The 56,515-nt window shown below is 68.9% G+C and carries 54 protein-coding genes (2 of these 54 only partly in view); 38 read left to right on the forward strand and 16 right to left on the reverse strand.

Features of this window, described 5'->3' with window-relative positions:
* Window positions 1-179, reverse strand: the beginning of a protein-coding gene (locus tag ACHZD8_RS06625; protein WP_394769377.1) for a bifunctional FO biosynthesis protein CofGH. 2,446 nt of this gene lie to the left of the window's left edge; only the first 179 of its 2,625 coding nucleotides appear in the window; its start codon is at window positions 177-179; its stop codon lies beyond the left edge, outside the window.
* Between the two features lie 310 nt (window positions 180-489).
* Complete coding sequence (gene cofD, locus ACHZD8_RS06630) at window positions 490-1,470, reverse strand: 2-phospho-L-lactate transferase (protein WP_394769378.1); 981 nt, start codon at window positions 1,468-1,470, stop codon at window positions 490-492.
* A gap of 149 nt (window positions 1,471-1,619) precedes the next feature.
* Between cofD and ACHZD8_RS06635 the strand changes: the two genes are divergently transcribed.
* From ACHZD8_RS06635 to ACHZD8_RS06645, 3 genes are read left to right on the forward strand one after another with little or no spacing between them, the layout of a single operon-like run.
* Window positions 1,620-2,594 (forward strand): AAA family ATPase, encoded by a 975-nt coding sequence (locus tag ACHZD8_RS06635; protein ID WP_394769379.1) that lies wholly within the window; start codon window positions 1,620-1,622, stop codon window positions 2,592-2,594.
* Window positions 2,595-2,601: 7 nt separating this feature from the next.
* Complete coding sequence (locus ACHZD8_RS06640) at window positions 2,602-3,891, forward strand: DUF58 domain-containing protein (RefSeq protein ID WP_394769380.1); 1,290 nt, start codon at window positions 2,602-2,604, stop codon at window positions 3,889-3,891.
* Complete coding sequence (locus ACHZD8_RS06645; protein WP_394769381.1) at window positions 3,878-6,136, forward strand: DUF3488 and DUF4129 domain-containing transglutaminase family protein; 2,259 nt, start codon at window positions 3,878-3,880, stop codon at window positions 6,134-6,136. The genes ACHZD8_RS06640 and ACHZD8_RS06645 overlap by 14 nt, the downstream gene beginning before the upstream one ends.
* 453 nt (window positions 6,137-6,589) lie before the next feature.
* Here the strand turns inward: ACHZD8_RS06645 and ACHZD8_RS06650 are convergent, their stop codons facing one another.
* Window positions 6,590-7,942: a PLP-dependent aminotransferase family protein gene (locus ACHZD8_RS06650; RefSeq protein ID WP_394769382.1), complete on the reverse strand. Its 1,353-nt coding sequence runs from the start codon at window positions 7,940-7,942 to the stop codon at window positions 6,590-6,592.
* Window positions 7,943-8,074: 132 nt separating this feature from the next.
* Between ACHZD8_RS06650 and ACHZD8_RS06655 the strand changes: the two genes are divergently transcribed.
* The 12 genes from ACHZD8_RS06655 to mutM all read left to right on the forward strand — a co-directional run bounded on the left by ACHZD8_RS06655 (window position 8,075) and on the right by mutM (window position 19,320).
* Window positions 8,075-8,923, forward strand: a complete 849-nt coding sequence (locus tag ACHZD8_RS06655; RefSeq protein ID WP_394769383.1) for a nitrilase-related carbon-nitrogen hydrolase — start codon at window positions 8,075-8,077, stop codon at window positions 8,921-8,923.
* A gap of 19 nt (window positions 8,924-8,942) precedes the next feature.
* Window positions 8,943-10,376, forward strand: coding sequence for a dihydropyrimidinase (gene hydA, locus ACHZD8_RS06660; protein ID WP_394769384.1), 1,434 nt, complete (start codon window positions 8,943-8,945; stop codon window positions 10,374-10,376).
* A 131-nt stretch (window positions 10,377-10,507) separates the two neighbouring features.
* Entirely contained in the window at window positions 10,508-11,524 is a 1,017-nt protein-coding gene (locus ACHZD8_RS06665; RefSeq protein WP_394769385.1) for a TIGR03842 family LLM class F420-dependent oxidoreductase, read from the forward strand.
* A gap of 13 nt (window positions 11,525-11,537) precedes the next feature.
* On the forward strand, window positions 11,538-12,422 hold the full coding sequence (locus ACHZD8_RS06670; RefSeq protein WP_394769386.1) for an ABC transporter permease: 885 nt from the start codon (window positions 11,538-11,540) through the stop codon (window positions 12,420-12,422).
* Window positions 12,419-13,258, forward strand: a complete 840-nt coding sequence (locus ACHZD8_RS06675; RefSeq protein ID WP_394769387.1) for an ABC transporter ATP-binding protein — start codon at window positions 12,419-12,421, stop codon at window positions 13,256-13,258. Before ACHZD8_RS06670 ends, ACHZD8_RS06675 begins: the two co-directional genes overlap by 4 nt.
* Entirely contained in the window at window positions 13,255-14,013 is a 759-nt protein-coding gene (locus ACHZD8_RS06680) for an ABC transporter permease (protein WP_394769388.1), read from the forward strand. Before ACHZD8_RS06675 ends, ACHZD8_RS06680 begins: the two co-directional genes overlap by 4 nt.
* 85 nt (window positions 14,014-14,098) lie before the next feature.
* Window positions 14,099-15,250: an ABC transporter substrate-binding protein gene (locus ACHZD8_RS06685; RefSeq protein WP_394769390.1), complete on the forward strand. Its 1,152-nt coding sequence runs from the start codon at window positions 14,099-14,101 to the stop codon at window positions 15,248-15,250.
* Between the two features lie 60 nt (window positions 15,251-15,310).
* Entirely contained in the window at window positions 15,311-16,639 is a 1,329-nt protein-coding gene (locus ACHZD8_RS06690) for an aspartate aminotransferase family protein (protein ID WP_394769391.1), read from the forward strand.
* Window positions 16,640-16,805: 166 nt separating this feature from the next.
* Complete coding sequence (locus ACHZD8_RS06695) at window positions 16,806-17,363, forward strand: YceD family protein (RefSeq protein ID WP_394769393.1); 558 nt, start codon at window positions 16,806-16,808, stop codon at window positions 17,361-17,363.
* Between the two features lie 15 nt (window positions 17,364-17,378).
* The gene (gene rpmF / locus ACHZD8_RS06700) at window positions 17,379-17,582 is read left to right on the forward strand and encodes a 50S ribosomal protein L32 (protein WP_147783905.1); all 204 of its coding nucleotides are present in this window, start codon (window positions 17,379-17,381) and stop codon (window positions 17,580-17,582) included.
* Window positions 17,583-17,611: 29 nt separating this feature from the next.
* Window positions 17,612-18,307 (forward strand): ribonuclease III, encoded by a 696-nt coding sequence (gene rnc / locus ACHZD8_RS06705; RefSeq protein ID WP_394769395.1) that lies wholly within the window; start codon window positions 17,612-17,614, stop codon window positions 18,305-18,307.
* 2 nt (window positions 18,308-18,309) lie between these two features.
* Window positions 18,310-19,320, forward strand: coding sequence for a bifunctional DNA-formamidopyrimidine glycosylase/DNA-(apurinic or apyrimidinic site) lyase (gene mutM, locus ACHZD8_RS06710; RefSeq protein WP_394769396.1), 1,011 nt, complete (start codon window positions 18,310-18,312; stop codon window positions 19,318-19,320).
* Between the two features lie 308 nt (window positions 19,321-19,628).
* On the opposite strand, the gene ACHZD8_RS06715 is transcribed toward mutM, so the two are convergent.
* The 3 genes from ACHZD8_RS06715 to ACHZD8_RS06725 form a co-directional block, all read right to left on the reverse strand.
* The gene (locus ACHZD8_RS06715) at window positions 19,629-20,975 is read right to left on the reverse strand and encodes an ATP-binding protein (RefSeq protein ID WP_394769398.1); all 1,347 of its coding nucleotides are present in this window, start codon (window positions 20,973-20,975) and stop codon (window positions 19,629-19,631) included.
* Window positions 20,972-21,664 (reverse strand): response regulator transcription factor, encoded by a 693-nt coding sequence (locus tag ACHZD8_RS06720; protein ID WP_394769400.1) that lies wholly within the window; start codon window positions 21,662-21,664, stop codon window positions 20,972-20,974. Before ACHZD8_RS06720 ends, ACHZD8_RS06715 begins: the two co-directional genes overlap by 4 nt.
* 88 nt (window positions 21,665-21,752) lie before the next feature.
* Window positions 21,753-22,463 (reverse strand): HEAT repeat domain-containing protein, encoded by a 711-nt coding sequence (locus ACHZD8_RS06725; RefSeq protein ID WP_394769402.1) that lies wholly within the window; start codon window positions 22,461-22,463, stop codon window positions 21,753-21,755.
* Window positions 22,464-22,778: 315 nt separating this feature from the next.
* Here ACHZD8_RS06725 and ACHZD8_RS06730 point away from each other — a divergent pair, with 315 nt between their 5' ends.
* Both ACHZD8_RS06730 and ACHZD8_RS06735 read left to right on the forward strand, forming a co-directional pair.
* On the forward strand, window positions 22,779-26,477 hold the full coding sequence (locus tag ACHZD8_RS06730) for an AAA family ATPase (RefSeq protein ID WP_394769404.1): 3,699 nt from the start codon (window positions 22,779-22,781) through the stop codon (window positions 26,475-26,477).
* Window positions 26,478-26,620: 143 nt separating this feature from the next.
* Complete coding sequence (locus ACHZD8_RS06735) at window positions 26,621-27,811, forward strand: ice-binding family protein (RefSeq protein WP_394769405.1); 1,191 nt, start codon at window positions 26,621-26,623, stop codon at window positions 27,809-27,811.
* On the opposite strand, the gene ACHZD8_RS06740 is transcribed toward ACHZD8_RS06735, so the two are convergent.
* Window positions 27,808-28,389, reverse strand: a complete 582-nt coding sequence (locus ACHZD8_RS06740; protein ID WP_394769407.1) for a histidine phosphatase family protein — start codon at window positions 28,387-28,389, stop codon at window positions 27,808-27,810. The two genes, ACHZD8_RS06735 and ACHZD8_RS06740, sit on opposite strands and share 4 nt — an antisense overlap.
* A gap of 277 nt (window positions 28,390-28,666) precedes the next feature.
* On the opposite strand from ACHZD8_RS06740, the gene ftsY reads away from it, so the two are divergent.
* On the forward strand, window positions 28,667-29,539 hold the full coding sequence (gene ftsY, locus ACHZD8_RS06745; protein WP_147783897.1) for a signal recognition particle-docking protein FtsY: 873 nt from the start codon (window positions 28,667-28,669) through the stop codon (window positions 29,537-29,539).
* A gap of 17 nt (window positions 29,540-29,556) precedes the next feature.
* Complete coding sequence (locus tag ACHZD8_RS06750) at window positions 29,557-29,886, forward strand: hypothetical protein (protein WP_394769409.1); 330 nt, start codon at window positions 29,557-29,559, stop codon at window positions 29,884-29,886.
* On the opposite strand, the gene ACHZD8_RS06755 is transcribed toward ACHZD8_RS06750, so the two are convergent.
* The 6 genes from ACHZD8_RS06755 to ACHZD8_RS06780 form a co-directional block, all read right to left on the reverse strand.
* Complete coding sequence (locus tag ACHZD8_RS06755; RefSeq protein ID WP_394769410.1) at window positions 29,883-30,395, reverse strand: gamma carbonic anhydrase family protein; 513 nt, start codon at window positions 30,393-30,395, stop codon at window positions 29,883-29,885. The genes ACHZD8_RS06750 and ACHZD8_RS06755 overlap by 4 nt on opposite strands.
* Before the next feature lie 53 nt (window positions 30,396-30,448).
* Window positions 30,449-31,441: an aldo/keto reductase gene (locus tag ACHZD8_RS06760; protein WP_394769411.1), complete on the reverse strand. Its 993-nt coding sequence runs from the start codon at window positions 31,439-31,441 to the stop codon at window positions 30,449-30,451.
* Window positions 31,442-31,477: 36 nt separating this feature from the next.
* Window positions 31,478-32,851 (reverse strand): NAD(P)(+) transhydrogenase (Re/Si-specific) subunit beta, encoded by a 1,374-nt coding sequence (locus tag ACHZD8_RS06765; RefSeq protein ID WP_394769412.1) that lies wholly within the window; start codon window positions 32,849-32,851, stop codon window positions 31,478-31,480.
* Window positions 32,848-33,186 carry an NAD(P) transhydrogenase subunit alpha gene (locus tag ACHZD8_RS06770; RefSeq protein ID WP_394769413.1) on the reverse strand — a complete coding sequence of 113 codons (339 nt, stop codon included), beginning with the start codon at window positions 33,184-33,186 and terminating at the stop codon, window positions 32,848-32,850. The genes ACHZD8_RS06765 and ACHZD8_RS06770 overlap by 4 nt, the downstream gene beginning before the upstream one ends.
* Window positions 33,183-34,355 carry a Re/Si-specific NAD(P)(+) transhydrogenase subunit alpha gene (locus tag ACHZD8_RS06775; RefSeq protein WP_394769415.1) on the reverse strand — a complete coding sequence of 391 codons (1,173 nt, stop codon included), beginning with the start codon at window positions 34,353-34,355 and terminating at the stop codon, window positions 33,183-33,185. The genes ACHZD8_RS06770 and ACHZD8_RS06775 overlap by 4 nt, the downstream gene beginning before the upstream one ends.
* A gap of 95 nt (window positions 34,356-34,450) precedes the next feature.
* Window positions 34,451-35,332 carry an LLM class flavin-dependent oxidoreductase gene (locus ACHZD8_RS06780; RefSeq protein WP_394769416.1) on the reverse strand — a complete coding sequence of 294 codons (882 nt, stop codon included), beginning with the start codon at window positions 35,330-35,332 and terminating at the stop codon, window positions 34,451-34,453.
* Between the two features lie 94 nt (window positions 35,333-35,426).
* Here ACHZD8_RS06780 and ffh point away from each other — a divergent pair, with 94 nt between their 5' ends.
* On the forward strand, window positions 35,427-37,025 hold the full coding sequence (ffh, locus tag ACHZD8_RS06785) for a signal recognition particle protein (RefSeq protein WP_394769417.1): 1,599 nt from the start codon (window positions 35,427-35,429) through the stop codon (window positions 37,023-37,025).
* 151 nt (window positions 37,026-37,176) lie between these two features.
* Here ffh and ACHZD8_RS06790 read toward each other — a convergent pair whose 3' ends face one another.
* Complete coding sequence (locus ACHZD8_RS06790) at window positions 37,177-37,866, reverse strand: SGNH/GDSL hydrolase family protein (RefSeq protein WP_394769418.1); 690 nt, start codon at window positions 37,864-37,866, stop codon at window positions 37,177-37,179.
* Between the two features lie 95 nt (window positions 37,867-37,961).
* Here ACHZD8_RS06790 and ACHZD8_RS06795 point away from each other — a divergent pair, with 95 nt between their 5' ends.
* The 6 genes from ACHZD8_RS06795 to trmD all read left to right on the forward strand — a co-directional run bounded on the left by ACHZD8_RS06795 (window position 37,962) and on the right by trmD (window position 42,474).
* On the forward strand, window positions 37,962-38,768 hold the full coding sequence (locus ACHZD8_RS06795; protein ID WP_394769419.1) for an LLM class F420-dependent oxidoreductase: 807 nt from the start codon (window positions 37,962-37,964) through the stop codon (window positions 38,766-38,768).
* 493 nt (window positions 38,769-39,261) lie between these two features.
* The gene (locus tag ACHZD8_RS06800) at window positions 39,262-40,209 is read left to right on the forward strand and encodes a DMT family transporter (RefSeq protein WP_394769420.1); all 948 of its coding nucleotides are present in this window, start codon (window positions 39,262-39,264) and stop codon (window positions 40,207-40,209) included.
* 153 nt (window positions 40,210-40,362) lie between these two features.
* Entirely contained in the window at window positions 40,363-40,923 is a 561-nt protein-coding gene (gene rpsP, locus ACHZD8_RS06805) for a 30S ribosomal protein S16 (protein ID WP_394769421.1), read from the forward strand.
* Between the two features lie 3 nt (window positions 40,924-40,926).
* Window positions 40,927-41,163: an RNA-binding protein gene (locus ACHZD8_RS06810; RefSeq protein WP_394769422.1), complete on the forward strand. Its 237-nt coding sequence runs from the start codon at window positions 40,927-40,929 to the stop codon at window positions 41,161-41,163.
* Window positions 41,138-41,761: a ribosome maturation factor RimM gene (rimM, locus tag ACHZD8_RS06815; protein WP_394769423.1), complete on the forward strand. Its 624-nt coding sequence runs from the start codon at window positions 41,138-41,140 to the stop codon at window positions 41,759-41,761. Before ACHZD8_RS06810 ends, rimM begins: the two co-directional genes overlap by 26 nt.
* Window positions 41,762-41,772: 11 nt before the next feature.
* Window positions 41,773-42,474 (forward strand): tRNA (guanosine(37)-N1)-methyltransferase TrmD, encoded by a 702-nt coding sequence (gene trmD / locus ACHZD8_RS06820; RefSeq protein WP_394769424.1) that lies wholly within the window; start codon window positions 41,773-41,775, stop codon window positions 42,472-42,474.
* Between the two features lie 57 nt (window positions 42,475-42,531).
* Here the strand turns inward: trmD and ACHZD8_RS06825 are convergent, their stop codons facing one another.
* A complete protein-coding gene (locus tag ACHZD8_RS06825) occupies window positions 42,532-43,950 on the reverse strand; it encodes an MFS transporter (RefSeq protein WP_394769426.1) in 1,419 nt (472 codons plus the stop codon).
* Between the two features lie 82 nt (window positions 43,951-44,032).
* Here ACHZD8_RS06825 and ACHZD8_RS06830 point away from each other — a divergent pair, with 82 nt between their 5' ends.
* Complete coding sequence (locus tag ACHZD8_RS06830; protein WP_394769428.1) at window positions 44,033-44,749, forward strand: TetR/AcrR family transcriptional regulator; 717 nt, start codon at window positions 44,033-44,035, stop codon at window positions 44,747-44,749.
* Between the two features lie 20 nt (window positions 44,750-44,769).
* On the opposite strand, the gene map is transcribed toward ACHZD8_RS06830, so the two are convergent.
* Window positions 44,770-45,534: a type I methionyl aminopeptidase gene (gene map / locus ACHZD8_RS06835; protein ID WP_394769430.1), complete on the reverse strand. Its 765-nt coding sequence runs from the start codon at window positions 45,532-45,534 to the stop codon at window positions 44,770-44,772.
* Window positions 45,535-45,609: 75 nt separating this feature from the next.
* Between map and ACHZD8_RS06840 the strand changes: the two genes are divergently transcribed.
* The 11 genes from ACHZD8_RS06840 to ACHZD8_RS06890 form a co-directional block, all read left to right on the forward strand.
* A complete protein-coding gene (locus ACHZD8_RS06840) occupies window positions 45,610-46,158 on the forward strand; it encodes a hypothetical protein (protein WP_394769432.1) in 549 nt (182 codons plus the stop codon).
* A 166-nt stretch (window positions 46,159-46,324) separates the two neighbouring features.
* A complete protein-coding gene (rplS, locus tag ACHZD8_RS06845) occupies window positions 46,325-46,675 on the forward strand; it encodes a 50S ribosomal protein L19 (RefSeq protein ID WP_147783871.1) in 351 nt (116 codons plus the stop codon).
* Window positions 46,676-46,965: 290 nt separating this feature from the next.
* A complete protein-coding gene (locus ACHZD8_RS06850) occupies window positions 46,966-47,853 on the forward strand; it encodes a carbohydrate ABC transporter permease (RefSeq protein ID WP_394769434.1) in 888 nt (295 codons plus the stop codon).
* A gap of 4 nt (window positions 47,854-47,857) precedes the next feature.
* Window positions 47,858-48,802 carry a carbohydrate ABC transporter permease gene (locus ACHZD8_RS06855; protein WP_394769436.1) on the forward strand — a complete coding sequence of 315 codons (945 nt, stop codon included), beginning with the start codon at window positions 47,858-47,860 and terminating at the stop codon, window positions 48,800-48,802.
* A gap of 96 nt (window positions 48,803-48,898) precedes the next feature.
* Entirely contained in the window at window positions 48,899-50,245 is a 1,347-nt protein-coding gene (locus tag ACHZD8_RS06860; protein ID WP_394769438.1) for an ABC transporter substrate-binding protein, read from the forward strand.
* 96 nt (window positions 50,246-50,341) lie between these two features.
* A complete protein-coding gene (locus tag ACHZD8_RS06865; protein ID WP_394769439.1) occupies window positions 50,342-52,471 on the forward strand; it encodes an alpha-galactosidase in 2,130 nt (709 codons plus the stop codon).
* A 17-nt stretch (window positions 52,472-52,488) separates the two neighbouring features.
* Window positions 52,489-53,640 (forward strand): ROK family protein, encoded by a 1,152-nt coding sequence (locus tag ACHZD8_RS06870; RefSeq protein ID WP_394769441.1) that lies wholly within the window; start codon window positions 52,489-52,491, stop codon window positions 53,638-53,640.
* A gap of 106 nt (window positions 53,641-53,746) precedes the next feature.
* On the forward strand, window positions 53,747-54,493 hold the full coding sequence (lepB, locus tag ACHZD8_RS06875; RefSeq protein WP_394769443.1) for a signal peptidase I: 747 nt from the start codon (window positions 53,747-53,749) through the stop codon (window positions 54,491-54,493).
* Window positions 54,494-55,153: a ribonuclease HII gene (locus ACHZD8_RS06880; protein ID WP_394769445.1), complete on the forward strand. Its 660-nt coding sequence runs from the start codon at window positions 54,494-54,496 to the stop codon at window positions 55,151-55,153.
* 63 nt (window positions 55,154-55,216) lie between these two features.
* Window positions 55,217-55,540 (forward strand): DUF2469 family protein, encoded by a 324-nt coding sequence (locus tag ACHZD8_RS06885; RefSeq protein ID WP_147783863.1) that lies wholly within the window; start codon window positions 55,217-55,219, stop codon window positions 55,538-55,540.
* A gap of 27 nt (window positions 55,541-55,567) precedes the next feature.
* Window positions 55,568-56,515 carry the beginning of a prolyl oligopeptidase family protein gene (locus ACHZD8_RS06890; protein WP_394769446.1) on the forward strand. It continues 1,080 nt past the right edge of the window, so only the first 948 of its 2,028 coding nucleotides appear in the window; the start codon lies at window positions 55,568-55,570; its stop codon lies beyond the right edge, outside the window.

Raw genomic sequence — 56,515 nt, forward strand, 5'->3', positions numbered from 1 at the left:
AGTCCGGCATCCCGAACCCGTCCTGCCGCCACCAGCAGGCGGTCGAGGTCGGCTCCGCGGGCGTGGAGGAGGGTCTCGGCCTCGGTGGCGTCGATCGTCACGCCGGTCTCGGCCCGCTTGAGGGCCCGACTGATGGCGGATGCGGTGGGGACGAAGGCTTCTTCAGTGAATTCCGGCATGGCTCAACGTTTCTTGATCGAAAAGAAGGAGCCCAAAGCCGGGCGCGAAACCAGATTCGCCGCCAGTCTAACGCCGGCGTGTTTCGGGCGTGCGAAATTCGCGCCGCCTGCACCACGCTGCAACACGCGTTTCTCCGGAGGATTGCGGCTGAACGGGTGGATTTGGGGCGTTTCGGCCCCGATGGGGTGCGCTGGGAGCCGAACCTCCGGAGAAACGCGTGTGGGACGCGAGTGGACGCGAGTTGAACGCGAGTGGATGCGGGTGGGACGCGTGTGGGCCGAGTGAGCTCGGCGGTGTGGCGGGCCCGGGCTACCGCGCGAGCGCGAGCGCGTCGGCGGCGAGGCGCGCGCTCGTCTCCGGGTCGCGCATCCAGAGCGGCACTGCGGCCGCGCGGATGCCGCCGGCTTCGATCGCGGAGACGGCCGCGGCATCCGTCTGGTCGACGAGCCAGGCGTCGAGAAGGCCGCCGGCCGACCGCGCGCCGTAGTGCGCCGCCACGGCCTCGGCGGAGGTGGCGACGCCGATGGCGGACAGGCAGGCGTCCGCCATGCCCCGCACGACGGAACCGGCGATGATCGGCGAGACTCCGACGACCGGAGCGGGCGCCGCCGCGATCGCCTCGCGGATGCCCGGGATGCCGAGAATGGTGCCGATCGAGACGACGGGATTCGACGGCGCGATGAGGATCACGTCCGCGGAACCGATCGCCTCGAGCACGCCGGGGGCCGGGCGGGCGTCCTCGACCCGGTGCTGCACGAACGCGCGGGCCGGAAGGGCCGCCCGATGCCGGGTCCACCACTCCTGGAAGTGCATCGACGTTCCGGCGTCGTCGACCACGACGTGCGTCTCGACCTCGTCGTCCGTCACCGGCAGCAGCGTCGCGCCGAGGTCCCAGCGGGAGGTGATGCGCCGGGTCGCCTCGCTCAGCGGCAGCCCGTCCCGCAGCAGCGACGTTCGGGCGAGGTGCGTGCCGAGATCGAGGTCGCCGAGGGTGAACCACGGCCAGCCGACGCCGTATGCGCGAAGCTCGGCGCTGACCCGTTCGGTCTCGCCGATGCGGCCCCAGCCGCGCTCCTCGTCGTTCTCGCCGGCGAGGGTGTACATGATCGAGTCGAGGTCGGGCGCGATCCGCACCCCGGTGAGCCACATGTCGTCGCCGGTGTTCACGATCGCGGTGAGCTCGGCGGTTGACCCACCCGACCCGTCGGGAAGGGCGGATCGCACGTGCTGGCGCAGCCCGCGGAGGAAGCGGGCGCCGCCGACGCCGCCGGAGAGCACAGTAATTTTCACGGGTCAACGCTAGCCGCTGCGCCGCCGGGGTTCGGGCCACGGGCCCACGGCAGATTCCCAGCCGCATTTCAGGGGTCCATCTGGCAGACTCACGAGAGGTACTCCAATACGCTTTGCGAAGGTCAACGGTGAACAACACGAGCGACGCCATGGCACTCGACGATTTCTATCGAAACTGCGCCGAGATCATCCGTCGAGTCGAGACCGTGATCGACGGCAAGCGCGAGGCCGTTCAGATGGCCCTCACCGCGCTTCTTGCCGAGGGGCACGTGCTGATCGAGGATGTTCCGGGCGTCGGCAAGACCATGCTGGCCCGGGCGCTTGCCAAGTCCGTCGACTGCACGGTCAACCGCATCCAGTTCACCCCCGACCTGCTCCCCTCCGACATCACCGGAGTGTCCATCTACAACCAGGTGGAGCGCGAGTTCGAGTTCAAGCCTGGGCCGATCTTCGCGAACATCGTGATCGGCGACGAGATCAACCGGGCGAGCCCGAAGACCCAGTCGGCGCTGCTGGAGAGCATGGAGGAGGGCCAGGTCACCGTCGACGGCACGACCTCGATCCTCGCCTCGCCCTTCACCGTCATCGCGACCCAGAACCCGGTCGAGATGGAGGGGACCTACCCGCTGCCCGAGGCGCAGCGCGACCGCTTCATGATGCGCATCTCGATGGGTTACCCGGACGAGGCCGCCGAACTGGCGATGCTGCGCCGGAGGGAGTCGTCCAGCCCCCTCGAGGACCTCGAGCCGGTGGTGAGCACGGTGCAGCTGATCGCCATGATCGAGACCGTGCGTGGGGTGTTCGTGTCGTGGGCGGTCGAGCAGTACGCGGTGAGCATCGCGCAGGCGACGCGACGCGACGATGATCTGCGGCTCGGCGCGAGTCCGCGGGCGACACTCCAGCTCGTGCGCGCCGCGAAGGCTCGCGCGGCCCTCGACGGCCGCGAGTTCGTGCTTCCCGACGACATCGACGCCCTCGCCATCCCGGTGCTCAGCCACCGTCTCATCCCCACCAACCGGGTCTCCGGCCGGGGCAATCCGTTCGACCCTGGCGCGGTCTCGGAGATCATCGCCCGCATCGTGGGGGCGACTCCCGTGCCGCTCGGTGCAGTGGGGCCGGCCTGAGCTCGCCATGTCCAGCCGCTGGCGCCGACGGCGCTCCACGCGCATCGCGCGACTGACCAGACGCGGGGTCGTGCTGCTCGTCATCGGCGCCGCCTCCCTGCCGCTCGCCTACTGGCTGGGGCGGCGGGAACTGCTCTACCTCGGCAGCTTCCTCGTGTTGCTGCCCCTCGTCGCCCTCGCCTTCGTGCGCTGGCGGAGGGTGCGGATGTCGGTGCGCCGAACCTTCGCGCCGCGGGTCGTGAGCGCCGGGCATCCCACTGTCGTGCACCTGGACATCGAGAACCAGGCCACCACCCCGACCATGGAGGTGGCCTGGCGGGACACCTGGCCGTGGCGGCCGTTCTCCACCCAGCCCGGCCGGCTCGGCGCTCTCAGGCCGCGCGGGCCACGGTTTGCCGGACGAGGCAACTCGGCCCGCATGAAATACGAGCTCGTGCCACCGATCCGCGGAGCCTTCCCCGTGGGGCCGATGCTCGTCGACTTCGCGGACCCCTTCGGCCTCGCGACGGGGGAGGCCGTCGCCGGCGTGGCGCAGACGCTGATCGTGACCCCGGATGTGGTGGCCCTGCCGGACAACGTCGTCTCGATCGCCGCGGACGAGGGGCCGACCCGCACGCTGCAGCGCCGGGCGCTCGGCGGCGAAGACGACCTCATGACGCGGGAGTACCGGCGCGGTGACGCCCTCCGGCGGGTGCACTGGCGCGCATCCGCCCACCACGGCGAGCTCATGGTGCGCCAGGAGGAGCAGCGCAGCCACGCGGAGGCGCGCATCGTGCTGGAGACCCGCCGTCTTCGTTACCGCGACGCCGAATCGGTGCGCGAGGTCGACCAGCCGCAGAGCGAATCTTTCGAGCGGGCGGTCTCCCTGATCGCCTCGGTCGGACTGCACCTGCTGCGCAGCGGGTTCGTCGTGCGCGTGATCGAGACCGGGCAGCCGCAACTCGCCCCGCTCGATCGCCCGAACGAGTTTCTCGAGAGCCTCGCCGTCGTCCGGCTCGTCGATGACGCGACCTCGGACCTCACCCTCCTGAGCGGAGTCGACCGGCCGGACCGCTCCCAGGGTTCCATCTTCGCGGTGCTCTCGGAGGCCGACCAGCAGCTCGTCGACCGCCTCGTCACCCAGCGCCACTCCTTCGATCTCGCCGTCGCCTTCCTCGTCTCGCCCCGCCAACTGGCGCTGGCCGGGGTGCTGCGGGCGGGCGGCTGGATCTGCATCCCGGTGGCCGTCGGCGAACCGATCGAGTCCGTCTGGCGCGCGGTCGGCGCGGCCCAGGAGGCGAGCCGTGCACGCGGTTAGCACGGCGAGCAGGCTCCGCCCCGCCGCGACCGCCCCCTCCGGCTTCGGCCGGGATCGTTCGGTGAGGGTCACCGGCGCGCTCCTTCTCGCGCTGATCGCCACCATCACCGGACTGCACGTGATCCTCGAGGGTGCGCTCTGGTGGATCCAGCTCGTGCTGCTCACCGCGCTCGTGCTCGGGGCGGCGGCCGGCACGCGCTACCTCACCCGCCACCGCTGGCTGCCGCCACTCGTGTCGCTGCTCGTGCTCGGGGGCACGCTGACGCTGTTCTTCGCCGCCGGCACCGCCTTTCTCGGAGTGGTGCCGACCGGCGACTCGTTCGAACGGTTCCGCGAACTGACCGATGCCGCCGCGGTGTCGATCAACCGGCAGTCCCTGCCCGCCGTGGCCAACATCCCGATCACCTTCCTGCTCTGCACCGGAGTGGGGGCGATCGTCTGGATCGCCGACCTGATCGCGCTCACCCTGCGTTCTCCGGCGCTCGCCGGCATCCCGCTCGCCGTGCTCCTCGCGGTGCCGAGCGTCGTGTCGATCGATTCCACCGACCCCTTCGTGTTCGTGGCGGCCGCCCTCGCGTACCTGCTTCTGCTGCGCAGCGCCGTGCCGCTCAGGCTCACCCGAGCCACCGTGTCACTGGCGGCAGCGATCATTGTCGGCACGATGGTGCTGCCGCTCGTGCTCCCCGCGGTCACCCCCGCGGAGGAGGTCGGATCGGGGTTCAGCACGGGCGTGAACCCGGTGCTCTCCCTGGGCGACGACCTGCGCCAGGACATCGAGCACACCGTGCTGGACTACAGCACGAAGTCGGGCGACGGGCACTACCTGAGGCTCGTGAGCCTGGAGAAGTTCGCCGGATCGAGTTGGAGCCCGGACAATTTCTCGGTGAACCGGGGCAACACCATCGACAAGTTGGGGGACGCCCCTGGACTCTCGCCAGACGTGAGCCGGTCGAACGAGACGAGTTACGTCTCGATCAAGTCCCTCACCAGTCCCTGGCTCCCCCTGCCGTACCCCACCACCACGATCACGGGGCTCGTCGGCGACTGGTTCTGGGATCCCGCGGGGCTCGTGGTGCGCAGCCCCAACCAGACCGCGGAGGGCGAGTCCTATCGGGCGGTGAGCCTCACGATCTCACCGACTCCTGCCCAGCTCGAGGCCGCCGGCTCCACCGTGCCGAACGGTCTCGCACCGTACCTGGACCTCCCGGCCGACATTCCGGCGGTGATCGGCGCGACCGCCCAGACGGTGGCGGGCGGCGCGCCCAGCAACTATGAGAAGGCGCTGCTGCTGCAGGACTTCTTCCGCATCGGCGACTTCGAATACTCCGAGACCGCCCCCGTGAGGGCCGGATACGACGGCACGGGAATGAAGGTCGTGGCCGCGTTTCTCAAGGCGAAGTCGGGCTACTGCATCCACTTCGCCTCGGCCATGGCGGTGATGGCGCGCAGCCTGGGCATCCCGTCGCGGATCGCGGTCGGCTTCCTTCCCGGAGCGCGCACCGGTTTCGACAGTGCCGGCCGCACCCTCTTCGAGGTGACCTCCCACGATCTCCACGCCTGGCCGGAGCTGTACTTCGAGGGCATCGGCTGGACCCGTTTCGAGCCGACTCCCGGGCGGGGCGACATCCCGAGCTACGCCGACCAGAGCCTGGCCGATGTGCCGATCCCGGTCAATTCGACCCCCGCCTCGAACGCGCCGTCCGCCGCCCCGCGGCCGTCGTCGTCGGCCTCCGTCAACCCGCTGGATCCCTCCGGCACCAACCGGGCGAACGGCGGCGGGATCGCCGGCCTCACCTCGTGGCTCTGGACGGCGTTCGCGCTGATGCTGGTCGCGGTGGTGCTCTCGATTCCCGGCCCGGTTCGTGGCCTGCAGCGCCGCCGCCGGGTGCGGTCGCTGCGGGCGGGAACGGCCCCGGCCGTCGTCGCGTGGCGTGAGGTGCTGCAGTCGGCGGACGACCTCGGCTACGCGATTCCGCGCACGGCGACCCCGCACGAAGCGGAGCGGATGCTCGCCACCGATGCGCCGGGGGCCCACCCTGCTCTCGGTCGCCTGCGGGCCGCCGTCGAGCGGGAGAGCTACGCGGCACCGACCGGCGGCGGGGCGTACCCGGGGGCGTCCGGCGACGTGCTGACGGTGGTCGGCGGCCTCCGCTCAACTGCCGGCCGCTGGCGGAGGCTGCGGGCGGCGATCGCCCCGCGGTCCCTCTGGACCCGGCTGGCGACGCGGCTCAAACCCGAGGAATAGACGCGGGGCTCGTGCGCTCGATTCCCGCGCTGGCCCAGGTGTACTGCCCAGGCAGGTCGATTGGGTGTGCCTCTCTGCCCCGCGCTGGTGCTGCGGTGACTCCAAACACCGTTACGGACGTTCGCGTGTGGCCGTGGTCCGCCCTCTGGCGGTGCCCCCCGAGTCGGTCGGGCGGTGTTCTGCGGACGGGCTCCGGAGTCTTGTGTTCCGACCCCGCAGACTCTGGTTGTGCAGGACAGTTTGTGCAGGACACGGCAGGGGTGTGGCGACCCGAACGGTCCCGGTCTGCAGGACGCGCGCGTCGTTTCTGCACCCCTCGTGCTCGCTATCGGCCCGAGGGCCGTCCTGCACAACCCGTCCTGCACAACTGGAGTCTGCGGGGCGGGCACCCGTCGACGGCGCCGTCCTGCACAACGCGTGCCAGGGTAAGGGAGTGCCGCATGGGCAGTTCACCTAGGGCCACGCCGCGGCCGCGAGGCTGGACGCGACGGAGTCGAAGTCGTCGCGAACCAGGCCCGCCGTCACGCGCACGAAGTGTCCTCCCGGTCCGGCGAGGCCGCCCTGCCCCGCCTGTCCGGCCTGGAACGGGGTGCCGGCCGCCACGCGGATTCCGGCCGCTGCGAGCCGCACGACCGCCGTGCGCTCGTCCGCCACGGGCAGCCAGGTGTTGATGCCGTCGGCCGGGGCGACCGTGAGGCCCGCCCGGCCGAGGGCCTCCGAGAGCTTGCGCTGGCGCGCGCGGTAGACGCGGCGGGCGTCGTTCACCTCCGAGACCGAGGTGGAGTCGGTGAGCAGGTCGTGCAGCATCGTCTGCAGCATCCGCGAGGTCCAGCCCGGCCCGAGGATGCGACGCGCCACGAGCTGCTCGATGATCTCGGTGTTGCCGCCGACGGCCGCAATCCGCAGGTCGGGGCCGTGGGACTTGGAGAAGCTGCGGATGTGGATGACCTGGTCTGGCAGCCACGCCCCGAGGCTCACATCACGCGTCGCGGCGATCTCGCCGGAGTGGTCGTCCTCGATGATGATGGCGTCGCTCGCGTGGCGACTGCGCCTCACGACGCGGGCGAGTTCCTCGGCCCGCGCCTTCGTCAGCGACCGGCCGGTGGGGTTCTGGGCCCGCGGCTGCAGGATGATCACGGTCGGCCGCAGGGTGAGGGCCTCCTCGAGCAGGTCGGGGCGCATCCCGTCGGCGTCGAGCCCCACCGGAACCCGCACCGCGCCGAAGTGGTCGAGCAGGTCGAAGATGGGTGGGAACCCCGGGTCCTCCACCACCACCCGGTCGCCGAAGCGAACCGTGATCTCCATCGCGCGGGAGAGCGCGTCGAGGGCGCCGTCGACCACGGTCACCGCCTCGACCTCGTACGACCAGGTCGACCGAAGGACGGCCTCGAGCTCGGGGATCACCGGCTGGTCGAGGTAGCTCGCGGTGCCGGCCCGCATCGACACGCGGGAGAGCGCCGGGCCGAGCGCCGGGAGGAGCAGGGGATCGGGGGTGCCGGTGGAGAGGTCGAGCCTCGTGGCCTCGAGCTGGCCGGCGAGGCCCTGGAACCGCGGGGGGAGCCACTTGCGCGGGGTGGCCATCACGAAGCTCCCGCTTCGGCCGCGCGAGATGATGAGGCCCACGCTCGAGAGCGCCTGCCAGGCGTGGCTCACCGTCGCCGGGCTCACCCCGAGGTCGGCGGCGAGCTCGCGCACGGTCGGCAGGCGGTCGCCGGGGGCGAGGTCGCCGGAGGTGATCAGGCGGGCGACCGCCGCGGCGATGCCGTGCGGCGACGCCTCCTCGACGGCCCGCGCGATGGCCGTCACGACGCGTCCTTGCGCTCAGCCATTGATCTGATTCCGATTCGCCTCTATGTTTACGCCAACGTCACACAATGAAACATATGGGAAATGTTTACGGCGCACAATAACAAAACGAAGATGGCAATGGAGGCCCCGATGACTGTCGTACGTGCAGCGCTCACCCAAACCACATGGACCGGCGACAAGGAATCCATGATCGCCAAGCACGAACAGTTCGCCCGGGATGCGGCCGCGCAGGGCGCGCAGATCATCTGCTTTCAGGAGCTCTTCTACGGGCCATACTTCGGCATCATCGAGGACACCAAGTACTACGACTTCGCCGAGTCGATCCCCGGCCCGACCGTGGAGCGCTTCCAGGCCCTCGCCAAGGAGCTGAAGCTCGTGATCGTGCTGCCGATCTACGAGGAGGACATGCCGGGCGTGTACTACAACACGGCGGTCGTGATCGACGCCGACGGCACGATGCTCGGCAAGTACCGCAAGCACCACATCCCGAATCTCCCGCAGTTCTGGGAGAAGTTCTACTTCCGCCCGGGCAACCTCGGCTACCCGGTCTTCGACACCGCGGTCGGCAAGGTCGGCGTGTACATCTGCTACGACCGGCACTTCCCGGAGGGATGGCGCGAGCTGGGGCTCGGCGGCGCGCAGATCGTCTTCAATCCCTCGGCCACCAAGCCCGGCCTCTCCAACCGCCTGTGGGAGCTCGAGCAGCCAGCCGCGGCGGCCGCGAACCAGTACTTCATCGGTGCCAACAACCGGATCGGCACCGAGACCGAGGAGTTCGGCGACGCCGCCGTCACCTTCTACGGCAGCTCGTACTTCGTCGATCCGCGGGGAAACTTCGTGGGGGATGTCGCGAGCACCGACAAGACCGAGATCGTGATCCGCGACCTCGACCTGGACGTGCTGCGCGAGGTGCGCAACGCCTGGCAGTTCTACCGGGATCGCCGGCCGGAGTCGTACACCGCGACGGTGGCGCCGTAGAGCGGCCGGGAGAATCGCGATGAAGACCCTGATCAAGAACGGCACGGTCGTCAACTCGACCGGCACCGCCACGGCCGACGTGCTCATCGACGGGGAGACGATCGCCGCAGTGCTCGCCCCCGGGTCGAGCCTGCTCGGCTTCGACGTCGAGTCGAACGTCGACACCGTGATCGACGCCCGCGGCAAGTACGTGATCCCCGGCGGGATCGACGCGCACACCCACATGGAGATGCCGTTCGGCGGCACGAACGCGAGCGACACCTTCGAGACGGGAACCCGCGCCGCCGCGTGGGGAGGCACGACATCCATCGTCGACTTCGTCGTGCAGTACGCGGGCGAGAACATCCTCGACCAGTACCACCTCTGGCATGAGAAGGCCGCGGGCAACTGCGCGATCGACTACGGCTTCCACCAGATCCTCAGCGACGTGCAGGACTCGTCGCTCGTGGCGATGGACGAGTTGCTCGCCGAGGGCGTCTCGAGCTTCAAGCTGTTCATGGCCTACAAGGGCGTCTTCCTCTCGGATGACGGCCAGATCACCAAGGCTATGCAGAAGGCGGCGAGCAACGGCTCGATGATCATGATGCACGCCGAGAACGGCAGCGTGATCGACCTGCTGGTGCAGCAGGCGGTGGCCGCCGGCAACACCTCGCCGCTCTACCACGGCCTCACCCGCCCGTGGCAGGCGGAGGAGGAGGCCACCCACCGCGCCATCATGCTCGCCAACCTCACCGGCGCGCCCCTCTACGTGGTGCACGTGAGCGCCAGGCAGGCTGTCGACCAGATCGCCGCCGCGCGCGACAACGGCCAGAACGTGTTCGGCGAGACCTGCCCCCAGTACCTGTACCTCTCGCTCGAGGAGCAGCTCGGCGCGCAGAGCGAGGAGTGGGGAAGCTTCGAGGGGGCCAAGTGGGTGTGCTCCACCCCGCTGCGGTCACGCAAGGAGGGCCACCAGCACCACATGTGGCAGGCGCTGCGCACCAACGACATCCAGATGGTCTCCACCGACCACTGCCCGTTCTGCATGAAGGGCCAGAAGGACATGGGGCTCGGGGACTTCTCGAAGATCCCGAACGGCATCGGTTCGGTCGAGCACCGCATGGACCTGCTCTACCAGGGTGTTGTGGACAAGAAGATCTCGCTCGAGCGCTGGGTGGAGGTGACCTCCACGACCCCCGCCCGCATGTTCGGCATGTACGGCAAGAAGGGCGTGATCCAGCCGGGCGCTGACGGCGACGTCGTGATCTACGACCCGAACGGGCACACCTCGATCGGGCTGAACAAGACCCACCACATGAACATGGACTACTCGGCCTGGGAGGGCTTCGAGATCGACGGTCACGTCGACACCGTGATCTCCCGCGGCAAGGTGATCGTCGACGACAACCGCTACGTCGGAGCAAAGGGCGACGGAAAGTACTTCAAGCGCGGCCTCTCGCAATACCTGATCTGACCCACCACCACCTCAGGACACGACCACGACGACTACCACCACTCGACGGGCGAATTCGGACACCCCGGGCCGGCACGCCGGCCCGGAATGGCCGCAATGGCCCGGATAGGCACGGGAACAGAAAGAGTCACATGGAATTCGGAGCAGTACTCCAGACCAACCCGCCGGCGTCCCGCACGGTGCACCTCGCCAAGCTCGCGGAGCAGCACGGATTCGAGTACGTGTGGACGTTCGACTCGCACCTGCTCTGGCAGGAGCCGTACGTGATCTACAGCCAGATTCTGGCCGAGACGCACCGGATCAAGGTCGGCCCCATGGTGACCAACCCGGCGACGCGCGACTGGACGGTCACGGCGTCCCTCTATGCGACGCTCAACGAGATGTACGGCAACCGCACCATCTGCGGCATCGGGCGCGGCGACTCGGCGGTGCGGGTGACGAACGGGGCGCCCACGACGCTCAAGGCCCTGCGCGAGGCGATCCACGTGATCCGCGAACTGGCGAACTCGAGGTCCGTCGAGTACAACGGCGCGCAGCTGCAGTTTCCCTGGAGCCACGGCTCAGAGCTCGAGGTGTGGGTGGCCGCGTACGGTCCGCTCGCCCTCAAGCTCACCGGGGAGGTGGGGGACGGATTCATCCTGCAGCTCGCCGACCTCGACATCGCCGAGTGGATGATCAAGACCGTTCGCGACGCGGCCGAGAAGGCGGGCCGCGACCCGGCCGCCGTCAAGTTCTGCGTCGCGGCGCCGATGTACATCGGCGACCACTGGACGCACATGCGCGACCAGTGCCGCTGGTTCGGCGGCATGGTGGGCAACCACGTGGCGGACATCGTGGCGAAGTACGGCGAGTCCTCGTCGGTGCCCGCGGCGCTCACCGACTACATCAAGGAGCGCGAGGGCTACGACTACAACCAGCACGGGCGCAGCGGCAACACCCACGCCGCCTTCGTGCCGGACGACATCGTCGACAGGTTCTGCCTTCTCGGCAGCGCGAGCGATCACATCGCCAAGCTCGGCGCGCTCAAGGAGCTCGGCGTGGACCAGTTCGCCGGGTACCTGCAGCACGACAACAAGGAAGAGACGCTGCGGGTGTACGGCGAGACCGTCATGCCGGCCATGCGCGACCAGATCGTGGCCAAGGCATGACCGGAGGGGCCGCATGAGGCGTACGGCGGGCAGGCGAACTCGGGCGGTCGCGCTCGGAACGGCGGGCGTGCTGCTGCTCGCGCTGGCCTGGGAGCTCTACAAGAACTTCGGGCCGCTCGCCGGCTGGGGTGTCGGGGGAGTGCTGCTGTTGCCGCGCACCGACGACATCTCGATGCCGCACCTCGGCGCCATGCTCGCGCGGGCCGCCCAGCCGCTCACCTCCGCCGCTGACTCGCAGCCGGTCTGGCTGATCGTGCTGCTCGGCTGCGTGTCGAGCCTCGGCACCGCCTTCCTCGGGCTGCTGATCGGGGCGGTGGTGGGCATCGGCCTCGCCCTCGTCATGCTCCGCTTCCGGGTCGCGGAGGCGGCGGTGCTGCCGTGGCTCGTGCTCAGCCAGACCGTGCCGCTGATCGCCCTCGCCCCGCTCGTGGTCACCTGGGGCGGCCAGCTGCAGTTCGGCAGTTTCAGCTGGCAACGCTGGATGTCGGTGGCCGTGATCGCGAGCTACCTCGCCTTCTTCCCGGTGGCGATCGGTGCCCTGCGCGGGTTCCAATCGCCCGAGGTCGCGCACACCGAGCTCATGCACAGCTACGCGGCCGGCTGGTGGAAGACCCTGTTCTACCTGAGGCTCCCGGCGAGCGTGCCCTACCTGTTGCCGGCCCTGAGGCTCGGCGCCGCGAGCGCCATCATCGGAACCGTCGTCGCCGAGGTGTCGACGGGCACCGAGGGAGGCATCGGCCGGCTCATCATCGAGTTCGCGCAGTCCGGCTCGAGCGATCCGGCCAAGGCGTACTCGCCGATCGCCGGCGCGGTGCTCATGGGCCTCGCGGCCGCCGGGATCGTCTCCATCATGGGCCTCGCGCTCAGCCGCTACCGAAGGAACGAGGTGCAGTCATGACCGACTCCAGCCAGCTCGCCGTGGAGATCGCCGGCGTCACGAAGACCTTCGCGGGAACGGGGTCGAAGCGGTCCAGGAGCCAGGGCGACGGCACCGTCGTCGCCCTCGACGACGTGAGCCTCACCGTCTCGCCCGGCGAGTTCGTCTCCCTCATCGGCCCATCCGGGTGTGGCAAGTCCACCCTGCTCCGCCTCATCGGGGACCTGGACGAGCCGACGGCCGGCACGGTGTCCGTGTTCGGCAAGACCGCCCGCCAGGCGCGCATCGACCAGGACTACGGCATCGCGTTCCAGAGCGCCGGCCTCCTGCCGTGGCGGTCGGTGGCCGCGAACATCGAGCTGCCGCTCGCGCTGCACCGCTTCGGGGCCCGCGAGCGCCGGGACCGGGTGGCGGAGCTGCTCTCCCTCGTCGGGCTGTCCGACTTCGGCGACAAGTATCCCGAGCAGCTCTCCGGCGGGATGCAGCAGCGCGTGGCCATCGCGAGGTCCCTCGCCGAGAAGCCGCGACTGCTGCTCATGGACGAGCCGTTCGGCGCGCTCGACGAGATGACGAGGGAGCGGATGCAGTCCGAGCTCGTGCGCATCTGCGCCGAGACCGGGGCGGCCGTGGTCTTCGTGACCCACTCGATTCCCGAGGCGGTGTTCCTGAGCGACCGGGTCGTCGTGATGAGCCCGCGCCCCGGCCGCATCCGCGAGATCGTGCCCGTGTCCCTCGGCGACGACCGCGGCGAGATGCTGCGCGAAGACTCGCGGTTCTTCGCCGGGGTCACGGCCGTGCGCGAGGCACTGCACGGCGCGCCGGCGGCGTCCGCGGCGCGCGGGGTGGAGTCCCGATGAACTCCGTGCTGGTGCGCCGGGTGCTGCCGCCCGTGCTGCTCGGCGTGCTCGCGCTGATCGCGTGGCAGCTCGTGGTGCAGCTCGCGGGCATTCAGCCCTACCTGCTCCCATCGCCGCTCGCCATCTGGACGCAGGTGCAGCTCATCGGACCGCTCTTCGTGCCCGCCACGGTGGCGACCGGGACCAACGCCCTCGTGGGGCTGGTGATCGGCGCGGTCGTCGCCATCCTGTTCGCCCTCCTCGCCTCCCGCCTTCCCGTGGTCGACGAGCTCATCGCCCCCCTCGTGGCGGCCGTCGCCGTCGTGCCAATCGTGGCCCTCGCGCCCATCCTCGGCAGCATGTTCGGGGCCACGAGCGAGACCCCGCGGCGGGTGATCGTGGCGATCGTCGTGTTCGTGCCGGTGTTCATCAACACCGTGCGCGGGCTGCGCCAGGTGAAGCCGGTGCACCGCGACCTGATGCGGGCCTACGCGGCATCCAATTGGCAGATCTCCCGCACCGTGACCATCCCCGGGGCCCTGCCCTACGTGTTCACGGGCCTCAACATCGCGTCGTCGCTCGCGGTGATCTCGGCGATCGTGGCCGAGTACTTCGGCGGACTGCAGAATGGCCTCGGCTCGCGCATCACGTCCGCGGCGGCCAACAGCGCGTATCCGCGGGCCTGGGCGTACGTGTTCGCGGCGATCCTGCTCGGGGTCGTGTTCTACGGCGTCACCCTGATCCTCGAGAGGCTGGCCTCGCGACGGCGAACCTGATCTCCCCCCGCGTCACCCTGCCGACGGTGCCAGGGGGCACCAGAAAGAACGCACCTTCCCTTCCATCACACCAAGGAGAGATCGAATGAAACACAGCAGACGAGTCGTGCTCGGCGCTGCGGCGATGGCGGCCACAGCCGCCCTGTTGCTCAGCGCATGCTCCACCTCAACCCCCTCCGGTTCGGCCAGCGCGTCATCCGGGGCGCTCACGCCGGTGAAGCTGCAGTTGCAGTGGTTCGCCCAGGCGCAGTTCGCCGGGTACTACGCGGCTCTCAAACAGGGCTACTTCAAGGATGAGGGACTCGACGTCACCATCCTCGAGGGCGGAACTGACATCGTGCCGCAGACCGTCCTCGCCAACAACCAGGCCGACTTCGCGATCGCCTGGGTGCCGAAGGCGCTCGCGTCCCGCGAGCAGGGCGCCGGCATCACCGATGTGGGCCAGATCTACCAGCGCTCGGGGACCCTCCAGGTGTCGATGAAGAAGGCCGACATCACCAGCGCCGCCGACCTCAAGGGCAAGAAGGTGGGCAACTGGGGCTTCGGCAACGAGTTCGAGCTGTTCGCCGGCATGACCAAGGCGAAGCTCGACCCGGCCAAGGACGTGACCCTCGTGCAGCAGAACTTCGACGAGAGCGCCCTGCTCTCCGGCGACATCGACGCCGCGCAGGCCATGGTGTACAACGAGTACGCGCAGATCCTGGAGACGAAAAACCCGGCGACGGGCGAGCTCTACAAGGCCAGCGACCTCAACGTGATCGACTGGAACAAGGAGGGGACGGCGATGCTTCAGGACGCGATCTGGGCCAACACCGCCAAACTCTCCAGCGACAAGGCCTACCAGGCCACGACGGTCAAGTTCCTCAAGGCCGTGATCAAGGGCTGGATCTACGCCAGGGACAACCCGCAGAAGGCCGCGGACATCGTGGTCTCCTACGGCACGAAGCTCGGCACGAGCCACCAGCTCTGGCAGACCAACGAGGTCAACAAGCTGATCTGGCCGTCCCCGGACGGAATCGGCGTCATCAACACCGCCGACTGGAAGCGCACGGTCGGGGTCGCCATGGATGCCAAGAACCTCGAGGGCTCGACCGTGATCACCAAGGCGCCGGACTCCGACGCCTACACCAACACCTACATCAAGAAGGCGCTCGGCGAGCTCAAGTCCGAGAACCTCGACACCACGGGCGCGAGCTTCAAGCCCATCGATGTCACTCTCGCCGAGGGTGGCAAGTAACTTCTCACTAGTCTGGTGCGGGGGTCGTCTTCGGCCCCCGCACCGCTCACAAAGGCAGCCATGAACACTCTCGACACCGCGGTCGGCGAACACGCCTACGAACTCGACCGGTCCCACGTCTTCCACTCCTGGTCGGCACAGGGGGCGCTGAAGCCCTTCGTGATCGCCGGGGCGCTCGCCTCCACCGTCTGGGACTTCGACGGCAACCACTATCTCGACTTCTCGAGCCAGCTCGTGAACATGAACATCGGGCACCAGCATCCGAGGGTCGTCGCCGCTATCAAGGCGCAGGCGGACACCCTCACGATGGTCGCGCCGGCCCACGCGAACCTCGCGCGCGGTGAGGCGGCCAAGCGCATTCTGGCCAAGGCCGGCCGGCCATTCAGCAAGGTCTTCTTCACCAACGGTGGCGCCGACGCCAACGAGAACGCCATCCGCATGGCCCGGCTCGTGACCGGGCGCGACAAGGTGCTCTCGCAGTACCGGTCGTACCACGGCAACACCGGGGCGGCGATCGTGGCCACGGGGGACTGGCGACGGATGCCCAACGAGTTCGCCCGCGGTCACGTGCACTTCTTCGGGCCGTTCGCCTACCGCTCGGAGTTCTGGTCGGACTCGCCGGAGCAGGAGTGCGAGCGCGCCCTGCACCACCTCGAGCGGATGATCGTGTCCGAGGGCCAGTCCACGATCGCGGCGATCCTGCTCGAGGGGGTGCCGGGAACTGCCGGCGTGCTCGTGCCACCGCCCGGCTACCTCGAGGGCGTGCGGGACCTTGCCGACAAGTACGGCATCCTGCTCATCATCGACGAGGTGATGTCCGGCTTCGGTCGCACCGGCAAGTGGTTCTCCTGGCAGGGATTCTCACGCGAGGAGGGCAACTGGAAGCCCGACCTCATCACCTTCGCGAAGGGGGTCAACTCCGGCTACGTTCCCACCGGCGGGGTGATCATCTCGGAGTCGATCGCCAACGCGTTCGACGATGTGGTGTTCCCCGGCGGGCTCACCTACTCGGGACATCCGCTGGCCATGGCGTCCATCGTCGCCTCGATCGACGCGATGGACGACGAGGGGATCATCGAGCACGCCCGCGTGATCGGCAGCGACCACCTCGAGCCTGGCCTCGCGGAGCTCGCGCGCAAGCATCCGATGATCGGCGAGGTGCGCGGTCTCGGCGTCTTCTGGGCGCTCGACCTCGTGGACGACCCTGACACCCGCAACCCGGTCTCCGGGGCCGTCATCGCCCGGCTCAAGGGCGAGCTCATGTCGCGCGGGCTGCTGCCGTTCGCGGCGGACAACCGCATCCACGTCGTGCCACCGTGCGTCGTGACGGCGGATGAGGTGGCTCGCGCCCTCGAGATCTATGACGAGGCGTTCACCGCGGTGGAGTAGCCCCGGCCCCGATCATCCCTGCATCTTGGGGCTCTTCTTCTTTCCGAAATCCATGCAATTTCGGCGACACGCCGTCCGGATGCGCCGGCGCGCGGCGTGTCGGGCAGGAATGCATGGATTTCGGAAGGGAGGAAGGTCGGGCCCGCGGCTCGCGTAAACTCGTTGGGTGCCTCACGTGATCAAGACCCCATACACCGTCGACGTGTACGACCTCATGCACCGCCCGGGCGAGATGCGTGAGCGTGCGCTCGACGTGATCGTGCCAGAGTCCTTCGGCAACGCCATGATCGGCGTGAAGCAGGGCAGCGAGCTGCGAATCGACCTGCGCATGGAGTCCCTCCATGACGGCATTCTGGTGAGCGCAGACGTCGAGGGAACGGCCGCCGGCGAGTGCGGTCGGTGCCTTATCGACATCGAACAACCCGTTCAGGTCGAAATCCAGGAGCTTTTCGCGTATTCTTCAGACGAAGCTTTTGAATACGAGGTTCACGAGGACACGATTGACCTCGAACCCGTAGTCAGGGATGCGGTGGTGCTTTCACTGCCGTTCCAGCCGGTCTGTCAAGAAGATTGCCTCGGTCTGTGCCCGCAGTGTGGGGTGCGACTACTCGACAACCCGGGCCACGAGCACGAGGCTCCCATCGATCCACGGTGGGCTGCGCTCGGTGACTTGGCAGACACCACCACCCCAGATGTAACCGATGCTGCAAGCGGCGTCGAGTAGAGAAAAGAGATAGTCATGGCAGTTCCGAAGCGCAAGATGTCACGCGCCAGCACCCGTGCGCGTCGCGCCCAGTGGAAGGCCACCCCGCCGACCCTGGTGAAGACCGTCGAAGGCGGCAAGACCACGTACAGCCTCCCGCACCGCGCGAAGGTTGTCGAAGACTCCACCGGCGCCCCGCTGTACATGGAGTACAAGGGTCGCAAGGTCGCGGACGTTTAGTCCACTCGCTTGCTCTAACGGAGCGATCGATGCCGGGCACTAGCGAAACACGGGGCGAACTCGTCGAGTTCCTCGCCGTGAGCGTCAGCCCGGACCTACTCGAGCTGGCCTTGACCCACCGCTCGTACGCGTATGAGAACGGCGGCGTCGCGCACAACGAGCGCCTCGAGTTCCTTGGCGACTCGATTCTCGGTCAGGCCGTCACGGTCATGCTCTTCCGGGAGAACCCCGACCTCGACGAGGGCGAACTCGCCAAGCGCCGAGCCAGCCTGGTGAGTTCCGTCGCGCTCGCCGAGGTGGCCCGCGCCATCGGGCTCGGCAGGCACATCCGTCTCGGCCGCGGCGAAGAGCTCACCGGCGGTCGCGACAAGTCGTCGATCCTCGCCGACACGGTGGAAGCCGTGATCGGCGCGGCGTACATCGACGCCGGCGGCGAGGCTGCCACCGAGCTCGTCCTGCGGCTCATCCGCCCACTGCTCACCAACCCGGAGCGGTTCGGCGCGGCGATGGACCCCAAGACGAGCCTGCAGGAGCTCGCGGCCCACACCGGCCGGGGCCTCCCGCACTACGAGGTGACCGACAGCGGACCGGATCACTCGAAGCGGTTCCACGCGACAGTGTCCCTCGGCGGAATCGACGTGGCCGAGGGCGACGGCACGAGCAAGAAGCAAGCGGAAATGGCGGCGGCGCTCGACGCCTGGACCGCCCTGTCGCAGTCCGACTGAGCGTGCCTGAGCTTCCCGAGGTAGAGGTCGTTCGCGCGGGCCTCGAGCCGGTCGTCACCGGCGCGACAGTTCGAGCCGTGACCGTGTTCGACGAGCGTTCCTTGCGCCGCCACGACGGCCCGAGTGAGGACTTCGTCGATCGGCTCACCGCACGCACGATCACCGGCGCGGTTCGCCGCGGCAAGTTCCTCTGGCTGCCGCTGGCTGCGCCATCCGCTGCCGCCTCTCCGGCCTCTCCGGCCTCTCCGAGAACGCAGGAGAATCGCGACAAAACGACGCCACAGCCCGCATCCGGCGCCCTCGGCGAAGAGTCTCCTGCGTTTTCGGTGGAGGAGGCGCTCGTGGTGCACCTCGGCATGAGCGGGCAGGTGCTGCTGCGCGATGTCGGGCAGCCGGATGACGCGCTCCTGCGCATCCGACTGGACCTGGATCACGACCGGCTCGGACCGTTGCGCGTCGACTTCGTGGACCAGCGGATCTTCGGATCGATGGCGCTCGACGACCTCGTGGGCACGCCGGACGGTCGCCCGGGCGGGTTCGGCGGCGAGGCTGCGCTGGTGCCCAGCCAGGTCTCCCACATCGCCCGCGACCCGCTCGACCCGGCCTTCTCCGATGCGCAGTTCTTCGCGGCGCTCGCGAAACGCAAGACCGGCATCAAGCGCGCCCTGCTCGACCAGACGCTCATCAGCGGGGTCGGCAACATCTACGCGGACGAGTCGCTCTGGGCGGCCCGCATCCACTACGACCAGCCGACGGCCACCCTGAGCCGCGCCCGCGCGCGCGCGCTCCTCGCCGAGGTGCGGCTCGTGCTCGGCAAGGCGCTCGCCGAGGGCGGCACGAGCTTCGACGCCCAGTACGTGAACGTGAACGGGGCGTCCGGCTACTTCTCGCACTCGCTCAACGCATATGGGCGGCAGGGCGAGGAGTGCCCGCGCTGCGGCCGGCCGATCGTGCGGGAGTCGTTCATGAACCGCAACTCGCATCTCTGCGCCTTCTGCCAGCGGCTGCGCTGAGCGCGGCCGGGCGGCTCAGCCCGCGCTGGCATTTGCGCATTTCCCCCGCCGTCGCGTCCCGGACCGCTGCATCCCGCCGTCGCTGCGTGCGTAACTCCTGCAGTTTCGCCGGCGACCTCCTGACGCTCCCGCGAATTCGGGCCTGCGGACTGCTCCGACACGCGAATTGCAGGAGTTATGGACGCGGGAAGCCGGGGAGCGGCGAGCAGGGCGGGGGAGCTGGGGAGCTGGGGAGGCGCGCAGGGAGCGGCGCGCAGGGAGCGGTGCAGCGCTGAGCGGGGCCTGCGCGTGAGCCGCGGAGCGCGCGCCTACGCCGCGGGCAGCCGCACGGTGAAGACGGCGCCACCGCCCGGCGCGTTCCCCGCGACGATGCTGCCGCCCAGCCGGGAGACCAGCCGCGAGGCGATCGAGAGCCCGAGCCCGGTGCCCACCGGGCGGATGTCGCGGTAGCGCGCGTGCAGCGCCCCGCGTTCGAAGGCGACTCGCAGGTCGTCGGCGCTCAGGCCGGGGCCACCGTCGCGCACCTCGAGCACGACATCCGTCCCCTCGGCCCGGGCGTGCAGCTGCACCCCGGCGCCGGCCGGAGTCACCCGGAGGGCGTTCTCGACCAACCCGTCGAGAACCTGGCGCACCCGCCGGCCGTCGGTGACGATCGTCGCGTGGTCGGCGGCGACCGCCAGCGCCACGCCCAGGGTCGCGCAGCGGCCGAGCCAGGCCTGGCCGGCCTCGTCGAGCAGGGCGGCGACGTCGAGCGGCTGACGGTGGATCACGAAGTCGTCGGCCTCGAGCCTGGCCAATTCGAGCAGGTCGGCCACGAACCGGTCGAGGCGTTCTGTCTCTGCGACGAGTGTCGCGCCCACCGAGGCGATGTCCGCCTCGTGGATGAGGCCGTCGGTCATCGCCTCCCCGTATCCGCGCACGGCCGTGAGTGGGGTGCGCAGCTCGTGCGAGATCGACAGCAGGAACTCCCGCTGCCGTCCCTCACTCGTGGTGAGGGCATGGTCGAGGCTCGCGAGGGCATCCGCGACATCCGCGATCTCGGTCGGACGGTGCGCGGTGATCGGCAGCCCGCGTTCGCCGGCGCCCATTCGTCGCGCGGTCGCCGCGGTGGTGACGAGGGGTTTCGCGATCCACCGGCCGAGCAGGGCCCCGGCGATCACGGCGAGAACGATCCCCACGAGGAGGGCGATGAGGATGCGGCTGGCCGTCTGCTGGGTCGTGCGCTCGAGGCTCGCCTGCGAACGCACGAGCACGATGGCGGCCCCGGACGGCGTCGTCCTGCCCTCGATCACCACCGTCTCGCCGCCGCTGCGCCGCACCGTGGACACCGGATTGCCTCGAATCAGCCGCCGCGCCATCGCTTGGTCGATGTAGGGTGCCCCTCCGCCGACCACCTGCCCGTTCCGGCGCACGAGCGCCACCTCCGTGTCGCCGAGGGCGAGTTTCACCCGGTCGCTCAGGTCGGTGATGGTGGCCGCCGCGCGAAGCTTGCTCAGCACGTCCGCCTGCGCGGCAAGCTGCGCCTTCGCCTCGTTGATCGTCGACACCCGCACGAGTTGCAGGGAGATGAGGCCGGTGGCGAGAACGGCGAGCATCGCGACACTCACGGTGACGAGGGTGATGCGGCCGCGCAGGGATCGGAGGTAGGTCCTCATGCCGACACCGAGTAGCCCACCCCGCGGGACGTGACGATGGGGCTCGACTCGCCGAGCTTGGACCGCAGCTGGGCGACGTGCACGTCCACCGTGCGCCCGAGCCCGTAGTCGGCGTGGCCCCACACCGACGACAGCAGCTGCCCGCGGGTGAACACCTGCCCCGGCGAGCTCATCAGCTTGGCCAGCAGGTCGAACTCGGTGCTCGTGAGCGTGACCGGCAGCCCGGATGCCTCCACGCGGCGCCGAAGCGGGTCGAGCGCGATCGCCCCGACGGTCAGCACGCGCCCCGCCACCGGGCCCGCGTGCCGGCGAAGGATGGTCTTGATCCGCACGACGAGCTCGCGGGGCGAGAACGGCTTGGTGAGGTAGTCGTCTGCGCCGAGTTCCAGTCCGAGGATGCGGTCGACCTCGTCGTCCCGCGCCGTGACGAAGATCACGGGCGTCCAGTCCTCGGCGGCGCGGAGCCGGCGGCAGATCTCGATGCCATCGACGCCGGGCAGGCCGACGTCGAGCACGATCGCCACGGGCCGCAGGCGCCGGATGCTCGCGAGCCCGGCCTCCCCATCGCCCTCCACGTGCACGCCGAAGCCCGCCTCGGCGAGGTAGAGCCGCTCGAGGTCCGCGATCGCGCGCTCGTCTTCGACGATCACGACGAGGCCCCGCGACTGCCCCCTCGCCTCCGACTCCATGTGATCATTCAAGCGGATCGGCGGCCACAATCCGGGCACCGACCGCGCGCCCTTACATTCCCCGAACACGGGGCTCCGCGAGCGCGGCTCAGGGCGTCTCCGTCTCGAGAATCCGGCGCAGTCGCGCCTTGGTGAGGTTGGTGGAGACGATCCAGCGGATGTCCGGGTCGTCGACCGCGCGCAGCCGGTCGAACGCGGCGAGGCCGGCGGCCGGTGACGCGGCGACCGCGACGCTCCAGCAGTACCCGAGTGCCTGGCGCAGGTTGCGAACGGCCGGCTCCCGGCGACGGTCGGCGGGAAGCGAGCGGATCCAGTCGGTCGCGCTCGAGCACGCGTCGATCGCCGCGCTCGCCGTCGTGGGGTCGGCCAGCAGTCGGGGCTCGCAGATGCCGGCGACGGCGGCCCGGCGCACGTAGCCGTCCGCATCCGTCAGCCAGTCGGCCACGATCGCCCGCAGCCGGTCGGGCCGGGCGTCGCCGATGAGCTGGAGGGCGCGCGCCGCGGCCTCGCGAACACGCCAGAGCGGGTCGGCGGCCCGTTCGCGCAGCAGCGACACGAGCGAGGCATCCCCGGGCTCGGCGGCGACAAGGCGGCCCGCCGCCTCCGTGCCGCAGAAGCGCAGGTACTCGTCGTCGAGGTGGGCGAACCGCAGGATCGTCTCGCGGTCGGCGACCGCGGCGAAGGCGTCGGCGAGCTCCAGGTTGCCGCGGGGGCCCGGCAGGCCCGACCGCGCGGTGAGGTAGCCGGCGAGCTCCGCCGCCGGCACCGCTCTCAGCTCGTCCTCGCGCCGCGCAGGCATTCCTCAAGTCTTGCCCGGCCGGCGACCCATCGCAACCAGTCACCCGACCGCGGGACCACCGAGGCGGCGCGGCGGTGTGTCGCCCTCGCCGTGCACAACTCCTGCAGAGTGCCGGTGCGCCGCGCGAGGGCCGCCGGGATTCCCGGGCCGCGGCAGCCGCCGGCCGCGAATTGCAGGAGTTGTGCACGGCGAGAGCGCGAACGTCGCACCCGCAGCCGAGGCCGCGAAGCGCGCGCCGCCCGCCTGCCGGGGAGAGCCGCCCCGGTCCGGTACCGTAGACCCAGACGTTTCTGGGGCGTCGGAGAGGGCTGGCCGGTGTATCTCAAGAGCCTTACCCTCAAGGGGTTCAAGTCGTTCGCCCAGTCGACGACCTTCGCGTTCGAGCAGGGCGTGACGTGCGTCGTCGGACCGAACGGCTCCGGCAAGTCCAACGTCGTGGATGCCCTCGCCTGGGTCATGGGGGAGCAGGGCGCCAAGACGCTCCGCGGCGGCAAGATGGAAGACGTGATCTTCGCCGGCACGGCCACCAAGGGCCCGCTCGGCCGGGCCGAGGTGATCCTCACTATCGACAACGCGGATGGCGCGCTGCCGATCGACTACGCCGAGGTCACCATCAGCCGCACCCTGTTCCGCAACGGCGGCAGCGAGTACGCGATCAACGGCGACACCTGCCGCCTGCTCGACGTGCAGGAGCTGTTGAGCGACTCTGGCCTCGGCCGGGAGATGCACGTGATCGTGGGGCAGGGCCAGCTCGACGCCTTGCTGCACGCGAGTCCCGAGGACCGCCGCGGCTTCATCGAGGAGGCCGCGGGCATCCTCAAGCATCGTCGTCGCAAAGAGAAGACCATCCGCAAGCTCGACGCGATGCAGGCCAACCTCACTCGGCTCAGCGACCTCGCTGGGGAGATCCGTCGCCAACTCAAGCCGCTCGGCCACCAGGCCGAGATCGCCAAGGAGGCCCAGTCGATCGCCTCGATCGTGCGGGATGCCCGCGCCAGGCTTCTCGCCGACGAGGTCGTCACGCTCCGCGCCGCCATCACGGCGTCCGCCCGCAGCGAGAGCGAACGCAAGACCGAGCGGATCGTGCTGCAGGAACAGCTCGACCAGAACAAGCTTCGCGAGCACCGCATCGAGCAGTCGCAGGAGGGCGATGCCGTCGACCTCGCGCGCCGCACCGCCTTCGGCCTCGAGTCTGTGCAGGAACGACTGCGCAGCCTCTACACGCTCGCCAACCAGCGCCTGGCCCTGCTCGGGCAGCAGACGGACGCTCCGGATGCCGGCCAGGGCGTCACCCGCCAGATGGTGGCCGACGCCGAAGACGAGATCGAGAGCCTCCTGACCGCGGTCACCGAGACGCAGGCCGCCTGGCAGGAGGCCCAGGCCGCGACCGCGGTCGCCCGGGCCAACCTCGACGGGCTGGACGAGCAGATCGCCTACCAGTCGTCCCTCGTCTCCCGGCACGACCTCGAGATGTCCAAGCTCAGCGGCCAGGCCGACACCGCGCTCTCCCGCCTCGCCGCGGTGCGCGGAGAGGTGCTGCGCCAGCAGAACGCGCTCGATGCGGCGCGGGACCGGCGGGAGAAGTCGCAGGCCTCGTTCGTCGAGCTGGAGGCCGAAGCCGCCCTCACCGACTCCGGCGAGACCGACCTCGACGCCGCCTACGAGACCGCCCAGGCCGAGGTTGTGGATGCCGAGGCCGAGATCGAGCGCCTGCGCGAACAGCTTCACGGCCACGAACGCGAACGCGACGCCCTCGCCGCCCGCACCAGCGCGCTGTCGTCGGCCCTCGACCAGAAGGACGGCTCGAGCGCCCTCGTCGCCGCGCGGCTCGCCGGCATCCGCGGACTTGTCGCCGAACACGTGCAGGTGCAGCCCGGGTTCGAGGCCGCGATCGCGGCCGCCCTCGGCTCGCTCGCCGACGCCGTGCTCGCCGACGATCGCTCGTCGGCCTTCGACGCGATCGAGCACTCCGGCAGCAACGACTACGGGCGGGTCGAGATCGTGATCGCGGAGTCCGGGGCGCCGACCGCGAGCGCCCGTGGCCTCGGCGACGGCATCGTCAGCGCCGAGAGTGTCGTCACCGCACCGGATGGCGTGCGGCACCTGCTCAGCGGAATCCTCATCGCCGACGACCTCGCCACGGCCCGCGCCGGGTGGGCCGGTCTGGCCGCGGGCTCGGCCGTCACGATCATCACCAAGTCCGGCGATGTGCTGTCCGAATACGTGCTGCGCGGCGGCTCGGGGGCCAAGCGCTCGCGGCTCGAGCTCGTCGCGGACCGTGATGCGGCGAAGCATCGGCTCGAGGAGGTGAGCTCCCTCATCGACCGCGCCAAGTTCGCGCTCGCCGAACAGCGGGGGCGTCACCAGGTGGCGAAGGAGCAGTCGGCGCGCGCCCTCACCGCCCTGCGTCAGTTCGACTCTCAGCTCGCCGCCCAGACCGAGAAGCTCAACCGGGTGCGCGTGCAGGTGGAGGCCGCCCAGGCGGAGGCCGACCGGCTCGAGAAGGGCCTGGCCCTGGCGACCGACGCGGTGGCGGATGCCGCGGCCCAGGCCGACCGGGCCCGCCAGGAACTGGAGACGGCGTCGTCCCGCCCCCGCCCCATCCTCGACGTCGCGGCGCGCGAGGGCGTGCTCGCCGACCTGGAGTCGGCGCGGGAGAACGAGATCGAGGCCCGGCTGCAGGTGGAGACCGCGCGGGAGCGGGTGCGCGCGCAGCAGGCGAGGGTAGAGCAGTTGAAGCGCCAGATGGAGGCGGACCGGGTACAGGCCGAGGAGGCCGCCCGGCGCGCGGTGATCCGTCGACGCCAGGTCGCGTCCGCCCAGCGGGTGCTCGAGGCGCTCCCGGCGGTGCTCGACTCCGTCGACCGCTCGGTGTCCCAGGCCCGGCTCGAGCTCGCCGCCCGCGAGGCCGAGCGCTCGGCGCAGAACGAGGAGCTCGCGGAGCTGCGCCGCAGCGAGAACGCGCTGCGGGAGCGGCTCACCGCCATCAGCGAGAGCGTGCACGGCCTCGAGATGCAGGTCTACGAGAAGAAGCTGCACCTCTCGACGCTGCTCGAGCGCGCCGGCGAGGAGCTCGGCCTCGTGGAGGACGTGCTCGTGGCCGAATACGGCCCCGAACAGCTCGTTCCCCTCGACGGTGACCTCCTGCCCCCGCGCGCTTCTCCGGAGGTTTCGGTCGCGGAGGGCGAAAATGGGGCCGAATTGGCCAAATCCGAGACGGAAATGGCGGATGCTCCGGAGAAGCGCGAAGAGAAGCGCGAAGAGAAGCGCGAGGAGAAGCGCGAGGAGAAGCGCGACGACGAACAGGAGCACGAGCAGGGAGCGGAGGCGGCTCCCGAGGGCAAGCGGTTCGTGCGGGCCGAGCAGGAGGCGCGCCTGGCGCGGGCGGAGCGCAAGTTCGCGCAGCTGGGCCGGGTCAACCCGCTCGCACTCGAGGAGTTCGCCGCGCTCGAGCAGCGGCACAAGTTCCTCACCGAGCAGCTCACCGACCTCACCTCGACGCGCAAGGACCTCCTCACGATCATCGACGAGATCGACGAGAAGATGCAGGACATCTTCGGCAGCGCGTTCGAAGACACGAAGACCGCGTTCAACAAGGTATTCCCGGTGCTGTTCCCGGGTGGCACCGGCAGCATCCACCTCACCGATCCGGACAACCTGCTCACGACGGGCATCGAGGTCACCGTGAAGCCGGCCGGCAAGAAGATCGAGCGGCTCTCGCTGCTGAGCGGCGGGGAGCGGTCCCTTGCGGCCGTCGCACTGCTCATCGCGATCTTCAAGGCGCGGCCCAGCCCGTTCTACATCATGGACGAGGTGGAGGCGGCGCTCGACGACGCCAATCTCGGCCGCCTGCTCACCATCTTCGAAGACCTGCGCGAGTCGTCGCAGCTCATCATCATCACTCACCAGAAGCGAACCATGGAGATCGCGGATGCCCTCTACGGTGTCTCGATGCGCGCCGACGGCATCAGCGCGGTCGTCGGCCAACGGGTGAAGCAGGAGCAGGCCGGCTGACCGGTTCCACCGCCCCGGGGAGGTAACGGCTCGGCGCCAATCCGACCCGACCCCTAGACCCCTCGGTCTAGGAGTGATAAAACTACAGGTACGCGAGACCCATCCAGACCCTGTTGCTCTCTCTTCGAGGCGGGAGCACGGTCATGGTCCACTTTCAGCGAAGTCACGTCGTCAGTTCGGTTGGCCTGGGGGCCCTCCTCGTGGGTGCCCTGGTCTTCGCGGTCTCCGATCCGGCATCCGCCACCACGGTGATCGACGGCCCGGTGAACCTCGGCACGGCGACGTCCTACGGCGTTCTCGGCGCCAGCACCGTGACCAATACCGGTCCGACGATCGTCACCGGCGACCTCGGCCTCAGCCCCGGCACGTCGATCACGGGATTCTCCGCGCCGCCGAACGGCTCGGTGGTCGGCACCATCCATCAGACGGATGCCCCGGCGGCGCTCGCGCAGAACGACCTCACGACCGCCTACAACGTGGCCGCCAGCCTCACCCCGATGCGCACCGGACTCACCGACCTCGCCGGCGCATCCCTCGCTCCTGGCGTCTACCGCGGCGGCGCGCTGTCCCTCACCGGCACCCTCGCTCTGGCCGGAACCGCCCAGGCCGTCTGGGTCTTCCAGGCGGCGAGCACACTCATGATCTCGTCGAACACGCACATTGTGCTCACCGGTGGCGCGAGCGCCTGCAACGTCTTCTGGCAGGTCGGCAGCTCGGCCACGATCGGCACCGCGGCCGACTTCGTGGGCACCGTGATGGCCGCGCAGTCGGTGACCGCGACCACGGGCGCCACCATCCAGGGGCGTCTGCTCGCCCGTACCGGGGCGGTGACTCTCGACGACAACGTGATCACCGCGCCGACCACCTGCGCGGACGCGAGCACGACCGTGGTGTCGACCTCGCCGAGTCCCGACATCACCTCGTCGGCCCCGAGCGGGGCGACCGTCGGCCAGGCCTACTCCTTCACGGTGACGGCCAGCGGCACGCCAGCGCCGAGCTTCGCCGTCTCGAGCGGAGCCCTCCCGGCCGGCCTTCAGCTTGACACCGTCACCGGCGTCATTTCGGGCACGCCGACGCAGGCCGGAGTCTCGACGTTCGAGATCACGGCCTCCAATGGGGTGAGCCCGGACGTGATCGCGGGGTACACCCTCACCGCATCCGTGGCGCCCGCGGTGCGAGCGAACGCGGTCTCGGACACTTCCACCGGCACCAGCCTCGCCGCGACGGGCCGGGACGTGACCTCCACGATCGCGACGGGCATCGCGGCCCTGGTTCTCGGGGGCGCAATGCTCGCGATCGGCCGGCGCGGGCATCGCGCGCCCCGCAGACACTAGGGCTGGACGGTCCCGGGCAAAAGCGGGGCGAGCGGCTCGTCGTTGACGGTGTGCACGCGCCAGCCCTCGCCGATCCGGTCGAAGGTGGCGGTGGATCCGTTGTTGATCTGATCGAGCTTGCGTCCGGCGAGCGCGCTGAGGGTGTAGCGGATGATCGTGCCGTGGCAGACGATCACGACATTCGCGTCACCGTAGTCGTCGGCGATGCGATTCAGCGCGGCGAGGCCGCGGGCGACCACCGAGTCGAGGCTCTCGAGCCCCGGGTAGTCGCGATTGGGCCACCGCGCCTCGATGTCCTCCTCGGTCGCGCCCTCCCCGTGCCCGTAGTCGCGTTCGACGAGTTCGGGGTAGCTCGGCCCCAGCGTGATGCCGAGCCCGTCCGCGATGATCTGCGCCGTCTCGCGCGCCCGGCGGAGGGGGGAGCTCACCACGCAGTCCCATCGAGTGCCGGAGAGCACGGCAACCGCGTCCCGGGCCTGCTGCCGCCCGGTGTCGTTCAGCGGGATGTCGGACGAGCCCTGAAGGCGAAGTTGGAGATTCCAGTCGGTCTGGCCGTGGCGGATGAAGGCGAAAGTCACCCCCCTAGTCTGCCGTGCCCGTCGGCGTGGACTTTCTCGCGAGCGCCCCGAGACCCGCGTGGAAGGCCGGAGTGGAGCTCCCCAGCCGTGCGAAGAACTCGTTGTCGACCGCCTCGTGCCCGTTGTGCCTACGAATTCCCACGTCCGTGCCCGTTTGTAGCGTTAGTGGCCGGTCGCCGGGGCACAGACCCGACGAACGGGAACTAATGCGGCGGGTGACGCGGCCCCGCCTGCCGAGTGCACGGGCGGTGCGCGCCCCGCTGGGTAGCATGGGGGAATGGCAACTCCGTGGTCCCTGTCGGGTGCGCTCAAGGGAATGTTCTCGCGCAAGACCATCGACGACGAGACCTGGGACGACCTCGAAGACGCCCTCATCACCGCCGATTTCGGCTCGGACATCACCGATTCCATCGTTGCCGAGCTGCGCGAGAACGTGCGCAAGTACTCCACGACCGACCCGGAAGACCTGCGGCGGATGCTGCGGGAGACCCTCGAGGAGCGTCTCGCCAGGCTCGACCCCACCCTCACCCTCAGCGCGCGGCCGGCCGTCGTGCTCGTCGTCGGGGTCAACGGCGTCGGCAAGACCACGACGATCGGCAAGTTCGCGAAGTTCTTGACGACCCGCGGCCGCACGGTGATCGTCGGCGCGGCCGACACGTTCCGGGCCGCGGCGGTCGAGCAGCTGGCGACGTGGGCCGAACGCGGGGGAGCCTCCATCCAGAAGCCGCAGCAGCAGGGCCAGGACCCGGCATCCGTCGCCTTCCAGACCATCGAGCGGGCCCAGCGCGAGGGCGTCGACATCGTGCTCATCGACACGGCCGGCCGTCTTCAGACCAAGAGCGGGCTCATGGACGAGCTGGCCAAGGTGAAGCGGGTCGTGGAGAAGCAGACGGAGATCGCGGAGGTCCTGCTCGTGCTCGACGCGACGACGGGGCAGAATGGCCTCGCGCAGGCGGAGGCGTTCATCGAGCATGCCGGGGTCACGGGACTCGTGCTCACCAAGCTGGACGGGTCGGCGAAGGGTGGATTCGTGCTCTCGGTGCAGGAGAAGACGGGAATCCCGATCAAGCTCGTGGGCCAGGGCGAGGGGATCAACGACCTCACCGGATTCACCCCGCACGTGTTCGTGCAGAACCTGATAGGACGATGATGAGCCAGAAGGGCACCATGGCCGGGTCAGATCCCGCACCGACGCGCTGGCCGCGCCCGTACAGCCGACTCTCGCTGGTGGCACTCGCCCTGGCCGTGCTCGGTGCGGCCGTCGGCTTCTGGGGCTTCGTGAGCGGCATCGACTACGCGCTGAACGGGTCGGGCAGCGGGCCGGGTCCGAGCATCATCGTGTTCTTCGTGGGGGCGGGCATCGTCGTCGCCTCGCTCGTCCTGTCGATCATCGTGCTCGTGCGCTCGAGCGCCAAGATGATGCCGACGATCGCCCTCGCCGTGGGGCTGCTCCCCATCGCCGGGCTACTCGTCGTGGTGCTCGCCAACCGGCGCTAGATCGCGGCGTGTCGCCGGCTGAGCTCCACGTAGTGCATGGCGTTGGCGGTGACCCCGATCCGCTCCTCCGCGGTCAGTTCGCGGCGCACCTTCGCCGGCACCCCGGCCACGAGTGAACCCGGCGGCACGATGGTGCCCTCGAGTACGACGGCCCCCGCCGCCACGAGGGAACCGGCGCCGATGACGGCGCCGTTGAGCACCGTCGCGCTCATGCCGATGAGGCAGTCGTCCTCCACGGTGCAGCCGTGCAGCACCGCCGAGTGGCCCACGCTCACCCGAGCGCCGACCGTGGTCGGGATGCCCGTGTCGCAGTGCACCGAGACGTTGTCCTGGATGTTGCTGCCCGCGCCGATCGAGATCGTGTCGGTGTCGCCGCGCAGCACCGATCCGTAGAAGACGCTCGCGTCGTCGGCGATCCTGACCCGGCCGATCAGCGTGGCGTTCGGGGCGACCCACGCGGTGTCGGAAACTGCGGGAGTGTGTCCGTCGAAGTCGAGAATGAGTGCCATCCGTTCAGGGTATCGCGGCGGCGATCCGCGCCCCCGATCCCTGACTGCCCGACTCAGGCGAACAGCGCGCCCACCTGCTCCGCGAGGCCGTCGTCGAAGTCCATCGCCGCCGCCTCGGTCACGGCGTCCCACTGGCCCGTGCGCCGCGGCGAGACGATCGTCGCAGTGACGAGCGGATGCCGACGCAGCCAGGCGAGCGCGAGGCCGGCGATGCTCACCTCGCGTTCGCGGGCGACCGGCTCGAGGGCGGCGACCCTGGCCAGGTTCGTCAGGGTGAACGCGTCGCCGTACATCGCGGGGGCGAGCGCGAGCCGGCTCTCGGCGGCGGGTTCGGGGAGCGTCTCGAGGTCGGCCCCGAGGAACCGGTTGGACAGGATGCCGCCGGCGAGCGGCGAGTACGCCACGAAGCCGAGTCCCTCCTCCGCGAGCAGCGGCAGCAGGTCCCGCTCGACGCCGCGAGAGAGCAGGCTGAAGCCGTTCTGCACCCAGCCCGGCCGGGGGAGCCCGGCCCGGTCGGCGGCGAGCAGCCAGGCCTCCACCTCGCGCACCGAGAGATTCGAGCATCCGTAGGCCTGGATCTGCTCGGTGTCGATCGCGGCGGCGAACGCGGTGATGGTCTCCTCGAGCGGGGTTGACTGGTCGACGCCGTGGGCGAGGTACAGGTCGACCGTGCCGAGCCTCGAGCGGCTGAGCGCGAGCTGCCGGGCGATGTGGTCGGCGGAGAGCGAGATGGTCTCCTGTGCGCGCTCCACGACGTTGCCGACCTTCGTCGAGACGAGCACGTCGTCCCGCTCGCGCTCCTCGCGCCAGCGGCCGATCACCCGTTCGCTCTCGCCGCCCGCGAAACTGTTGGCCGTGTCGAGCACCCGGATGCCCACCTCGTACGCCTCGTCGAGTCGCTCCAGCGCCTCGTCGGTGGCCATCCCGAGCCCGATCCGCGACGGGGCCGAGCCGATGCCGCCGATCGCGGCACCGCCGAAGAAGAACTCGCTCACGGCGATCCCGGTCGTGCCGAGGGAGACTGAGCGGATCGCGGGGTCGGCCATCCCTGAAGCCTAGGCGCCGCGCGGCTCGCCGCCGGTTCAGAGGCCCTTGACGGCGCTGAGGATCCTCGTCAGCGATTCCTTGGCGTCGCCGAACAGCAGGGTCGTCTGCGACTCGTAGAGCAGCTCGTTCTCGATTCCCGCGAATCCGGGGCGCATCGACCGCTTGAGGAAGACCACCTGCCTGGCCTCGGAGACGTTGAGGATCGGCATCCCGAAGATCGGCGAGCCCGGACTCGTCTTCGCCGCGGGGTTGACGACGTCGTTGGCGCCGACCACGAGCACGACGTCGGTGGTCTTGAACTGCGGATTCACCTCGTCCATCTCCCGAAGCACCTCGTACGACACGTTCGCCTCGGCGAGGAGCACGTTCATGTGCCCCGGCATGCGGCCGGCCACCGGGTGGATGCCGAAGACCACCTCGATGCCCTTGTCCCCGAGCACGGTGGCGAGCTCGGCCATGGTGTACTGCGCCTGGGCGACCGCGAGGCCGTAGCCGGGCACCACGATCACCCGCTGCGCGTATCCCAGCAGGATCGCGACATCTTCGGCGGACACCGACCGCACCGGACGCTCGGAGATCGTCGTCGACCCGGCGGTCGAGCCTCCCTTGAAGGCGCCGAAGATGATCCCGCTGACGCTGCGTCCCATCGCCGCCGCCATGGCCCTGGTCAGGATGGTGCCGCTCGCCCCCACGAGCGTTCCGGCCACGAGCAGCAGCACGTTGCCGAGCACGAGACCGGATGCCGCGACCGCGAGCCCGGTGAAGGCGTTGAGGAGCGAGATCACGATCGGCACATCCGCCCCGCCCACGGGCAGCACCAGCAGCAATCCGCTGAGCAGTCCGAGGCCGAGGAGCAGCAGCGCGGGAAGCAGAGACCCGGTCGCCACGACGTATCCGCCGGAAACGACGGCGCCGACGAGCGCGGCGACCATGACCCAGCGTTGCCCCGGGAAGATGAGGGGCCTGGTGGAGATGAGTTCCTGGAGCTTGGCGAAGGTGACCGCCGATCCGGCGAAGGAGACTGCGCCGATGAGGATCGTGAAGGCGATCGCCAGGCCGGACCAGGGCGATTCGGCGTTGGCGAGTTCGAGAAGCGCCACGATCGCCGCGGCGCCGCCGCCCACGCCGTTGAAGAGGGCCACGAGCTGGGGCATCTGCGTCATCTTCACCCGGCGCGACACCGGCGCGGCGATCGCGGAGCCGACGAGGATCGTCGCGATTATCCACGCGAGGTTGTCGAGGCGAACCGAGAGGAACACCGTGGCCACGGCGATCACGGCGCCGGCGGCACCGATCAGGTTGCCGCGCCTGGCCGTCCTGGGCGAACTGAGCCCCTTGAGGGCGAGGATGAAGCAGACCGCGGCGAGCAGGTAGAGCCCGGCGGTCCACTCGGCCGTGAGCACGCTCACCGGGCGTCCTTCCCGGTGCGGGACGGCCCTTCCGGGCCGGAGGGCCGTTTCCGCGGGGCCGCGCGTGCGCCGAACATGCTGAGCATCCGGTCGGTCACGACGAACCCGCCGACGAGGTTGATGGTGGCGAGAAGCACCGCGACAAGGGCCGTGACGAGCAGCCAGGGCTCGGTGGCGGAGCCCGCCACGATGATCGCGCCCACGAGGATGATGCCGTGGATGGCGTTCGCCCCGGACATCAGCGGGGTGTGCAGGGTGCTGGACACCTTCGAGACGACCTCGAAGCCGATGAACACCGCCAGCACGAACACGGTCAGGAGGGTGATGGCGCTCATCGCTGGATTCCCGTCTCGCGTGCCTCTTCGCTCGGCGATATCGCCTCGAGCGTCGGTTGGTGGGTCACGATCCCGTCGTGGGTGAGGCAGGCGCCGCCCACGACCTCGTCCGTGAAGTCGGGGACGACCTCGCCGTCGACGGTCATCAGGGCGAGGAGGTTCGAGACGTTCTTCGCGTAGAGCCTCGAGGCGTCGTGGGGCATCGCGGAGGGGACATCCTTCATGCCGACGAGCGTGATCATGCCTCGGTCCCCGTCGAGGAGGATCGGGATGTCGTGCCCCGGCACGCTTCCCTCCACGTTTCCGCCCGACTCCGCGGCGAGGTCGATCACGACCGATCCGGCGCGCATGCCCCGCAGCATGTCCGAGCCGACGAGCCGCGGTGCCGGCCTGCCGGGGATCGCCGCCGTTGTGATCACGACATCCGAGGCCTCGATGTGGGGTCGAAGGAGTTCGCGCTGGCGGGCGGCCCGATCCTCGGCGAGCTCGGTCGCGTAGCCGCCTGCGCCGTCGGCGGTGTCCATGTCGAGACTGATGAAGGTCGCGCCCATCGAGGCGACCTCGTCGGCGGATGCCGCCCGCACGTCGTACGCGGACACGCGCGCCCCCAGGCGCTTCGCCGTGGCGATCGCCTGGAGACCGGCGACACCGGCGCCGAGCACGAGCACCCTGGCCGGCGGGATCGTGCCGGCCGCGGTCATGTAGAGCGGGAAGAAGCGGGGCAGCCGCATCGCGGCCTCGAGCACGCAGCGGTAGCCGGCCACGAGGGCCTGCGAGGTGAGGGCATCCATGGACTGGGCGCGGGAGAGCCGCGGCACCAGCTCGAGCGCGAACGAGGTGATCCCGGCATCCCGCAGCGCCGCCACAACCTCGAGGTTTGCCGCGGGGGCGACGAGGCCGACCGTGATCGTTCCAGCGGAGAGCCGGGCGACGGTGCCCGCATCGAGCGGCCGAACGTGGGCGAGCACGTCACAGCGACCAAGGTCGAGGCTGTCGACGAGCCGGGCGCCGGCCGTCGCGTACTCGGAGTCCGGGTAGCCCGCCGCCGCTCCCGCCCCCCGCTGCACCGTCACGCTCAGTCCCACGGCGACGAGTTGGAGCACGGATTCGGGAGTGGCCGCGACCCGGCGTTCCCCTGGTTCGATCTCGCGCCGAACACCGATGTTCATCTGACTCCCTGTGCGCCCTCGCGAGCGACCTCTGTCAACGTATCGCCAACGTATCGCCTCGAGGCGCAAAACACCGGTTACGCCGCCGCGGCTCGTCAGCGCAGGGAGTCGAGCCTGCCGGCCACTTCTTCGAGCACCGAGACGGATCCGGCGTAGATGCCGTCCCGCCGCGGCCAATGCGAGACGACGTCGGTGAAGCCCAGCCCGGCCGCCCGGCCGACGAGATCCTCGAACGCTCCGACGCTCTCCAGGGAGAACTTCCCGCCGGAGTCGAGCGAGAGGTACCGGTCGATGGTGGCCGGGTCGCGTCCGGCGCTCGCCGCCGCGTCGTCGAGGCGGGTGACGAGCGACTCGACGGAGGCCCACCACTCCTCGCCGGTCGCACCCTCCTTGCCGGTGCTCACCCAGCCCTGTCCGTAGCGGGCGACGACGCCGAGGCCGCGGGGCCCGTTCGCGGCGATCACGAACGGCACGCGGGGCTGCTGGGCCGGCACCCCCACCATGCGCGCCTCATGGGTGGTGAACCACTCGCCGGCGAAGGAGATCGGGCCGTGCTGCTCGAAGCGCAGCAGCCCGTCGAGCTGCTGCACGAATTCGGCGAACCGCTCGTGCCGCGCCCGTGCCGAGAGTTCCGGCTGGCCGAGAACGAACGCGTCGAAGCCCGTGCCTCCCGAGCCGATCCCGAGAATGAACCGGCCGCCCGAGACGTCGTCGACCGTCGCGACATCCTTGGCGAAGGTGACCGGATGCCGAAAGTTGGGCGACGAGACGAAGGTGCCCAGGCGGATCCGGGTGGTCACCGTCGCCGCGGCGGTGAGCGTGGGAATGGTCGCACCCCACGGCTGGTCGGCGAGGGTGCGCCAGGACAGGTGGTCGTAGGTCCAGGCGTGGTCGAATCCCAGGTTCTCCGCCGCCGCCCAGGTGTAGCGGGCCTTCGCCCACGGTTCCTGGGGCAGGATCACGATTCCGAAGCGCATGTGCCCAGCCTAGGAGCGGGAACGCTGCGGGGCGAGGCGCACCGGATGACACGCACGGCGAGAGCCGTCGCGGTCGGGTTAAACTGGTGGCACCATGGCCACCTTTGGAAATCTCACCGATCGACTCGTCGACACCTTCAAGAACCTTCGCGGCAAGGGCAAGCTCAGCGCGGCGGATGTGGACGGCACCGTCCGCGAGATCCGCCGGGCGCTGCTCGATGCCGACGTCGCCCTCGAGGTGGTGAAGGACTTCACCGCTCGAGTGCGCGAGCGCGCGATGGGCGACGAGGTCTCCAAGGCGCTCAATCCCGCTCAGCAGGTGGTGCAGATCGTCAACGACGAGCTCGTGACGATCCTCGGCGGCGAGGCCCGGCGCATCCAGTTCGCCAAGAACCCGCCGACCGTGATCATGCTCGCCGGCCTCCAGGGAGCGGGAAAGACCACCCTCGCCGGCAAGCTCGCGAAATGGCTCGCCGCCCAGAATCACACCCCGCTGCTGGTCGCGGCCGACCTCCAGCGCCCCAACGCGGTGACCCAGCTGAAGGTGGTCGGCGAGCAGGCGGGCGTCGCCGTGTTCGCGCCGGAGCCCGGAAACGTCGGCGCGGAGGATGCCGCCCCCAGGTCGTTCTTCGGCGGAGACGGCGGCAACCCGGTGAAGGTGGCCAAGGACGGCATCAAGTTCGCCAGGGACAAACAGTACGACGTCGTGATCGTGGACACCGCCGGCCGCCTCGGCGTGGACGCCGAGCTGATGAAGCAGGCGTCGGACATCCGCAAGGCGATCGACCCTGACGAGGTGCTCTTCGTCATCGACGCCATGATCGGCCAGGACGCCGTCGCCACGGCGAAGGCGTTCCAGGAGGGCGTGGACTTCACCGGCGTCGTGCTGACCAAGCTCGATGGCGACGCCCGGGGTGGCGCCGCGCTGTCGGTGGCATCGGTCACCGGCCGCCCCATCATCTTCGCGTCCACGGGTGAGGGCCTCGACGACTTCGAGCCGTTCTATCCCGACCGCATGGCGAGCCGCATCCTCGACCTCGGCGACATCCTCACGCTCATCGAGCAGGCGCAGAAGGGCTTCGACGAGGAGGAGTCGCGCAAGGTCGCGGAGAAGTTCGCCACCGACACCTTCACGCTCGAGGACTTCCTCGGCCAGATGCAGCAGCTCAAGAACATGGGCTCGATCAAGAGCATGCTCGGCATGCTCCCCGGGGCGAAGGGCATGCGCGAGCAGCTCGACAACTTCGACGAGTCGGAGATCACCCGCACCGAGGCGATCATCCAGTCCATGACGATCGCCGAGCGTCGCCAGCCGAAGGTGCTCAACGGCTCGAGGCGGGTGCGCATCGCCCGCGGATCCGGCACGACCGTCACCGAGGTCAACGCGCTCGTCAACCGCTTCGAGCAGGCCGCGAAGATGATGAAGACCGTGGCGAAGGGCGGGGTGCCGCAGGTTCCCGGGATGGGGCCCATCCCGGGCGCCAAGTTCGGCGGCGCGAAGAAGGTGCAGCAGAAGAAGGGCTCCAAGTCGGGCAACCCGGCCAAGCGAGCGGCGGAGAACGCCGCCCTCGCTGCCGGTGCGAAGCCGACGTCGGCAGCCGCGGGATCCGGATTCGGCCTCGGCGGCGCAGGCAAGGCCGGCCCCTCCGAGGAAGAGCTCGCGAGCCTGCAGAAACTTCTCGGCCGCGGCTAGGCACCTTCGTCGCGGTCGTCGCGCTCGATCCGCTCGATCCGTGACCGGCCCAAATCACTGAGGTGCCCAGAATTGCCGCCGTCTCGCCCGCGCTAGCGACCAAAGTGGGCATCTCGACGGGGCGGCCGAGGTTGGGCGACGTGGGCGGTGATCAGAGCGTGAGCTTCGCGCTGCGCACCGCCCCGGCGATCGCCTTCGCGAGCTCGCGCTGGCCCTTCGCGGTGGGGTGCACGTCGTCGCTCTGTAGCCACGAGCGGTGGCCGGCGAGCGGCTGCCCGATGTCAAGGTAGACGCCGCCCACACCCCTCACGGCCTGGCGCACCTGCTCGTTGATGTCGTCCATCTGGTCGGGTGCGACGGTGTCGTTCCAGACGGTGCTGATGCCGACGATCGTCGTGCCGGGGAGGGCGGCACGCAGCGCCGTCACGACCTGAATCGTCTGCTCCTGCAGCCGGCTGTTGCTGATGCCCAGGTCGTTGCTGCTTCCCGAGATCAGGATGAGGGACGGCTTGGCGGCGACCGCCTCCTCGACGAGGCCGGAGAAATCGTCTCCGCAGTCATCCGCGTCTCCCGCCTTCACGAAACCGGCGCCGTCGCAGGCGAGGTTGTCGAGGGACCACGCGTTCGTCTTGGCGAGCAGCGCCGGCCACGACTGCGCCGGAGCCAGGCCGTGGCCCTTCATTATCGAGTCCCCGATCGCCACGACGACGGGACTCGGCTGGGTGGAGGTGACCGTGCTCGTCGTGTCGGTGTCGAGGTCCTCCGACGCGCACCCGGCCAGGGCGAGGGCCGCAACGAGAATCGCGGCAAGCGCTACGAATCGTGGCAGGAGCAGGGGCATGGTCCACAGGCTACGTCCCGCTTCCTAGGAGAACACTCGGAGTCGAACCGAGTCGGAGTCCTGCGCCGCGCGCCCACTCGTTCTAGGCTCGAGTCATGACCCCAGCACACAACCGTCCGGTGCGCCTCGGCGTGCAGATCGCCCCCCAACACGCCAGCTACGAGAAGATCCGCGAGACCGCGGCCGAGCTCGAAGACCTCGGCGTCGACATTCTCTTCAACTGGGACCACTTCTACCCGCTCTCCGGCGACCCGGACGGCCTGCACTTCGAGTCCTGGACGATGCTCGCCGCCCTGGCCGAGCAGACCTCGAGGGTGGAGCTGGGCGCGCTCGTCAACTGCAACAGCTACCGCAACGCGAACCTGCAGGCCGACATGGCCCGCACGATCGACCACATCAGCGCGAAGGGCACCGGCACCGGCCGGTTCATCTTCGGCACCGGATCCGGTTGGTTCGAGAAGGACTACCTGGAGTACGGCTACGAGTTCGGCACCGTCGGCAAGCGGCTCGATGCCCTCGCCGAGGCCCTGCCGGTGATCGAGGCGCGGTGGGCGAAGCTCAACCCGGCGCCGACCAGGCACATCCCGGTGCTTATCGGCGGCGGCGGCGAGAAGAAGACCCTGCGGATCGTGGCGAAGCACGCCGACATCTGGCACTCGTTCAGCGACCCGGAGACGCTGGAGCGCAAGCTCGGCATCCTCGCCGAGCACGGCGCCGAGGTGGGCCGGGATGTCTCGCAGATCGAGATCTCGACCGAGCTCCGCGGACGCAACCACGACCAGGCCGACGAGCTTCACGCGCTCGGAACGAGCCTCTTCACCATCGGACTCTCCGGCCCCGCCTACGATCTCGCCCCGGTTCGGGACTGGCTCGCCTGGCGCGACGCGAAGAACGCCGGCTGACCGCATCCGCGCCCGCCGGCCCGCCTCACGTTTCTGCGCCGCGCGTTTCTGCGCCGCGCGTTTCTCCGGAGGTTTCTCCGGAATCGGGCTCTGAGCGTCGATTTTCGGGTGCCGGACTGGGCTGTGCGGCCAAACCTCCGGAGAAACGCGGGTCGGCCGTAGGTGCAGCCCGGCATCCGCCCCACGGTCCGCATCCGCGCCGCGGTCCGCGATCGCCTTCACCACAGCGTTTCTCCGGAGGTTTCTCCGGAATTAGGCTCTGAGTGCGGGTTTTCGGTTGCCCGGCGGGGTTGTGCGGTCAAACCTCCGGAGAAACACAATTTGGCCGGAGAAACGGCCAAACCTCCGGAGAAACACAAATTGGCCCGAGAAACGCCAAACCTGCGGAGAAATGCGGATGCCGCGGCCACGCTTAAGGGACAACCTTCGGGCAGAAACCGTCAGGTCCGTATCCCGCGAGAAGAATGGCGGCGGCGGCGGTTAGCGTGGGCACATGACCACAACATCGGATCGCGCCAGCGCCACCGGCAGGCTCTCGACCCCGGTGTTCATCGCCATCGTCGTCACCGTTCTCGCCTGGGCGAGCGCGTTCGTGGTGATCAGGGGCGTGGCGCCGCACTTCGGTGGGGGAGCGCTCGCGCTTCTGCGGCTGACCGTCGGCTCCCTCCTGCTCGCCTCCCTGGTGATCGGCCGCCGCTGGGTGGCGCCGAATCGGCGTGAGTGGATGCTCGTGGTCGTCTTCGGCGTCGCCTGGTTCGGCGCGTACAACGTGGCGCTCAACATCGCCGAGCACAGCCTCGACGCGGGCACGACCGCGATGATCGTGAACATCGGCCCCATCCTGATCGCCCTCGGGGCGGGGATCTTCCTCGGCGAGGGCATCCCCAAGTGGCTCGCCATCGGCGCCGGAGTGGCGTTCTTCGGCGTCGTGCTGATCGGTCTCGGCACGGGGATCTCCGGCTTCGGCGACGGCACCGGAGTGCTCTGGTCCCTGCTCGCCGCCCTGACCTATGCCACCGGGGTGCTCTGCCAGAAGCCGCTGCTGCGCCGAATTCCCGCCCGTCAGACCACCTTCATGGGCTGTGTCATCGGCATGGTCGCCTGCACGCCCTTCCTCGGCGAGCTCGTTCACGACCTCGGGCGGGCGCCGGTGGCGAGCATCCTCGGTGCCGTCTATCTCGGGGCGGTTCCCACGGCCCTCGCCTTCAGCACCTGGGCGTTCGCCCTGTCGAAAATGCCGGCCGGGCAGCTCGGCGTCACGACCTATGTCGTGCCGGCCATCGCTGTTCTGCTCGGCCTCGCCTTCTTCGGGGAGATCCCGGCGCCCCTCGCCATCGTCGGCGGAGTCGTGTGCCTGGTGGGCGTTGCGCTGTCCCGCAGACGCCCCCGCAGGGTTGCCAGAACGGCTCCCCAGCCGACCGTTTCGCAGACTGGTTCCTGAACCGCTCGGAAATCTGCAAGAATGATTAGTCGAGTCTTTGGCCGTCCGACCCTCTAATCAGTCGGCACCGACTCCCATCAGAGCTTTTCTGCCGAGTGTGCACCCCACGCTCACGGCAAGCAGTTCGCCCCAACACATTAACTACGGAGAATTGTGGCTGTAAAGATTCGTTTGAAGCGCATGGGCAAGATCCGCGCTCCTTACTACCGAATCGTCGTTGTCGACGCACGCACGAAGCGTGATGGTCGTTCCATCGAGGAGATCGGCAAGTACCACCCCACCGAGGAGCCCTCGTTCATCGAGGTCGACTCGGAGCGCGCCCAGTACTGGCTCAGCGTCGGCGCACAGCCGACCGAGCAGGTCGAAGCCCTCCTGAAGCTCACGGGCGACTGGGGAATCTTCAAGGGTGACAAGAACGCCGTCAGCACCGTGAAGACCAAGGAATCCAAGGTCGAGTACGTCGCCGACGAGAAGAAGAAGCCCGTGCTGAAGCCCAAGGCCGTGGCGCCCGCCGCCAAGGTCGAGGCCCCGGCCAAGGCCGAAGCCGCCGATGCAGCCGAGGCCCCCGAGGTCGACGCCGAGATCGCGCCAGCGGTCGAGGACATCGCCCCGGCCGACGCCGCGGTTGTCGAAGCCAAGTCTGACGAGGCGGAGGCCAAGGCCGACGTCACCGAAGAGGCCGAGGCAGAAGACGCCAAAGCCGACAAGGCGTAGGCAATGCTCGCAGCCGCGCTCGAACATCTCGTCAAGGGGATCGTCGACAACCCGGACGACGTCCAGGTTGTGTCGAAGACCTCGCCGCGAGGCGACGTTCTCGAGGTGCGCGTGCACCCCGAGGACCTCGGTCGCGTGATCGGTCGCGCGGGTCGCACTGCCAAGGCGCTCCGCACCCTCGTGTCGGCGCTTGCCGACGGCCGCAAGGTGCGTGTTGACGTGGTTGATACCGATTTCTAGAGAAACACAGCCCCACGACCAGCTCAGGGTCGGTCGACTCACCAAGGCTCACGGCCTCAAGGGAGCGATCAAAGTTGAGATGTACACGGATGCCCCGGAACGACGTTTCGTTCCGGGCGCCGTGTTCACCCTCCAGGTGCCGACCAGTTCCGACTGGCACGGCAAGACCCTCGAGTTGACCGAGCTCAAGTGGTACAACGCGCAGCCTGTCGCGTTCTTCAAGGACGTACCGGACCGCAGCGTCGCTGAGACGCTGGTCAAGGCCATCCTCTGGGTGGACCAGGACCTGAGCGAGCCTTCCGACGAGGAAGACGCCTGGTACGACCACCAGCTCGTCGGCCTCGCGGTGATGCGCGACGGCGTGCGGGTGGGCACGGTCAGCCTCGTTGATCACCTGCCGGCCCAGGACCTCATCCACGTCACGACCGAGACCGGCGAGGTTCTCGTTCCGTTCGTGAAGGCGATCGTGCCGACGGTGGACATCGCTGCCGGCACCCTCACGGTGACGCCGCCCGCCGGCCTGTTCGAGGAACTGCCGGACGACGAGCCGGACGAGTCGGACACGGCGACCGGCGCCCCAGAGACAGTCACCGACTAAGGAGTCCGTCGATGCGCATCGACATCGTGACGATCTTCCCGGAGTTCTTCTCCGTGCTCGACGTGTCACTGCTCGGCAAGGCGCGGCAGAACGGACTCATCGACCTCGCGGTGCACGATCTGCGGGACTACACCTACGACCGGCACCGCACGGTGGACGACACCCCGTACGGCGGGGGAGCCGGCATGGTCATGCGCCCCGAGCCCTGGGGCGACGCGCTCGACAGCATCCTCTATGCCAGCGAGGCGCAGCACGCCGAGCCGCCCGTGATCATCTTCCCGTCCCCGGCCGGGGAGCTCTTCAGCCAGTCCATGGCGCACGAGCTCGCGCTGGAGCGGCAACTCGTGTTCGGCTGCGGCCGGTACGAGGGGATCGACCAGAGGGTGGTCGACTACGCCTCGACGCGCGCGACGGTGCGCCTCGTGAGCCTCGGCGACTACGTGCTCAACGGCGGAGAGGTCGCCACGATGGCCATGATCGAGGCGATCGGCCGGCTCATCCCGGGCGTCGTGGGCAACCCGGAGAGCCTCGTGGAGGAGTCGCATTCGGATGGCCTGCTCGAGTATCCGAGCTACACCAAGCCGGCCGAGTGGCGCGGCCTCGAGGTTCCCCCGGTGTTGCTGAGCGGCAACCACGGTGCTATCGCCGCCTGGCGGCACGAGCAGCAGCTCGAGCGCACCCGGCGCGTGCGGCCCGACCTGCTCGCCGACTAGCTCGCGGCGATCCCGCGCCACGTCGCGCCCGAGCAACGACGGGCACTAGCGGGGTCCTCACGCCTCCCGGGGGGCGAATTCGGCTACCGGGGTGACCCGCCGGCCGCGCACCCCGAGGGCGACGGCCGCCGTCACCGCGGTCAGCACGAAGCAGGCCACCGGCACCCAGAGCGCGCCGAGTTCCGCCACGAGCGCTCCCGACGTCTCCTCGAACGCGAAGTAGAGTCCGCCGGCCGCCGCGATCCCCAGTGCGGACCCCGTCTGCTGGACGGTGTTGAGCACCCCTGATGCCGTGCCGGCCAGGTGCGGCGCTACGCCGCGCAGCGCGATCTCGACGAGCGGCATCGCCACGAAGATGAGGCCGATCCCGGCGAAGGCCAGCGGCGGCACGAGCGCCCAGGCGTTGAGCGGCGACCCGGCCTCGAGAACGAGCCGCACCCACCAGAACGCCGCGGCCTGGATCAGCCCGCCGGCGATGACGAGGGCCACCCCGTGGTTCTTGCTCAGCGGCACGGCGATCGCCGATCCGGCCATTGCCCCCAGGCTGATCGGCAGTAGGACAAGTCCGAAGGCGAGCGGGCTGAGCCCCACGACCTGCTGGAGGTAGAAGCCGAGCACCATGGCGTAGCTGCCCGAGCCGAAGGCGAAGAGCAGTTGCACGATCGCCGTGGCCGAGAACGACCTCACCCGGAACAGCTCCGTCGACACCAGCGGCGCTCCGCCCGTGCGGGTGAGTCGGCGTTCGTGCCTCACGAAGGCGGCGAAGAGCGCGACCGCCGCGGCAATCAGCGCCCAGATCCACCACGCCCAGTGGTTGAGGTGCCCCGTGGTGAGGGCGAGGACGAACAGGAAGATCGCGCCGCCCGAGAGCACGGCGCCCGCGACATCCAGCCGTTCGCGACCGGCCGACACCGCTCTCGGCAGGCAGACGTAGGCGACGACGAGAGCGACGAGTCCGACGGGGACGTTGATGAGGAAGATGCTCCGCCAGCCGAGGCCGAACGCGTCGATGGTGACGAGCCAGCCGCCGAGGATCTGCCCGACGACCGTGCCGAGCACGCTCATCGACCCGATTGCCGCGTACAGCGGTGCACGCTTCTCCGGAGGGTAAAGAACCTGAACGTAGGCGAGCACCTGGGGGATCATCAGTCCGGCCGCCGCGCCCTGGCCGATGCGGAAGCCCACGAGGGATGCGCCGCTCCAGGCGAGGGTCGCCCCGAACGACGCGAGCACGAATCCGAGCAGACTGAGAGCGAACAGGGTGCGCCGGTCGACCCGGTCGCCGAGTCGCCCGCCCAGCAGCAGTGTGGTCGCGAAGGCGATCAGGTAGCCGGCTATCGTCCACTCGAGCTCGACCGGGCTGGCGCCGAGGTCGACCTGAATCGATGGCAGCGCCACGTTCGTGATCATGGTGTCCATGACATCCATGAACGAGGCGCAGAGCAGCGCGGTCATGGCGAGGGATTGCCGGTTCATCGGGGTTCTCCAGTTCGAGGGATAATTGTGACGGATCTACTGTGTATTGCACTCACAGTAAGAAGACACTACTGTGAACGACGTGCGCAGTCAACCAGAGAAGCCGTCCGAGCTCGAGACGCCGACGACGCTCCCGCAGGTGGTGCTGCTCGCCTGGGGGCTGGGCGAGACCACGAATCGCGGGCCGAAGCCGAAGCAGAGCACCGAGCGCATCGTCGCGGCGGCGATCGCGCTCGCCGACGACGAGGGCCTCGACGGTCTCTCCATGGCGGCTCTCGCGAAGCCCCTCGGCCTCGCGGCGACGGCGCTCTACCGCTACGTCGACTCGAAGGAGACCCTCGTCGAGCTCATGGTCGACTCGGCGGTGGGGCATCCTCCGGCGAGGGCGCGGTCCGCCGGGTGGAGCGACAACGCCAGGGCGTGGGCCCGCGCCCTTCTCGACGTGTATCGCAGGCACCCCTGGCTGAGCGACGTCGTTATCACCGGCATGCCCCGCACCCCGCACAGTCTCGAGTGGATCGAATCGCTGCTCGAGAGCCTCGCCGAGTCGCCACTGAAGAAGAGCGAGCGCCTGAGCGCGGCCCTGCTGCTGCAGGGGATCGTGCGCAACTACGCCGCCATGATTCGCAGCATCCCGGCCGACGCCGATGCCTCGATCCTCTCGCTGCTGCCGACGATCGGCGCCGGTGCGTACCCCCGCCTCGTGGCGGAGCTTCGGCGAGATCGGGAGGCCGTGTCGGACGAGTTCGGCTTCGCCCTCGACACCACTATTCGCGGGCTGGTCGCCTCGCGGGCCTGAGCCGTTAGCGAGCGGTGCTCTCAGCGGGCGGTGAGCACCAGTGGGCCGTCTTCGGTGATCGCGATCGTGTGCTCGGAATGGGCGGCCCGCGACCCGTCGAGGCTGCGCAGGGTCCATCCGTCGGGGTCCGTGAAGATCTGGTCAGTCGACTGCATGAGCCAGGGCTCGATCGCGAAGACGAGCCCGGCGCGCAGGGGGATTCCGCGCCCCGGTCGCCCGTCATTGGGCACGTGCGGGTCGCCGTGCATCGTGTGCCCCACCCCGTGTCCGCCGAAGTCGGTGTTCACGCCGAAGCCGGCAGCACGGCAGACCGCTCCGATGGCGGCCGAGACGTCGCCCATCCGGCCCCCCGGCTGCGCGGCGGCGATCCCGGCGGCGAGAGCGCGCTCGGTGGTCTCGATGAGGCGAAGATCCTCGTCGCGGGCGGAGCCGACCACGATGGTGACGGCGGAGTCCGCCACCCAGCCGTCGACGGATGCCGCGAAGTCGAGGCTCACCACGTCCCCGTCGGCGAGGCGGTAGTCGAACGGAAGCCCGTGCAGGGCGGCGTCGTTGACCGACGTGCACAGCACCTTGCCGAACGGCATCGCGCCGAACGACGGGTGATAGTCGACGTAGCAGCTCTCTGCTCCGGCCTTCTGGATCAGGGCGTGGGCGATCGAATCGAGCTTCAGCAGGTTGACGCCCACAGCCGAGGCGGCCACGAGCTCCTCCAACACGCTCGCGACAAAGCGGCCTGCCGGCCTCATTTCGTCGATCTCCGCGGGCGTTCTCAACTCGATCATGCGTCTCCTCGTCTCGTACGACTTATTCTCCCGCGCGGCGAGCGTAAGCTTTTACCCATGTGGTATCGCCGGGCTGTGTTCAATACGCAGTTCGCCGCAACCATCGTGCTGCCGCTGTGGCTCCTGATCGGACGCGTCTTCTTCGGCGTGATCCTCGGCTGGCACTACGCCATCGGGCTCTTCCTGGCTCCGCTCCTCTTCGTCTTTCTCGCGGTGGTCACCACCATCACCTGGGCGCGCGAGCGGGCCAGGCGGTCGGGTGCCGTGTCGAGAACGGACGCGTGGCTGCTATCTGCCTGGTACTTCGCGGTGCTGTGCTACGGCTTCTTCGTGGTCGATTCGGTGCACAGCTACGAGCAGGGCACCTCGATCGCCACGCACCTCTTCGGGCAGTCGTTCCGGGATGCGTCGTTCACGATCGCCGACATCTCGGGCGCGGTGATCATCATCCTCGCCTTCACCACCCTCTGGGTCGTGCTCATCGAGTACCTCGTGGAGACCCGCCAGGGGGTGGTGACCCGCCTCACCGGCCTCGACTACGACGAGCTGCGGGCGGCCATCAACCAGGCCGAGCGACCTCGCGCGGGGGAGACGCCCGATCCCGCCGCCGCCGGAGCGCCGTAGGCTCTGGCCCCGTGAGTGGCACAGACCCTGCCGATGTGGCAGAATTACCCCTTGTGCCTTCAGCACGGCTCTGCCACAGGGGAGCCGTCACAGACCGGGCACCACTTCCTTCTGAGATTCACCTATATCGTGATCGACCTGTGGCGGTTGCAGAGAGCGAACCACCATGCACATTCTTGACGCCGTAGATGCGGCCTCACTCCGCTCGGACATCCCGGACTTCCGCGCCGGCGACAACGTGAAGGTCCACGTAAACATCGTCGAGGGCACCCGCTCCCGCATCCAGGTCTTCCAGGGCGTCGTCATCGGCCGCTCCGGCGAGGGCGTGCGCGAGACGTTCTGCGTTCGCAAGGTCAGCTTCCAGGTCGGCGTCGAGCGCACCTTCCCCGTGCACTCCCCGGTCATCGACCACATCGAGGTCGTCACCCGCGGCGACGTGCGCCGCGCGAAGCTCTACTACCTCCGCAACCTCCGCGGCAAGAAGGCGAAGATCAAGGAAAAGCGCGACGCGCACTAGACAATAGTTTTCAGAAGCCGGGACGCGCGACGAGCGCGTCCCGGCTTTTTTGTTGTCCGGCGCGAATCACTGCTCCTCACTGGCGCATTTCCGCGTGAATAGTGGCCGCATGGAGGCAGCTCGCGGTCGCCATTCTTTGCAGCAGGCAAATTAAACCATCGCGAAATGGCCCCTTAGCCGCCGTATCGCGACTCGAATGTCACGGTGCGTCACGCATTTTGCCAATCTCTTGACTTCTTTACTTCCATGATGCAATTATGTCTCCTGACAAGGACGTTAGGAGGCACACCATGGCGGTGACCGCCCGCAAGGGATCGCAGTTCAGGGCAGCGGTGCTGTTCCTCATCCCGGCCAGCATCGGATTCGTGGTCTTCTTCGCCTGGCCGGCGATCAGGGGCCTCTACCTCAGCTTCACCGACTACAACCTGCTCCGACCGCCGGTCTTCATCGGCCTCGAGAACTACATCAAGATCTGGTCGGACCCGGTGTTCTGGAATTCGCTGCGGGTGACCCTCGAATACGTCGTGATCAACGTCGGCGTGCAGACGGCGGCCGCACTCCTGCTCGCCGTGCTCATGCAGCGCTTCACCCGATCCATGGTCGTTCGCGGGGTCATCATGCTTCCCTACCTCATCGCCAACGTGATCGTGGCGCTGGTCTGGTACTGGTTGGCGGACTACAACCTCGGCATCATCAACGCGGCGCTCGAATTTATTGGAATCCACAAGATCGGATTCTTCGGCAACGAGAACATCGCCATGGTGACCATCGCCATGGTCAACGTCTGGCGTCACCTCGGCTACACCTCGCTGCTGCTCTTCGCCGGCCTCCAGGCCATACCGCGGGACGTCTACGAGGCGGCCGAGGTGGATGGCGCCGGAGAGTGGCGGGTGTTCCGCAGCGTGACCCTTCCCCTGCTCCGCCCCGTGCTCGCCTTCGTGCTGGTCGTGACGGTCGTCGGCTCGTTCCAGGTCTTCGACACGATCGCCGTGACCACCAAGGGCGGCCCGGTCGACGCCACCCGGGCCATCAACTACTACATCTACCAACGAGCGTTCGAGCGGCTGGACTTCGGATACGCGTCGGCGCTCGCGGTGATCCTCATGATCATCCTCGCCGGGGTAGCGCTCCTGCAGAACAAGCTCCTTCGTGCCAACGAATCAGACCTGGAGAGGTAGCACCATGGCAATCCTCGCTCTCAAGACCACCCGCCGGGTGCGCAGCACCTCGCTCGAAAGCGACCCGGCGCTCGCGAAGTCGAAGGTCTCGATCTTCTTCGGCCGTCTCGCCCTGATCATCGTGATCCTGATCACGCTCTTTCCGATCTACTGGATGTTCCGCACCGCCTTCAGCAACAACCGCGCGATGTTCGGGGAGCCGCTCAACCTGCTCCCGGTCGACTTCACGTTCGGCCCGCTGCGTCGGGTGCTCGGGCTGTCCACCACGGCGGAGGCCCTCGCGGAGGGCGGGTCCGGGGCGTCCATCAACTTCGCCCAATACATGCTGAACTCGATTCTGACCTGCACGCTCATCACGGTGCTGCAGGTCACCTTCAGCGCGATGGCGGCCTACGCGTTCGCCCTGCTCAACTGGAAGGGACGCGACAAGGTCTTCAGCATCTTCCTCATCGCGCTCATGGTGCCCGGGATCTTCACCCTGCTGCCCAACTTCATCCTCGTGAAGGATGCCGGGCTGCTGAACACGATCGTCGGGATCGCGCTGCCGTCGATGTTCATGACGCCGTTCGCCATCTTCTTCCTCCGCCAGTTCTTCCTGGGGGTGAACCGCAGCATCATCGAGGCGGCGGTCATCGACGGGGCCAACCTGTGGCGCATCTTCCGCACCATCGTCGTGCCGCTCGCCTGGCCGCAGATCATCACCCTGGCCATCCTGCAGTTCATCCAGTACTGGAACGACTACCTCTGGCCCTTCCTCATCGGCCAGACCGAGCAGTCGAAACTGCTCACGGTCGGCCTCGGCATCTTCAAGTCGCAGACGCCGCAGGGCAATCCGGACTGGGCGGGCCTGATGGCCGGAGCGCTCGTCTCCGCCGTGCCGATCTTCATCCTGCTGCTCGTGTTCGGCCGCCGGATCGTCGGTTCCATCCAATCGTCCGGGGTCAAGTAGACCGGCACCCCCAGAGTTTCGCTCACGGTAGAGCGAATGCCGACGCCAGACGGCGTCGTCTGCACCCAAGAGATAGTCACGGAAGAAAGAGAACCCATGAAGAAGAATCGAGTGGCGATCGCCCTCATCGCCGCTGTTCCCCTATTGCTGGCCGGGTGTGCGGCAACCGCACCGGCGGCCTCGACGAGCACGGCGACCACGCTGAGCTACGGACTCTGGGACGCCAACCAGGCGCCCGCCTACACGCAGTGCGCGGCCGACTTCCACAAGGCGAACCCCAAGATCACCGTCAAGGTCGAGCAGCTCGGCTGGGACGACTACTGGAGCAAGATCACCACCGGGTTCGTCTCGGGCTCCAACTACGACGTGTTCACCAGCCACCTCTCGCAGTTCCCGCAGTTCATGCTCAACAAGCAGATCCTCCCCCTCGACAGCTACATCAAGGCCGATGGAGTGGATCTCAAGGCCTACCAGCCCGGACTCGCCGAGCTCTGGAAGGGCAGCGACGGCAAGCAGTACGGGCTGCCGAAGGACTTCGACACCATCGCGCTGTTCTACAACAAGCAGCTCACCGACGCGGCCGGGCTCTCCGCCGACCAGCTCGCCACCCTCAAGTGGAACCCGGACAACGGCGGAACCTACGAGGCGGCAATCGCGCACCTCACGGTGGACAAGAACGGTCACCGAGGCGACGAGGCCGGTTTCGACAAGAACAACGTGGCGACCTATGGAATCTGGATGGAGAACTCCGGCGGCGGAGACGGCCAGACCCAGTGGAGCTTCCTCGCCGCGACGACGGGCTGGAAGTCCACCAACGGGGTGTGGGGTAACAAGTACAACTACAACGACCCGAAGTTCCAGAAGACGATCGACTGGTGGCAGTCGCTGGTCGGAAAGGGCTACATGCCGTCGTTCGAGGCTCAGACGGGCATCGGGTGGTCCGACCAGCTCGCCGCCGGAAAGGTGGCCATCGCCAGCAACGGCTCGTGGATGACCGGAGCCGTGTTCGGAGCGAAGAGCGCCACCTTCACCCCGGCCCTCGCCCCGACTCCCACCGGACCGAACGGCAAGCGCGCGTCGATGTTCAACGGGCTCGCGGACAACATCTGGTCGGGAACGAAGCACCCGGCCGAGGCGTGGAAGTGGGTCAAGTACCTCGGTTCGCTCGCCTGCCAGTCGGTGGTGGCCCAGGCCGGCGTCGTCTTCCCCGCCATCCCGGCCGCGACGGATGCCGCCGTGGCGTCCTTCAAGGCCAAGGGAATCGACGTGAGTCCATTCACCATCCAGGTCAAGGACAAGACGACGTTCCTGTACCCGATCACCGACCACCGCTCCGACGTCAGCGCCCTCATCACCCCGGCCATGGAGGCCGTGATGTCCGGCAAGGCGAAGGCCAGTTCGCTCTCCGCGGTGAACACGCAGATCAACGCCCTCTTCAAATAACAGCAGTCCAGTAGTCGCCAGTCGGTCTGGCCCGGAGCGTGAACGCGCACCGGGCCAGACCCATGGGCATCTGAACCGACAATCGAGGAAACACACGTGACACAGCCCGGCACCGCCATCCAGCAGGACACCCTGATCACCCTCGTGGCCGACGGGGTCTCTTTCCAGGTGGACGTGTCGTCGGGGACGCCCGCCGTCGTGTACTGGGGGAGCGATCTCGGCGCCACCCGCGGCGAGGATCTTGCCACGATGACGGCCGAGGGGGTGCCGCAGAGCAACATCGACGCCCCGCTGGTGCCCGGAATCTGGCGGGAGAACGCCCGCGGGTTCCTCGGACGACCGGCCATCCTGGGCCATCGGCACGGCCAGGACTGGTCGCAGCTCTTCACCGTGACGAGTCTCGAGTCATCACCCAGCTCCCTCGTCGTCGAGTCCGTCGACGCGGCGGCCGGGCTCAGGGTCTCGGTCTCCTTCCGGATGCAGCCGGCCGGGGTGGTCCTCATCTCCCAGACCGTGACCAACCTCGGCGCCGAGTCCTTCGATCTGGCCGAACTGACCACCTGGCTGCCCCTCCCAGACCACGCCGTCGAGACGATGGACTTCACGGGCCGGTGGCTGAAGGAACGACAGCCGCAGCGTCGACCGATCCAGTCCGGAACCTGGACCCGCGAGGTGCGCGAGGGTCGCACGAGCCATGACTACACCGTGGTGCAGCTCGCGCTGACCGCGGGAGCCGGCTACCAGCACGGATCGGTGTGGAGCACCGGCCTGCTCTGGAGCGGCAACACCAGGCACCTTGTCGAACGGCTGCCATCCGGCCAGACGTCGATGGGCGCCGGGGAGCTCCTGCTGCCGGGCGAGGGAATCCTGCAGGCGGGGGAGACCTACGAGGCGCCCACCGTCGCTGCCACATTCTCCTCGACCGGCCTCGACGGCATGACCGACCGGCTCTACCGCTGGCTTCGAGCCAGGCCCGAGCATCCGACCTCCGCCAGGCCACTCACCCTCAACGTGTGGGAGGCCGTGTACTTCGACCACGACCTGACCAAGCTCACGGAGCTCGTGGATGCCGCGAGCGAGATCGGCGTCGAACGGTTCGTGCTCGACGACGGCTGGTTCCTCGGACGTCGCAACGACTTCGTCGGTCTCGGCGACTGGGTCGTCGACTCCGCCGTCTGGCCGGATGGCCTCGATCCGCTCATCGACCGCGTGACCTCGGCGGGAATGCAGTTCGGGCTGTGGTTCGAGGGCGAGATGGTGAACGCCGACTCCGACCTCTACCGCGCACATCCGGAGTGGATCTTCCAGGCCGGCGGCCGCATCCCCCCGGAGGGCCGCCACCAGCAGGTGCTCGACCTCGGGCATCACGGGGCCTACGAGCACGTGCTCGGACAGGTGGATGCGCTGCTCACCGACCACGACATCTCCTATATCAAGTGGGATCACAATCGGGTGCTCACCGAGGCCGCACACCTCGGTGCCGCCGGAGTCCGCCGCCAGACCCAGGCCATCTACCGGCTGTTCGACGAGTTGAAGCGGCGCCACCCCGGTCTGGAGATCGAGTCCTGCGCCTCGGGCGGGGGCCGCGTCGACCTGGGCATGGCGGCCCACGTCGACCGATTCTGGACCTCGGACTGCAACGATGCCCTCGAACGCCAGTCGATTCAGCGCTACACGCAATTCGCCATCCCCCCGGAGCTGCTCGGAAGCCACATCGGTCCGACCCACTCGCACACCACCGGCCGGGTGCACAGTCTCGCGTTCCGGGCGACGACGGCGCTCTTCGGGCACGCCGGAATCGAATGGGACATCACCGAGGCCACCCTCGAGGAGCGACAGGCGCTGGCCTCCTGGTCCGCGTACTACAAGCTCAAGCGCGGCCTGCTGCATTCGGGGCGGGTGGTTCGCGTGCAGCAGCCGGACGACACCTCGTTCGTGCACGGCGTGGTTGCGCACGACGGTTCGGAGGCGATCTTCGCCTACGTGCAGTTGTCGGCCGCCGCCGGCAGCTCTCCCGCGCGGTTCGTGGTGCCCGGTCTCGACCCGGACGCGAGGTACCGGGTGCGCCTGGTCGAGCCGGCGGGGACCGCGCAGTCGGTGCAGGCGCAGACCCCGCCGTGGCTCGCCGGAATCGAGGTGAGCGGACGGGCCCTGGCCGAAATCGGGCTTCGTCCACCGATCCTGTTGCCGGAGAACGCTATCCTGATCGAACTCGACCGCCTCTAGACAGGAGCACCACCACGATGCCGCCCGCTGAGGCCTACGAGCCCCGATTTCGCGCTCCCTCGAGCGAGCTGGCGAGGGAGGTGCTCATCCACGGGCCGATTCTGCGGAGTGACCTGGCCCAGCGACTCGGCCTGTCGCTCGCCACCGTCACGCGGCTGAGCCGTCCGCTGCTCGATCGCGGCCTGCTCGTGGAGATGGCCGAGCAGTCGGATGGCGCGATGGGGCGGCCGGCGAGACCGCTCGACGTGCGGGCGGATGCTCGCCAGTTCATGGGGGTGAAGCTCACCGGCGACGAGGCGGTCGCCATCACGACGGACCTCCGCGCCACCGAGGGACGTCGCGCCGAACGGCCGCTTCCCGACCACGAACTGGCCACGGTCGTCGACGTGATCGCCGAGCTCGCGGCGGAACTCGCGAACGGCCAGGAGTTCTCCGCCGTGGGGATCAGCCTCGGTGGCAACGTGTCGAACCACCGGGTCGTCGACCGTGCCCCCTTCCTCGGCTGGCGCTCGACCCGCCTCGGGGAGGCCGTCGAGGCGAGGCTCGGGGTTTCCGTGACCGTGGAGAATGACGTGGTATCACTCACGGCCGCCGAGCACTGGTTCGGGCTCGGCCGGGGCCTGTCCAACTTCGCCGTGATCACCATCGGGGCCGGCGTCGGCTACGGGCTGGTGATGCACGACCAGGTGGTGAGCACCGCGGACACCGGACTGGGGTTGGCCGGGCACTTCCCGCTCGATGCGACCGGGCCGTTGTGCTTTCTCGGCCACCGCGGGTGTTCAACGGCCATGCTCACGATTCCGAGCATCCGGGCCCAGGTCGAGGTGGGCATCGGCAGGCCCGTGACCTATGCCGAGGTGCTGCAGATGGCCCGAGAGCACCACCCCGTCGCGCGCCAGGTCGTGGAGTCGGCCGGCAGGTCCCTCGGTCGACTCATCGCGGCGGTCGCCAACCTGGCGATGGTCGAGCACGTGGTGTTGGCCGGCGAGGGCCTGGGCATCCTCTCGGTCGCGGACGAGGCGATGAGGGCGGCGATCGGCGCCGATCGCGACCCGGAGGCCGCCCCGATCGACCTCCGCGTCGACGAGGACGGCTTCGTGTCGTGGGCCCGCGGCGCGGCGGCCATCGCGATCCAGCGCACGCTGGACGCCCTGGCGACGGCGCCCTAGTCCGCCCGATGTCGCCGGGCCGGACGGCACGCACTAGACGCGCCGTTCCACCGCAGTTTTCGCGGAGCTCCCCAGCGCCTAAAATGATGGGGAGCTCAGGGGTTTAATGACACACATCGATCCAGCCACGTCGACCGACGACGCGCGGGACCAGAGGCGCGGCCGGTCGAAGGGCGTCAGGCTCTTCATTCGGGACATCGTGCTGATCTTTCTTGCCGCGATCATCATCTCCGTGGGCATCAAGGCGTTCCTCATCCGCTCGTTCTACATCCCCTCGGAGTCCATGCAGGACACCCTCGAGGTCAACGACCGAATCATCGTGAACGAGCTGGTGCCGAAGCTCGTGCCCGTGCAGCGCGGCGACGTCGTCGTCTTCAAGGATCCGGGTGGATGGCTTCCGGCGTCCCCGCCCGTGCACCAGAACGGCTTCGTTGCCGGCGTCGACTGGGTGCTCTCCATCGTGGGCCTGAGCGCCCCGGACAGCAACGACCACCTCATCAAGCGGGTGATCGGGCTGCCCGGCGACAAGGTCGCCTGCTGCAACGCGTTCGGCCAGATGACGGTCAACGGCGTGCCTCTCGACGAGAAGCAGTACCTCAAGCTCCCCGCAGGCGTCAGCAAGGTGGCCGGCAACGACTTCTCGGTCACCGTGCCGAAGAATTCGCTCTGGGTGATGGGCGACAACCGCTACAACTCCGCGGATTCGAGGTTGAACACCGACACCCCGAGCAAGGGCTTCGTGCCCATGGATGACGTGGTCGGCCGGGCGTTCGTGATCACCTGGCCGGCGAGCCACTGGACCTGGCTCGACAACTATCCCAACGTGTTCGGCGGCGTGGGCGCCGCCCAGTAGATGACGGTCTCCGACCCGACCCTCGAGATCGAGGCCCTCCTCCACGGCGGGGGAGCCCGATTCGTGATCGGCTGCGACGAGGTGGGGCGCGGCGCCATCGCCGGCCCGGTGGCGGTCGGCCTGTGCGTCGTGGATGCCCGGATCGGCGTCATGCCGGCTGGCCTCCGCGACTCGAAGCTGCTCTCCGAGAAGAGGCGCGAGCAACTCGCGCCCCTCGCCGCCGAGTGGGCGCTGTACTCGGCCGTGGGCCTCGCGACGGCGACCGAGGTCGACACCGTGGGCATCATCGCCGCCCTCGGTCTCGCGGGCAAGCGCGCCCTCGCGAAACTCCACGCCGACGGGGCGGCCGTGCGGCAGTCGGTGATCCTTCTCGACGGAACCCACGACTGGCTCTCGCCGGCGCTCACGACGAAGCTCGCGGTGAAGACCAGGGCGAAGGCCGACCGAGACTGCGCGTCGGTGGCGGCCGCCTCCGTCGTGGCGAAGGTGCACCGCGACCGGCTGATGATCTCGGCGCACGATCGCACCCCCGGCTATGGCTGGGCGTCGAACAAGGGCTACGGCAGCGCCGACCATTTCGCCGCGATCGCCGAGCTCGGGGCCACGGACTTTCACCGTCGCACCTGGCTGCACGGCGGCGTCGAGCTCTCCGACGAGTGACCGATTCTGCCGTCGGGTGCGGCAGCACTGGGGTCCGCAAAAGCGAACTAGGATTGTCGGAGCATGGAAGAAGACGAGTTCGAAGACTACGACCGAGAGGTCGAGCTGGCGTTGTACCGGGAGTACCGGGATGTCGTGTCCCAGTTCCGCTACGTCGTCGAGACCGAGCGACGGTTCTACCTCGCGAACGAGGTGGAACTCGTTCGCCAGGACACGGAGCACGACTTCTACTTCGAGCTCACCATGAACGACGTCTGGGTGTGGGACGTCTACCGCTCCGACCGCTTCGTCAAGTCGGTGCGAGTGCTCACGTTCAAGGACGTGAACGTGGAGGAGCTCTCCGCGAAGGAGCTCGAACTGCCCAAGGAACTCGCGCTCGACGAGTAGCCGGTCTGCTCCGCCTAGGCTCGAGGCATGAGCGGCGACCTGCACGACGAGAACCTCTGGCTCGAAGACATCCACGGTGAGGCGCCCCTCGAGTGGGCCGCCGAGCAGAGTGCCCAGACTCTCGCCAGGTTCGCCTCGCCGCAGTTCGACGACCTCACCGCCCGGCTGCTCGAGGTCATCGATTCCGATGACCGCATCCCGGTCGTGAGCCACCGTGGCGGCCACTATTACAACTTCTGGCGCGACCGGCAGCACCCGCGCGGACTGTGGCGGCGCACGACGCTCGAGAGCTACCGATCGGCGGACACCGAGTGGGACGTGCTGCTCGACGTGGACGAGCTCGGCCGCGCCGAGGGGCGCGAATGGGTCTTCTCGGGGGCGCGCCTGCTGCCCCACGACTACAGTCGCGCCCTCGTCGCGCTCTCTCCGGACGGCGGCGACGCGGCGGCGGTGCGCGAGTTCGACCTCGAGACGCGCGCCTTCGTCGCCGACGGGTTCGTCATCCCGACGGCCAAGAGCTCGTATTCCTGGATCGACCGCGACACGATCTTCCTCGGCACCGACTTCGGTCCGGGCAGCATGACCGACTCGAGCTACCCTCGCACGGTGCGACGACTGCGCCGGGGCCAGTCCATCGACACCGCCGAGCTCGTGCACGAGGTGACCACCGACGACCTGTCGGTCAGCGGCATCCACCAGCACTCGCCGGGGTTCGAGCGCGATCTGGTGGTCGAGCAGCTCGACTTCTATCGTTCGCGCACGCTGCTGCTCGTGGACGGCGACCTCGTGCACCTCGATGTGCCGGATGACGCGGACGTCACGCTGCGCCGCGAGTGGCTTCTCGTGCACGCCCGATCTGACTGGGCCGTCGGCGGGGTGGTCCATCCCACCGGAGCGCTGCTCGCCATCCTCCTCGAGGCCTTCCTGTCGGGCGACCGCGCGTTCGACGTCCTCTTCGTGCCCGACGAACACACC

It is taken from the genome of Lacisediminihabitans sp. (genome assembly GCF_043726815.1).
In the GTDB taxonomy this organism is placed as follows: Bacteria; Actinomycetota; Actinomycetes; order Actinomycetales; family Microbacteriaceae; genus Lacisediminihabitans.

Bases quoted from the DNA above. Each gene is read 5' to 3' on its own strand.
- map (WP_394769430.1), bottom strand. From the start codon at position 45,534: ATGATCGAGTTGAGAACGCCCGCGGAGATCGACGAAATGAGGCCGGCA.
- ACHZD8_RS06715 (WP_394769398.1), bottom strand. From the start codon at position 20,975: ATGAGGACCTACCTCCGATCCCTGCGCGGCCGCATCACCCTCGTCACC.
- ACHZD8_RS06825 (WP_394769426.1), bottom strand. From the start codon at position 43,950: ATGAACCGGCAATCCCTCGCCATGACCGCGCTGCTCTGCGCCTCGTTC.
- ACHZD8_RS06850 (WP_394769434.1), top strand. From the start codon at position 46,966: ATGGCGGTGACCGCCCGCAAGGGATCGCAGTTCAGGGCAGCGGTGCTG.
- ACHZD8_RS06855 (WP_394769436.1), top strand. From the start codon at position 47,858: ATGGCAATCCTCGCTCTCAAGACCACCCGCCGGGTGCGCAGCACCTCG.
- ACHZD8_RS06800 (WP_394769420.1), top strand. From the start codon at position 39,262: ATGACCACAACATCGGATCGCGCCAGCGCCACCGGCAGGCTCTCGACC.
- ACHZD8_RS06685 (WP_394769390.1), top strand. From the start codon at position 14,099: ATGAAACACAGCAGACGAGTCGTGCTCGGCGCTGCGGCGATGGCGGCC.
- ACHZD8_RS06665 (WP_394769385.1), top strand. From the start codon at position 10,508: ATGGAATTCGGAGCAGTACTCCAGACCAACCCGCCGGCGTCCCGCACG.
- ACHZD8_RS06655 (WP_394769383.1), top strand. From the start codon at position 8,075: ATGACTGTCGTACGTGCAGCGCTCACCCAAACCACATGGACCGGCGAC.
- ACHZD8_RS06770 (WP_394769413.1), bottom strand. From the start codon at position 33,186: ATGAGCGCCATCACCCTCCTGACCGTGTTCGTGCTGGCGGTGTTCATC.
- ACHZD8_RS06860 (WP_394769438.1), top strand. From the start codon at position 48,899: ATGAAGAAGAATCGAGTGGCGATCGCCCTCATCGCCGCTGTTCCCCTA.
- ACHZD8_RS06690 (WP_394769391.1), top strand. From the start codon at position 15,311: ATGAACACTCTCGACACCGCGGTCGGCGAACACGCCTACGAACTCGAC.
- ACHZD8_RS06870 (WP_394769441.1), top strand. From the start codon at position 52,489: ATGCCGCCCGCTGAGGCCTACGAGCCCCGATTTCGCGCTCCCTCGAGC.
- ACHZD8_RS06810 (WP_394769422.1), top strand. From the start codon at position 40,927: ATGCTCGCAGCCGCGCTCGAACATCTCGTCAAGGGGATCGTCGACAAC.
- ACHZD8_RS06755 (WP_394769410.1), bottom strand. From the start codon at position 30,395: ATGGCACTCATTCTCGACTTCGACGGACACACTCCCGCAGTTTCCGAC.
- ACHZD8_RS06775 (WP_394769415.1), bottom strand. From the start codon at position 34,355: ATGAACATCGGTGTTCGGCGCGAGATCGAACCAGGGGAACGCCGGGTC.
- rpmF (WP_147783905.1), top strand. From the start codon at position 17,379: ATGGCAGTTCCGAAGCGCAAGATGTCACGCGCCAGCACCCGTGCGCGT.
- ACHZD8_RS06670 (WP_394769386.1), top strand. From the start codon at position 11,538: ATGAGGCGTACGGCGGGCAGGCGAACTCGGGCGGTCGCGCTCGGAACG.
- ACHZD8_RS06790 (WP_394769418.1), bottom strand. From the start codon at position 37,866: ATGCCCCTGCTCCTGCCACGATTCGTAGCGCTTGCCGCGATTCTCGTT.
- ACHZD8_RS06780 (WP_394769416.1), bottom strand. From the start codon at position 35,332: ATGCGCTTCGGAATCGTGATCCTGCCCCAGGAACCGTGGGCGAAGGCC.
- rnc (WP_394769395.1), top strand. From the start codon at position 17,612: ATGCCGGGCACTAGCGAAACACGGGGCGAACTCGTCGAGTTCCTCGCC.
- ACHZD8_RS06795 (WP_394769419.1), top strand. From the start codon at position 37,962: ATGACCCCAGCACACAACCGTCCGGTGCGCCTCGGCGTGCAGATCGCC.
- ACHZD8_RS06675 (WP_394769387.1), top strand. From the start codon at position 12,419: ATGACCGACTCCAGCCAGCTCGCCGTGGAGATCGCCGGCGTCACGAAG.
- ACHZD8_RS06885 (WP_147783863.1), top strand. From the start codon at position 55,217: ATGGAAGAAGACGAGTTCGAAGACTACGACCGAGAGGTCGAGCTGGCG.
- ACHZD8_RS06640 (WP_394769380.1), top strand. From the start codon at position 2,602: ATGTCCAGCCGCTGGCGCCGACGGCGCTCCACGCGCATCGCGCGACTG.
- ACHZD8_RS06750 (WP_394769409.1), top strand. From the start codon at position 29,557: ATGGCCGGGTCAGATCCCGCACCGACGCGCTGGCCGCGCCCGTACAGC.
- hydA (WP_394769384.1), top strand. From the start codon at position 8,943: ATGAAGACCCTGATCAAGAACGGCACGGTCGTCAACTCGACCGGCACC.
- ACHZD8_RS06760 (WP_394769411.1), bottom strand. From the start codon at position 31,441: ATGGCCGACCCCGCGATCCGCTCAGTCTCCCTCGGCACGACCGGGATC.
- trmD (WP_394769424.1), top strand. From the start codon at position 41,773: ATGCGCATCGACATCGTGACGATCTTCCCGGAGTTCTTCTCCGTGCTC.
- ftsY (WP_147783897.1), top strand. From the start codon at position 28,667: ATGGCAACTCCGTGGTCCCTGTCGGGTGCGCTCAAGGGAATGTTCTCG.
- ACHZD8_RS06720 (WP_394769400.1), bottom strand. From the start codon at position 21,664: ATGGAGTCGGAGGCGAGGGGGCAGTCGCGGGGCCTCGTCGTGATCGTC.
- rplS (WP_147783871.1), top strand. From the start codon at position 46,325: ATGCACATTCTTGACGCCGTAGATGCGGCCTCACTCCGCTCGGACATC.
- lepB (WP_394769443.1), top strand. From the start codon at position 53,747: ATGACACACATCGATCCAGCCACGTCGACCGACGACGCGCGGGACCAG.
- ACHZD8_RS06735 (WP_394769405.1), top strand. From the start codon at position 26,621: ATGGTCCACTTTCAGCGAAGTCACGTCGTCAGTTCGGTTGGCCTGGGG.
- ACHZD8_RS06635 (WP_394769379.1), top strand. From the start codon at position 1,620: ATGGCACTCGACGATTTCTATCGAAACTGCGCCGAGATCATCCGTCGA.
- ACHZD8_RS06880 (WP_394769445.1), top strand. From the start codon at position 54,494: ATGACGGTCTCCGACCCGACCCTCGAGATCGAGGCCCTCCTCCACGGC.
- ACHZD8_RS06680 (WP_394769388.1), top strand. From the start codon at position 13,255: ATGAACTCCGTGCTGGTGCGCCGGGTGCTGCCGCCCGTGCTGCTCGGC.
- ffh (WP_394769417.1), top strand. From the start codon at position 35,427: ATGGCCACCTTTGGAAATCTCACCGATCGACTCGTCGACACCTTCAAG.
- ACHZD8_RS06725 (WP_394769402.1), bottom strand. From the start codon at position 22,463: ATGCCTGCGCGGCGCGAGGACGAGCTGAGAGCGGTGCCGGCGGCGGAG.